This window comes from Streptococcus sp. HSISS2 (assembly GCF_000448665.1).
GTDB classification, from domain to species: domain Bacteria; phylum Bacillota; class Bacilli; order Lactobacillales; family Streptococcaceae; genus Streptococcus; species Streptococcus raffinosi.
The window spans coordinates 182,330-240,000 of record NZ_CM002133.1; the positions used below are offsets into that span (position 1 = coordinate 182,330).

General features: G+C 40.4%; 45 protein-coding genes and 15 pseudogenes (1 of these 60 cut by a window edge). 53 read left to right on the forward strand and 7 right to left on the reverse strand.

The genetic code is table 11. The features are described 5' to 3' along the window. The 35 genes and pseudogenes from HSISS2_RS00940 to groL all read left to right on the forward strand — a co-directional run. Positions 1–344, forward strand: a 344-nt coding sequence (locus tag HSISS2_RS00940; protein WP_021144920.1) for an adaptor protein MecA, incomplete at its 5' end; no start/stop codon positions are given. A 3-nt stretch (positions 345–347) separates the two neighbouring features. Continuing rightward, a complete protein-coding gene (locus HSISS2_RS00945) occupies positions 348–1,505 on the forward strand; it encodes a glycosyltransferase family 4 protein (protein ID WP_021144921.1) in 1,158 nt (385 codons plus the stop codon). Positions 1,506–1,662: 157 nt separating this feature from the next. Continuing rightward, entirely contained in the window at positions 1,663–2,433 is a 771-nt protein-coding gene (gene sufC, locus HSISS2_RS00950; RefSeq protein WP_021144922.1) for a Fe-S cluster assembly ATPase SufC, read from the forward strand. 36 nt (positions 2,434–2,469) lie between these two features. Further along, a complete protein-coding gene (sufD, locus tag HSISS2_RS00955; protein WP_021144923.1) occupies positions 2,470–3,732 on the forward strand; it encodes a Fe-S cluster assembly protein SufD in 1,263 nt (420 codons plus the stop codon). 53 nt (positions 3,733–3,785) lie between these two features. Further along, positions 3,786–5,018, forward strand: a complete 1,233-nt coding sequence (locus HSISS2_RS00960) for a cysteine desulfurase (protein ID WP_008535728.1) — start codon at positions 3,786–3,788, stop codon at positions 5,016–5,018. Further along, positions 5,005–5,439 carry a Fe-S cluster assembly sulfur transfer protein SufU gene (gene sufU, locus HSISS2_RS00965; protein WP_021144924.1) on the forward strand — a complete coding sequence of 145 codons (435 nt, stop codon included), beginning with the start codon at positions 5,005–5,007 and terminating at the stop codon, positions 5,437–5,439. Before HSISS2_RS00960 ends, sufU begins: the two co-directional genes overlap by 14 nt. A gap of 40 nt (positions 5,440–5,479) precedes the next feature. Continuing rightward, a complete protein-coding gene (gene sufB / locus HSISS2_RS00970; protein WP_004183836.1) occupies positions 5,480–6,898 on the forward strand; it encodes a Fe-S cluster assembly protein SufB in 1,419 nt (472 codons plus the stop codon). A 283-nt stretch (positions 6,899–7,181) separates the two neighbouring features. Further along, positions 7,182–8,828 (forward strand): peptide ABC transporter substrate-binding protein, encoded by a 1,647-nt coding sequence (locus HSISS2_RS00975; RefSeq protein ID WP_004183835.1) that lies wholly within the window; start codon positions 7,182–7,184, stop codon positions 8,826–8,828. Between the two features lie 130 nt (positions 8,829–8,958). Further along, positions 8,959–9,873 (forward strand): ABC transporter permease, encoded by a 915-nt coding sequence (locus HSISS2_RS00980; protein WP_004183834.1) that lies wholly within the window; start codon positions 8,959–8,961, stop codon positions 9,871–9,873. A gap of 7 nt (positions 9,874–9,880) precedes the next feature. After that, positions 9,881–10,915, forward strand: a complete 1,035-nt coding sequence (locus HSISS2_RS00985; protein WP_037609338.1) for an ABC transporter permease — start codon at positions 9,881–9,883, stop codon at positions 10,913–10,915. A gap of 13 nt (positions 10,916–10,928) precedes the next feature. Beyond that, positions 10,929–11,968 (forward strand): annotated as a pseudogene (locus HSISS2_RS00990) (ABC transporter ATP-binding protein). Between the two features lies 1 nt (position 11,969). Continuing rightward, positions 11,970–12,908, forward strand: a complete 939-nt coding sequence (locus HSISS2_RS00995; RefSeq protein WP_008535734.1) for an ABC transporter ATP-binding protein — start codon at positions 11,970–11,972, stop codon at positions 12,906–12,908. A 121-nt stretch (positions 12,909–13,029) separates the two neighbouring features. Continuing rightward, positions 13,030–13,389: a hypothetical protein gene (locus HSISS2_RS01000; RefSeq protein WP_021144927.1), complete on the forward strand. Its 360-nt coding sequence runs from the start codon at positions 13,030–13,032 to the stop codon at positions 13,387–13,389. Between the two features lie 80 nt (positions 13,390–13,469). Beyond that, positions 13,470–14,336: an Hsp33 family molecular chaperone HslO gene (hslO, locus tag HSISS2_RS01005; RefSeq protein ID WP_021144928.1), complete on the forward strand. Its 867-nt coding sequence runs from the start codon at positions 13,470–13,472 to the stop codon at positions 14,334–14,336. Then, positions 14,329–15,306: a tRNA dihydrouridine synthase DusB gene (dusB, locus tag HSISS2_RS01010; RefSeq protein WP_021144929.1), complete on the forward strand. Its 978-nt coding sequence runs from the start codon at positions 14,329–14,331 to the stop codon at positions 15,304–15,306. Before hslO ends, dusB begins: the two co-directional genes overlap by 8 nt. Positions 15,307–15,466: 160 nt before the next feature. Further along, complete coding sequence (locus HSISS2_RS01015) at positions 15,467–15,910, forward strand: zinc-dependent MarR family transcriptional regulator (RefSeq protein ID WP_021144930.1); 444 nt, start codon at positions 15,467–15,469, stop codon at positions 15,908–15,910. Position 15,911: 1 nt separating this feature from the next. Next, positions 15,912–16,619 (forward strand): metal ABC transporter ATP-binding protein, encoded by a 708-nt coding sequence (locus HSISS2_RS01020; RefSeq protein WP_021144931.1) that lies wholly within the window; start codon positions 15,912–15,914, stop codon positions 16,617–16,619. Further along, positions 16,612–17,424 carry a metal ABC transporter permease gene (locus tag HSISS2_RS01025; protein ID WP_021144932.1) on the forward strand — a complete coding sequence of 271 codons (813 nt, stop codon included), beginning with the start codon at positions 16,612–16,614 and terminating at the stop codon, positions 17,422–17,424. The genes HSISS2_RS01020 and HSISS2_RS01025 overlap by 8 nt, the downstream gene beginning before the upstream one ends. Positions 17,425–17,583: 159 nt before the next feature. Then, positions 17,584–18,521: pseudogene (locus tag HSISS2_RS01030) on the forward strand (AEC family transporter). Between the two features lie 150 nt (positions 18,522–18,671). Beyond that, positions 18,672–20,858, forward strand: a complete 2,187-nt coding sequence (locus HSISS2_RS01035) for a PTS transporter subunit IIBC (protein ID WP_021144935.1) — start codon at positions 18,672–18,674, stop codon at positions 20,856–20,858. A gap of 97 nt (positions 20,859–20,955) precedes the next feature. Continuing rightward, positions 20,956–21,771, forward strand: coding sequence for an endonuclease/exonuclease/phosphatase family protein (locus HSISS2_RS01040; RefSeq protein WP_042767167.1), 816 nt, complete (start codon positions 20,956–20,958; stop codon positions 21,769–21,771). 102 nt (positions 21,772–21,873) lie between these two features. After that, positions 21,874–23,222: pseudogene (locus HSISS2_RS01045) on the forward strand (glucose-6-phosphate isomerase). A gap of 192 nt (positions 23,223–23,414) precedes the next feature. After that, positions 23,415–24,286, forward strand: a pseudogene (locus HSISS2_RS01050) (helix-turn-helix domain-containing protein). A gap of 152 nt (positions 24,287–24,438) precedes the next feature. After that, the gene (locus HSISS2_RS01055) at positions 24,439–25,518 is read left to right on the forward strand and encodes an ABC transporter transmembrane domain-containing protein (protein ID WP_021144939.1); all 1,080 of its coding nucleotides are present in this window, start codon (positions 24,439–24,441) and stop codon (positions 25,516–25,518) included. Continuing rightward, positions 25,407–26,015, forward strand: a complete 609-nt coding sequence (locus tag HSISS2_RS11565) for an ATP-binding cassette domain-containing protein (protein ID WP_240472032.1) — start codon at positions 25,407–25,409, stop codon at positions 26,013–26,015. The genes HSISS2_RS01055 and HSISS2_RS11565 overlap by 112 nt, the downstream gene beginning before the upstream one ends. 159 nt (positions 26,016–26,174) lie before the next feature. Continuing rightward, positions 26,175–26,891, forward strand: a complete 717-nt coding sequence (locus HSISS2_RS01060) for a YebC/PmpR family DNA-binding transcriptional regulator (protein ID WP_021144941.1) — start codon at positions 26,175–26,177, stop codon at positions 26,889–26,891. Between the two features lie 125 nt (positions 26,892–27,016). Beyond that, entirely contained in the window at positions 27,017–27,355 is a 339-nt protein-coding gene (locus HSISS2_RS01065) for a preprotein translocase subunit YajC (protein ID WP_021144942.1), read from the forward strand. Between the two features lie 191 nt (positions 27,356–27,546). Further along, entirely contained in the window at positions 27,547–28,251 is a 705-nt protein-coding gene (locus HSISS2_RS01070) for an isoprenyl transferase (protein WP_051176034.1), read from the forward strand. 12 nt (positions 28,252–28,263) lie between these two features. Then, a complete protein-coding gene (locus HSISS2_RS01075; protein WP_021144944.1) occupies positions 28,264–29,058 on the forward strand; it encodes a phosphatidate cytidylyltransferase in 795 nt (264 codons plus the stop codon). 39 nt (positions 29,059–29,097) lie between these two features. After that, positions 29,098–30,336, forward strand: a complete 1,239-nt coding sequence (locus tag HSISS2_RS01080) for a M50 family metallopeptidase (protein ID WP_042766877.1) — start codon at positions 29,098–29,100, stop codon at positions 30,334–30,336. A gap of 73 nt (positions 30,337–30,409) precedes the next feature. Next, positions 30,410–32,272: a proline--tRNA ligase gene (locus HSISS2_RS01085; protein WP_134954270.1), complete on the forward strand. Its 1,863-nt coding sequence runs from the start codon at positions 30,410–30,412 to the stop codon at positions 32,270–32,272. Positions 32,273–32,877: 605 nt separating this feature from the next. Then, a pseudogene (locus HSISS2_RS01090) lies at positions 32,878–34,817 on the forward strand (ABC transporter substrate binding protein). Next, on the forward strand, positions 34,817–35,620 hold the full coding sequence (locus HSISS2_RS01095) for an ABC transporter ATP-binding protein (RefSeq protein WP_021144949.1): 804 nt from the start codon (positions 34,817–34,819) through the stop codon (positions 35,618–35,620). The pseudogene HSISS2_RS01090 and the gene HSISS2_RS01095 overlap by 1 nt, the downstream one beginning before the upstream one ends. 166 nt (positions 35,621–35,786) lie before the next feature. Then, complete coding sequence (gene groES, locus HSISS2_RS01100; RefSeq protein WP_021144950.1) at positions 35,787–36,074, forward strand: co-chaperone GroES; 288 nt, start codon at positions 35,787–35,789, stop codon at positions 36,072–36,074. A gap of 45 nt (positions 36,075–36,119) precedes the next feature. Continuing rightward, positions 36,120–37,739 carry a chaperonin GroEL gene (groL, locus tag HSISS2_RS01105; RefSeq protein ID WP_004183788.1) on the forward strand — a complete coding sequence of 540 codons (1,620 nt, stop codon included), beginning with the start codon at positions 36,120–36,122 and terminating at the stop codon, positions 37,737–37,739. A 74-nt stretch (positions 37,740–37,813) separates the two neighbouring features. Here groL and HSISS2_RS01110 read toward each other — a convergent pair whose 3' ends face one another. The 4 genes and pseudogenes from HSISS2_RS01110 to HSISS2_RS01125 form a co-directional block, all read right to left on the reverse strand. Beyond that, on the reverse strand, positions 37,814–38,749 hold the full coding sequence (locus HSISS2_RS01110) for a superinfection immunity protein (RefSeq protein WP_021144951.1): 936 nt from the start codon (positions 38,747–38,749) through the stop codon (positions 37,814–37,816). A 99-nt stretch (positions 38,750–38,848) separates the two neighbouring features. Next, positions 38,849–39,165: pseudogene (locus HSISS2_RS01115) on the reverse strand (DUF2752 domain-containing protein). Then, entirely contained in the window at positions 39,165–39,497 is a 333-nt protein-coding gene (locus HSISS2_RS01120; RefSeq protein WP_021144952.1) for a TM2 domain-containing protein, read from the reverse strand. Before HSISS2_RS01120 ends, HSISS2_RS01115 begins: the two are co-directional and overlap by 1 nt. Positions 39,498–39,666: 169 nt before the next feature. Further along, positions 39,667–40,539 (reverse strand): RluA family pseudouridine synthase, encoded by an 873-nt coding sequence (locus tag HSISS2_RS01125; RefSeq protein ID WP_021144953.1) that lies wholly within the window; start codon positions 40,537–40,539, stop codon positions 39,667–39,669. A 65-nt stretch (positions 40,540–40,604) separates the two neighbouring features. On the opposite strand from HSISS2_RS01125, the gene pbp2a reads away from it, so the two are divergent. The 5 genes from pbp2a to HSISS2_RS01145 all read left to right on the forward strand — a co-directional run bounded on the left by pbp2a (position 40,605) and on the right by HSISS2_RS01145 (position 44,676). Continuing rightward, complete coding sequence (gene pbp2a / locus HSISS2_RS01130) at positions 40,605–42,932, forward strand: penicillin-binding protein PBP2A (RefSeq protein ID WP_021144954.1); 2,328 nt, start codon at positions 40,605–40,607, stop codon at positions 42,930–42,932. Positions 42,933–42,980: 48 nt separating this feature from the next. After that, positions 42,981–43,133, forward strand: coding sequence for a 50S ribosomal protein L33 (gene rpmG, locus HSISS2_RS10590; protein ID WP_002946904.1), 153 nt, complete (start codon positions 42,981–42,983; stop codon positions 43,131–43,133). An 8-nt stretch (positions 43,134–43,141) separates the two neighbouring features. After that, complete coding sequence (gene secE, locus HSISS2_RS01135; protein ID WP_008535768.1) at positions 43,142–43,318, forward strand: preprotein translocase subunit SecE; 177 nt, start codon at positions 43,142–43,144, stop codon at positions 43,316–43,318. A gap of 203 nt (positions 43,319–43,521) precedes the next feature. Further along, positions 43,522–44,061, forward strand: a complete 540-nt coding sequence (nusG, locus tag HSISS2_RS01140) for a transcription termination/antitermination protein NusG (protein WP_008535769.1) — start codon at positions 43,522–43,524, stop codon at positions 44,059–44,061. A gap of 126 nt (positions 44,062–44,187) precedes the next feature. Beyond that, complete coding sequence (locus HSISS2_RS01145; RefSeq protein ID WP_042766879.1) at positions 44,188–44,676, forward strand: phosphatase PAP2 family protein; 489 nt, start codon at positions 44,188–44,190, stop codon at positions 44,674–44,676. Between the two features lie 129 nt (positions 44,677–44,805). Here HSISS2_RS01145 and HSISS2_RS01150 read toward each other — a convergent pair whose 3' ends face one another. After that, positions 44,806–45,615, reverse strand: coding sequence for a Cof-type HAD-IIB family hydrolase (locus HSISS2_RS01150; protein ID WP_021144956.1), 810 nt, complete (start codon positions 45,613–45,615; stop codon positions 44,806–44,808). Then, a pseudogene (locus HSISS2_RS01155) lies at positions 45,608–46,374 on the reverse strand (DeoR/GlpR family DNA-binding transcription regulator). The gene HSISS2_RS01150 and the pseudogene HSISS2_RS01155 overlap by 8 nt, the downstream one beginning before the upstream one ends. A 193-nt stretch (positions 46,375–46,567) precedes the next feature. On the opposite strand from HSISS2_RS01155, the pseudogene leuS reads away from it, so the two are divergent. The 9 genes and pseudogenes from leuS (at position 46,568) to HSISS2_RS01200 (ending at position 55,279) form a co-directional block, all read left to right on the forward strand. Beyond that, a pseudogene (gene leuS / locus HSISS2_RS01160) lies at positions 46,568–49,068 on the forward strand (leucine--tRNA ligase). A 182-nt stretch (positions 49,069–49,250) separates the two neighbouring features. Then, positions 49,251–49,705 (forward strand): annotated as a pseudogene (locus HSISS2_RS12145) (MarR family transcriptional regulator). A 56-nt stretch (positions 49,706–49,761) separates the two neighbouring features. Beyond that, positions 49,762–50,994: an acyl-CoA thioesterase/BAAT N-terminal domain-containing protein gene (locus tag HSISS2_RS01170; protein ID WP_021144961.1), complete on the forward strand. Its 1,233-nt coding sequence runs from the start codon at positions 49,762–49,764 to the stop codon at positions 50,992–50,994. 139 nt (positions 50,995–51,133) lie between these two features. Then, positions 51,134–51,545: pseudogene (locus HSISS2_RS01175) on the forward strand (YjdF family protein). 492 nt (positions 51,546–52,037) lie between these two features. Further along, positions 52,038–52,903: pseudogene (locus tag HSISS2_RS01180) on the forward strand (ABC transporter ATP-binding protein). Then, positions 52,903–53,744: pseudogene (locus HSISS2_RS01185) on the forward strand (ABC transporter permease). The pseudogenes HSISS2_RS01180 and HSISS2_RS01185 overlap by 1 nt, the downstream one beginning before the upstream one ends. 18 nt (positions 53,745–53,762) lie before the next feature. Further along, complete coding sequence (locus tag HSISS2_RS01190) at positions 53,763–54,218, forward strand: LytTR family DNA-binding domain-containing protein (protein WP_021144965.1); 456 nt, start codon at positions 53,763–53,765, stop codon at positions 54,216–54,218. Between the two features lie 9 nt (positions 54,219–54,227). Beyond that, positions 54,228–54,656 carry a DUF3021 domain-containing protein gene (locus HSISS2_RS01195; protein WP_042766880.1) on the forward strand — a complete coding sequence of 143 codons (429 nt, stop codon included), beginning with the start codon at positions 54,228–54,230 and terminating at the stop codon, positions 54,654–54,656. Positions 54,657–54,865: 209 nt separating this feature from the next. Then, complete coding sequence (locus tag HSISS2_RS01200; protein WP_021144966.1) at positions 54,866–55,279, forward strand: YjdF family protein; 414 nt, start codon at positions 54,866–54,868, stop codon at positions 55,277–55,279. A gap of 99 nt (positions 55,280–55,378) precedes the next feature. Here HSISS2_RS01200 and HSISS2_RS01205 read toward each other — a convergent pair. Continuing rightward, positions 55,379–55,683 (reverse strand): annotated as a pseudogene (locus HSISS2_RS01205) (YciI family protein). 87 nt (positions 55,684–55,770) lie between these two features. Here HSISS2_RS01205 and HSISS2_RS01210 point away from each other — a divergent pair. The 4 genes and pseudogenes from HSISS2_RS01210 to HSISS2_RS01220 form a co-directional block, all read left to right on the forward strand. Beyond that, positions 55,771–56,085 carry a helix-turn-helix domain-containing protein gene (locus tag HSISS2_RS01210; protein ID WP_134981397.1) on the forward strand — a complete coding sequence of 105 codons (315 nt, stop codon included), beginning with the start codon at positions 55,771–55,773 and terminating at the stop codon, positions 56,083–56,085. A 128-nt stretch (positions 56,086–56,213) separates the two neighbouring features. Then, positions 56,214–56,471, forward strand: a pseudogene (locus HSISS2_RS01215) (ATP-binding cassette domain-containing protein); the annotation flags it as partial. Further along, positions 56,467–56,688: pseudogene (locus HSISS2_RS10595) on the forward strand (ABC transporter permease); the annotation flags it as partial. The pseudogenes HSISS2_RS01215 and HSISS2_RS10595, both read left to right, overlap by 5 nt. Before the next feature lie 180 nt (positions 56,689–56,868). Further along, positions 56,869–57,671, forward strand: the 5' portion of a protein-coding gene (locus HSISS2_RS01220; protein WP_021144971.1) for a nicotinate phosphoribosyltransferase. 652 nt of this gene lie beyond the right edge of the window; only the first 803 of its 1,455 coding nucleotides appear in the window; its start codon is at positions 56,869–56,871; the stop codon falls past the right edge of the window.

The window sequence follows — 57,671 nt, forward strand, 5'->3', positions numbered from 1 at the left end:
CTATGACAGAGCCTACCAAGGAAGTGGCTGAAGAAAATATTCGTGAAGACTATACCCACTATGTCTTGGCCTTCTCTGACTTTGATCAAGTGGTGACTTTTACGCAAGGTTTGAAGGATATACCTGTTGAAGGTTCTGAGCTTTATAAACTTGGGGATGTCTACTACATGACGATCCTTCTTTACTTGGCTGATGAGCCTGATTACTACGCGAACAATATGTATGCGCGTTTCCTTGAATATGCAAATGTGGCAGATCGCACACGTGCCTACCTACAAGAGCATGCAATAATCTTGATGGAAGAGGACGCCTTACCGGTATTACAAGCAACGAAATGGAGCTAAGATATGCCTTGGACAATTAACTATATTTTTGTCTTGATTGGGGCTTTTTTAATCGCTGTTGTGACGACCCCTATAGTTCGCTCTTTGGCCTTTCGTGTCGGAGCCGTTGACAATCCAAATGCTAGACGTATTAATAAAAAACCAATGCCTAGTGCAGGTGGTTTAGCCATTTTGTTGTCTTTTGTATTATCAACCTTGGTGTTCATGCCCATGGTCATCCATAAGGAAATCTGGCATATTTCATATATTAGGTACATTCTACCCGTTGTCGTGGGGGGGGCTATCGTCGCATTGACAGGCTTTATTGATGATATTCTAGAATTAAAGCCTCTGCCTAAGATGATTGGTATTATGACCGGAGCAATCGTCGTGTGGGCTTTTACGGACTTCCGATTTGATAGCTTTAAGATTCCTTTTGGTGGTCCTATGATTTATTTTGGGCCAGTATTGACCTTGATTTTAACGGTATTATGGATTACTGCCATCACCAATGCTATTAATCTGATTGATGGTTTGGACGGTTTGGTCGGAGGAGTTTCCATCATTTCCCTTATGACGATGGGGGTAATTTCTTATTTCTTCCTCTATGATACTGATATTTTCTTGACCATGACCATCTTTGTCTTGGTGGCGGCTATTGTTGGCTTTTTCCCTTATAACTATCACCCTGCTATTATTTATCTCGGTGATACGGGGGCTCTCTTTATTGGTTTTATGATTGGTGTCTTATCGCTTCAGGGTTTGAAAAATGCAACGGCTGTAGCGATTTTATCGCCAGTTATTATCCTTGGGGTACCGATTGTAGATACGGTGGTGGCCATTGTCCGTCGTAAGTTGTCTGGGCGTCCAGCTATGGAAGCTGACAAGATGCACTTACACCACCGACTTTTAGCTATGGGGTTCACTCATCGAGGAGCTGTTCTAGTAGTCTATGCTATCGCTATCCTATTTTCATTGATTGCCCTCTTGCTCAATGTTTCTAGCCGTCTAGGTGGTATTCTCTTACTGTTAAGCTTGATATTGGGAATGGAAATTCTGATTGAAGGGCTTGAGATTTGGGGCGTTGGTCGGACACCACTCTTTAATCTCTTGAAATTTATCGGGAATAGCGACTATCGTCAAGCGACCATGTTGAAATGGAAGCAAGAACGAAAAAAATAAACATTTGAAAAGCCAAGTAATGGCTTTTTGTTATAATGATTCTAATTAAGGAAGATGGAATTTGTTTCCTATTTTCCAGAAAATAGCAATGCTGTTTTCAAAAATAATGGTATTTTGCGAGCTAAGTCTCGCTGTATATATGAAAAAGGAGTATACAATGTCTGTACTTGAAATCAAAAATCTTCATGTTTCTGTTGAAGATAAGGAAATCTTGAAGGGTCTCAATTTGACCCTTAAAACGGGTGAGATTGCTGCCATCATGGGTCCTAACGGAACAGGTAAATCTACCCTCTCAGCTGCTATCATGGGTAATCCAAACTATGAGGTTACAGAAGGTGACATCCTTTTTGATGGTGAAAGCATCCTTGACTTGGAAGTTGACGAACGTGCACGTCTCGGTCTTTTCCTTGCCATGCAATACCCAGCTGAAATTCCAGGGATTACGAATGCTGAGTTCATCCGTGCGGCTATGAACGCTGGTAAAGAAGATGAGGATAAGATTTCTGTCCTTGATTTCATCACTAAATTGGATGAGAAAATGGAATTACTTGGTATGCGTGAAGAAATGGCTGAGCGTTACCTTAATGAAGGTTTCTCAGGTGGTGAGAAGAAACGTAACGAAATTCTTCAATTGCTCATGTTGGAACCTAAATTTGCCCTTCTTGATGAAATTGACTCAGGTCTTGATATTGATGCCCTTAAAGTAGTTTCAAAAGGGGTTAATGCCATGCGTGGTGAAGGTTTTGGTGCCATGATTATCACTCACTACCAACGTCTCTTGAACTACATCACTCCAGATGTGGTACACGTGATGATGGAAGGGAAAGTGGTTCTTTCAGGCGGTCCTGAATTGGCTGCTCGTCTTGAGCAAGAAGGGTATGCGAAAATCGCTGAAGAGCTCGGCTACGAGTACCACGAAGAAGCTTAAGTCAGTTACTCGAAATAACTAGAAAAGGAGTAACCTATGTCAAAAGAATCTATTATCGCTTTTTCTCAAGCAAAAGCAGAGCCACTCTGGTTGCAAGACCTTCGTCAAGCAGCCTTTGATAAGCTTGAAAGCTTGGATCTTCCAAGAATTGAGCGTGTAAAATTCCATCGTTGGAATCTCGGTGATGGCACGCTTACTGAAAATGAACCATCAGCCAATGTGCCTGATTTTACAGCGCTCGGAAACAACCCTAAATTGGTTCAAGTAGGAACAAATACTGTTCTTGAACAATTGCCAGCTGACTTGATTAGCCAAGGTGTGGTCTTCACAGACCTTACAACTGCTCTTGAGGAAATCCCAGAAGTCGTTGAAGCCTTCTTTGGTAAGGCCGTAGCCTATGATGAGGACAAATTGGCAGCTTATAACTATGCCTACTTCAATAGTGCAGCGGTCCTTTACGTGCCAGATAATGTCGAAGTTGATTTGCCAGTTGAGGGCTATTTCTACCAAGATGGGATTTCAAATGTTCCGTTTAACAAACACATTTTAATTATAGCTGGTAAAAACAGTAAATTGACTTACCTTGAACGTTTTGAAACCCTAGGTGAAGCGACTGAAAAAGCCAGTGCTAATATTTCTGTAGAAGTTATTGCTCAAGACGGTGCCCAAGTTAAGTTTGCGGCCATTGACCGTTTGGGTGAAAATGTGACAACCTATATCAGTCGTCGAGGACGTATCGGTCGTGATGCGAGTCTTGATTGGGCTCTTGGTATTATGAACGAGGGTAATGTCATTGCAGACTTTGATAGTGACTTGATTGGTGATGGTAGCCATGCTAATCTTAAGGTTATCGGACTTTCATCTGGCCGTCAGGTTCAAGGGATTGATACTCGTGTGACTAACTATGGTAACAACTCTGTGGGTCATATCCTACAACATGGGGTTATCTTAGAACGTGGTACCTTGACTTTCAATGGTATTGGTCACATTGTCAAAGGTGCTAAGGGTGCTGATGCGCAACAAGAAAGCCGTGTGCTCATGCTTTCAGACAAGGCCCGTTCAGACGCTAACCCAATCCTTTTGATTGATGAAAATGAAGTTACAGCAGGACATGCCGCTTCAATCGGTCAGGTGGATCCAGAGGATATGTACTACCTCATGAGTCGTGGACTTGATCAAGACACTGCAGAACGTTTGGTTATTCGTGGCTTCTTGGGAGCAGTTATCACTGAAATCCCAGTTAAAGAAGTGCGTGACGAGATGATTTCTGTAACAGATACCAAACTAAACAAACGTTAGGAACTATCGACACAGATAGTCTAACTTATGATATATCTAGATAGGGAGATAAGATGTCAACTTTAGATGCCTATAAGATTCGACAAGATTTTGCCATTTTAGATCAAGTAGTTAATGATGAGCCCTTGGTGTACTTGGATAATGCAGCGACGACTCAGAAACCTCAAGTAGTTCTAGACGCCCTTATGGCCTATTATCATGAGGATAATGCCAATGTTCACCGTGGCGTGCATACCTTGGCAGAGCGTGCAACAGCTGCTTACGAAGCTAGTCGTGAAAAGTTACGTCAGTTTATCAATGCGAAAACAACTAAAGAAGTTCTCTTTACACGTGGAACGACAACCGGTCTTAACTGGGTTGGTCGTTTTGCGGAGCAGGTTCTTGAACCAGGAGACGAAGTGCTTATTTCCATTATGGAGCACCACTCCAATGTCATTCCTTGGCAAGAAGCTTGTAAGAAGACGGGTGCTAAGCTTGTCTATGCCTACTTAAAAGACGGTCAGTTGGATATGGAAGACTTGACCAACAAGATTACAGAAAAGACAAAATTTGTAAGTCTGGCTCAGGTTTCTAACGTTCTAGGTTGTATCAATCCTGTTAAGGAGATTGCCCAGCTAGCCCATCAAGTTGGGGCTTATATGGTTGTGGATGGTGCCCAATCTGCCCCTCACATGACCATTGATGTTCAAGATTTGGATTGTGATTTCTTTGCCCTTTCTGGGCACAAGATGTTAGGTCCAACAGGAATTGGTGTGCTTTATGGCAAGGAAGAAATTCTCAACCAGATGAATCCTATTGAGTTTGGTGGTGAGATGATTGATTTCGTCTACGAACAAGAAGCTACTTGGAAGGAACTGCCTTGGAAATTCGAGGCTGGGACACCTAATATTGCAGGAGCTATTGCTCTTGGTGCTGCTGTGGACTACCTCACTAACCTGGGTATGGAAAATGTTCATGCTTACGAGCAAGAATTGGTTGACTATGTTTTGCCTAAGCTTCAAGCAATTGAAGGTTTGACGGTTTATGGCCCAGAAGATCCTAATCAACATACTGGTGTTATTGCCTTTAATATTGATGGACTTCATCCCCATGATGTGGCGACTGCCCTTGATTATGAAGGGGTGGCCGTGCGCGCAGGTCACCACTGTGCCCAGCCGTTGATCACTCATTTAGGTATTTCATCAGCTGCCCGTGCAAGCTTCTATGTTTACAATACCAAAGAGGATTGTGACAAGCTTGTGGAGGCAATTCTTGCGACGAAGGAGTTTTTCAATGGCACTCTCTAGACTAGATAGTTTATATATGGCTGTTGTGGCCGACCACTCTAAGAGCCCTCACCATTATGGTGTTTTGCCTGATGTGGAGCAACTTCAACTGAATAATCCGACTTGTGGAGATGTTATCAATCTGTCAGTCAAATTTGATGGGGACGTGATTGAAGACATTGCCTTTGCTGGCGATGGTTGTACCATTTCGACAGCCTCATCAAGTATGATGACGGATGCTGTTATTGGTAAGACTAAGGCAGAAGCTTTAGAACTGGCGGAAATTTTCTCGCTCATGATTCAAGGAGAACATGACATCAATACAGATAAATTAGGTGAAGCTAAGCTCTTGGCAGGAGTTTCCAAATTTCCACAACGTATCAAATGTGCAACCCTCTCTTGGAATGCTCTCAAAAAGGCTATAGAGAGAAGCGAGCTTTAAAATAAGAAAACTAATCAACCCTTTAAAAAAGGAAAATACTATGACTGAAACAAATGAAAAAGTAGAACCAAAACCCATTGATCTTGGGGAATATAAATACGGTTTCCATGATGATGTGACACCAGTCTTTTCAACAGGAAAAGGAATCAGTGAAGACGTGGTTCGTGCCATGTCTGCTGAAAAAGGGGAACCTGAGTGGATGCTTGAATTCCGCTTGAAATCATTGGAAACCTTTAACAAAATGCCTATGCAAGAGTGGGGACCAGACCTTTCTGAAATCGACTTTGATGACTTGACCTATTTCCAAAAAGCGTCAGACAGACCTGCTCGTGACTGGGAAGATGTTCCTGAAAAAATCAAGGAAACCTTTGAACGTATTGGTATCCCCGAAGCTGAACGTGCTTACCTAGCAGGGGCTTCGGCTCAGTATGAATCAGAAGTGGTTTACCACAATATGAAAGAAGAGTACGATAAGTTGGGAATCATCTTTACGGATACAGACTCAGCTCTTAAAGAGTACCCAGAACTCTTCAAGAAGTACTTCTCAAAACTGGTTCCTCCAACAGATAACAAATTTGCGGCCCTTAACTCAGCCTTCTGGTCAGGCGGTACCTTTATTTATGTGCCAAAAGGTGTTAAGGTAGATATCCCACTTCAAACCTACTTCCGTATTAACAATGAAGCTACGGCTCAGTTTGAACGCACACTCATCATCGTTGATGAAGGGGCCAGCGTTCACTATGTGGAAGGCTGTACGGCACCAACCTATACTTCAGCCAGCCTTCATGCGGCTATCGTTGAAATCTTTGCGCTTGAAGGAGCCTATATGCGTTATTCAACCATTCAAAACTGGTCAGATAGCGTCTATAATTTGGTAACCAAACGTGCTACTGCTAAGAAAAATGCGACTGTTGAGTGGATTGACGGTAATCTTGGTGCTAAGAAAACAATGAAGTACCCATCAGTTTACCTAGATGGTGAAGGTGCGCGTGGGACTATGCTTTCTATCGCCTTTGCCAATGCTGGTCAGCACCAGGACACAGGAGCTAAGATGATCCATAATGCGCCACACACATCATCATCTATTGTCTCTAAATCAATTGCCCGTAATGGTGGTAAGGTTGACTATCGTGGCCAAGTAACTTTCAATAAGGACTCTAAGAAATCTGGTTCTCACATTGAATGTGACACGATCTTGATGGATGATTTATCTAAGTCAGATACGATTCCATTTAATGAAATTCACAACTCGCAAGTGGCTTTGGAACACGAAGCCAAAGTTTCTAAAATTTCTGAAGAGCAACTCTACTATCTCATGAGTCGTGGTCTTTCCGAACAAGAAGCTACTGAAATGATTGTCATGGGATTTGTAGAACCATTTACCAAAGAACTTCCAATGGAATATGCTGTTGAGCTTAACCGCTTGATTAGTTATGAAATGGAAGGATCAGTTGGGTAAGAAGTAAGCTTGTGTATAAATACAGAGTAAACTGAGAATTTAGTTCAAAACAAAAAAGTTAAGATATGCATCTTAGCCTTTTTTGTTGGCATTGATTGTAAATCGCCTATGTATAGCGAAGCAAGAGCTATAAATGCATCATTTTTGGGATATTTCGAGTCTTTTTAAAGACAAAAATGACTGAATTGTCGAATTATTAAGAATTACGTCTTTACTTTAGCTTATTTTGAGGTATAATTATACACGAAAGTAAATTTTTTATTGGAGGAGGTTTCTTATAATTATGATTAAGAAACGTAACTTTAAGAGTATTGTAGCCGTTGGAGTAATTACTTTAGCTTCTGCAACACTTCTTGCTGCTTGTGGCTCAAAATCAACCTCAAGTAAAGATGAAATTAACTGGTACACCCCTACTGAAATATTGACCCTTGATATTTCTAAAAATACAGATCACTATTCAGCCTTGGCGCTTGGGAACTCAGAAAGTAACTTGCTTCGTGTTGATAAAGATGGAAAGTTGCAACCTGATTTGGCTAAAAAAGTTGATGTGTCAGCCGATGGTTTGACTTATACAGCGACTCTTAGAGATGACTTGAAGTATTCAGATGGTACTAAGCTTACTGCTGAGGACTTTGTCTATACTTGGCAACGTATGGTTGATCCCGCTACAGCTTCTGAGTATGCTTACCTTGCTTCAGATTCTCACCTTGTTAATGCTGCAGACATTATTGCTGGTAAGAAGAGCGTTGATGAATTGGGTGTTAAGGCTGAAGGAAATAAAGTTATCTTTACTTTGTCAAATCCTTCTCCACAATTCAAGAGTCTTTTGTCATTCTCAAACTTTGTTCCACAACATAAGGAATTTGTAGAAAAGACTGGAAAACAATACGGAACGAAGTCTGATAAACAAATTTATTCTGGACCTTTTAAAGTTGAAAATTGGAATGGTACAAGCGGTAGCTTCAAACTTGTCAAAAATGACAATTACTGGGATGCTAAGCACGTTAAAACAAAGACAATCAATATTCAAACGGTTAAAAAACCTGATACAGCCGTCCAAATGTATAAACAAGGTCAACTTGACTTTGCAAATATTTCAAATACGTCTGCTATTTTTAATGCCAATAAGAAAAACAAAGATGTTGTTACAGTTCCAGAAGCAACAACAAGTTATATGACCTATAATGAAACTGGTAAAGTTAAAGGTCTAGATAATCTTAAAATCCGTCAAGCTCTCAACCTTGCTACTGACCGTAAAGGTATTGTCGAAGCTGCGGTTGATACAGGTTCAGTCCCAGCAACTAGTTTTGCACCTACTGGATTGGAAAAATTACCTGATGGTACTGATTTATCTAAATATGTGGCACCTGGCTATAGCTATAACAAGGAAGAAGCAGCTAAGCTCTTCAAAGAAGGTCTTGCTGAAGCTGGTTTAAGTGACTTGAAATTGACAATTACAGCAGATTCAGATTCACCTGTTTCTAAAGCTGCAGTTGATTACATTAAAGAAACTTGGGAAAAAGCTCTTCCTGGTTTGACTGTTGAAGAAAAATTTGTGACATTTAAACAACGTCTTGAAGATACTAAGAATCAAAACTTTGATGTTGCTCTTGTTCTTTGGGGTGGTGACTATCCAGAAGGATCAACATTCTATAGCTTGTTCACTTCAAATTCCGCTTATAACTATGGTAAGGCAAATAGCTCTACATATGACGCAGCCTATGAAAAAGCTATTTCAACGGATGCATTAGATCCAACAGCCGCTGCAAATGATTATAAAGCTGCTGAAAAAGCACTTTATGATGAAGCGATGTATAATCCGATTTACTTCCGATTTACAAAAGGCTTGCAAAATCCTTCAATCAAAGGACTTGTACGTAACTCAACTGGTCTTGATGTTGACTTCACCTATGCTTATAAAGATAAATAGTTGCTATCATTATAATGACAGAGTAAAGTAGAACATTCATCAGCTACTGTATGTACGTTTATCGCAAAATGAACTAAGAAGCTGGCGGCTTTAGTCCCAGCTTCTTTCGTTGTTACATAAAGGAAATTTTATGACGAAATATTTATTGAAAAGGATAGCTATTTTGCTAGTTACCCTATGGGTGGTTGTCACTCTATCTTTCTTCCTAATGCAAGTTATGCCGGGGTCACCATTCAATAATCCCAAATTAACGAATGATATGATTGCGGTTATGAATAAGCAATATGGCTTAGATAAGCCTGTATGGCAACAGTATTTGCAATATCTTTGGAATGTCCTGCACGGTGATTTAGGAACAAGTTATCAGTCTGCAAATCAGCCTGTTAGCATGATGATTAGTCAGCGTTTGGCAGTTTCAGCGCAACTGGGTATTCAAGCCCTTGTCGTTGGGGTATTGTCTGGTCTTTTTGTAGGAGCAGTGTCAGCACGTAATAAAAATAACTGGATTGATAATATCTTGAGCGTGCTATCAACACTCGGTATTTCAGTACCTTCATTCATTATTGGTCTTTTGCTTTTGGATTACCTTGGATTTAAGTGGGGAGTTCTTCCTTTATCTGGATGGGGTTCATTTAGCCAAACGATTTTACCTACTTTAGCTCTTGCTATTCCAGTATTTGCTCAAGTCACCCGTTTTTTCCGTAGTGAAATGATTGAAACCATGAATACTGATTATATTCAACTAGCTAGGGCTAAAGGGTTAACAGCACGTCAAATTAGTAATCGACATGCTTATCGCAATTCAATGATTCCTGTTCTTACCTTAATCGGTCCAATGGCTGCTAATATTTTAACAGGTTCAGCACTCATAGAGCAGATTTTCTCAATTCCTGGAATTGGCCAACAGTTTGTTACCTCTATTCCAACAAAAGATTATCCTGTCATTATGGGAACCACTATCGTTTATGCCGTTATGCTTATGGTAGCTATCCTATTGACAGATATCATTACTAGTTTTGTGGATCCACGTGTCCGTCTGAAGTAAGGAGAGTATCATGGAAGAAAAACAACTATTTAAACTTGTTGGTGCTGGAAATACTGAATCACAAGAAAAAATTGAAAAACCGACTCTCTCTTTTACACAAGATGCTTGGAGACGTCTGAAAAAAAATAAATTGGCGACCATATCCCTTTGGTTTTTAGCCATTCTACTGGTCTTTTCAATTGGCTCAAATTTCTTTGTTAATGCCAAGGATGCTAATAGTTTTAATGGTGATGAAGTTAAGACATATCGTAATTTACCACCTAAACTATCAGATAGCTTACCATTCTGGAATGGTAGTATTGTATTTTCAGGTAATACGGAGCCTAATGATGTGTACTCTGATCAATCAGTTCCAAAAGACGATAAATTTATTTTGGGAACTGACAATCTGGGACGTAGCTTAGCGAAACGTGTGATTGTTGGTATACGTATCTCTCTCTTAATTGCCATTGTTGCTACTTTAATTGATTTGATTATTGGAGTGACCTATGGTCTGGTGTCAGGTTTCTTAGGTGGAAAGATTGACCTCTTCATGCAACGTGTTATTGAGGTCATTTCATCTATCCCTAACTTGGTCATAGTAACGATGTTAGGGCTTCTTTTGGGTAGCGGTGTGTTGTCAATCATTATCTCAATTGCCATAGTCGGATGGACGTCTATGGCGCGTCAAGTACGTAATTTGACCCTATCTTACCGAGAACGTGAATTTGTTTTAGCCTCACGTGCTTTGGGTGAAAATAAATTCAAGATAGCTTTTAAACATGTTTTACCAAATATTTCAGGTATCATTATTGTTCAAATTATGATGACTGTTCCAAGTGCTATTATGTACGAAGCGGTTCTGTCAGCTATCAATTTGGGGGTTAAGCCACCAACAGCTTCTTTAGGTTCGTTGATTACAGATGCTTCTGAAAATCTCCAATACTACCCTTATCAGGTGGTTATTCCTGCCTTGGCTCTTGTTTTTATCTCTCTTGCCTTCATTCTTTTAGGGGACGGCTTGCGTGATGCATTTGACCCTAAATCTAACAAAGAAAACTAATAGGAGCGTAATAATGATGAAAGAAACGATTTTAAGTGTAAAAAATCTCCATGTTAATTTTCATACTTACGCTGGAGAAGTAAAAGCGATTCGTGATGTCAATTTTGACTTGAAAAAAGGTGAAACACTAGCGATTGTTGGTGAGTCTGGTTCAGGAAAGTCTGTAACGACAAGGACGCTAATGGGTCTATCAGACAAAAACGCTAAGGTAACTGGAGACATTACCTTTAAGGGGCGTGATATGCAAACCTTGAAGGAGGAAGATTGGGTTAAGGTTCGTGGAAATGATATTGCTATGATTTTTCAGGATCCTATGACCAGTCTTGACCCTACTATGAAAATTGGGCGCCAAATTGCTGAGCCTATCATGCTTCATACCAAGGTATCTCAAAAAGAAGCCATAGATATGGCTTTACAATTAATGAAAGATGTTGGCATACCTAATGCCGAAGAACATATAAATGACTACCCTCACCAATGGTCAGGGGGAATGCGTCAAAGAGCAGTAATTGCCATTGCTCTAGCTGCAAATCCTGAAATTTTGATTGCTGATGAGCCTACTACTGCCTTAGATGTTACGATTCAAGCACAAATTCTTCATCTGATGAAAAAATCCAAGAAAAGCGTGATTCATCCATTATTTTTATTACACATGACTTGGGTGTTGTTGCTGGGATGGCTGATCGTGTGGCGGTAATGTATGCTGGTAAAATAGTGGAATATGGGACTGTGGATGAGGTTTTCTACAATCCGCAACACCCATACACATGGGGTCTTCTTAACTCTATGCCTACAACAGAAACAGAATCTGGTAGCCTAGAAGCTATTCCAGGGACTCCTCCAGATTTGCTTTATCCTCCTAAAGGTGATGCCTTTGCTGCTCGAAATGCCTTTGCTTTAGATATTGATTATCAGGAAGAACCGCCAATGTTTAAGGTATCAGATACGCATTTTGCAGCAACATGGCTCTTGGATGAACGAGCTCCTAAAGTAACCCCTCCTTCACCAATATTGAAACGATGGGAAAAATGGTCAAAGATGAAGGAGAAATAAGATGACACAAGAACGTAAGAAGTTAGTAGAACTAAAAAATGTGTCTCTAACTTTTAATAAAGGAAAATCAAACGAAGTTAAGGCGATTGATGACGTTAGCTTTGATATCTATGAGGGTGAAATTTTTGGCCTAGTTGGTGAATCTGGTTCAGGTAAAACAACCATTGGGCGTTCTATTTTAAAGCTTTATGATATTGATTCGGGTACTGTTACCTTTGCAGGTAATGACATATCAAGCTTAAAAGGGAAAGACCTTCATGAATTCCGTAAGACAGCTCAGATGATTTTTCAAGATCCTCAAGCTAGTCTTAATGGACGCATGAAAATCCGTGATATTATTGCTGAAGGTATTGATATTCATAAATTGGCTAAAACCAAAGAAGAACGTGAAGCCAAGGTTAAAGAGCTCATTGATTTGGTAGGATTAAATGAAGATCACTTATCAAGATATCCTCATGAGTTTTCTGGTGGTCAACGCCAAAGGATTGGTATTGCGCGTGCTTTAGCGGTTAATCCTCATTTTATCGTAGCAGACGAACCGATTTCTGCTTTGGATGTCTCTATTCAAGCACAGGTGGTTAATTTGATGCAGAAGTTGCAACATGAACAGGGATTAACATATTTGTTTATTGCCCATGACCTATCAATGGTTAAATATATATCCGATCGTATTGGTGTAATGCATTGGGGTAAACTCCTTGAAGTAGGACCTGCAGATGAGATTTATCATAACCCGATTCATCCTTATACGAAGAGCCTATTATCTGCAATTCCAGAACCAGATCCAGAAAGAGAGCGTAAGCGTCAACATTTGATTTACGATTCCTCTATTGAAAATGATGGAGAAAGTAGACAAATGTATGAAATCCGACCAGGACATTTTGTTTATGCTACAGAAGCAGAGGCTAAAAATTACAAAGAAGAAGCCAAGGCAAATTAAACCGTAAAAAGGTGGTGATTCCTTAGTCGCCTCCTTTTTATTTTTAGGTGAGCAAACGTTTACAATACATAGGCAAAACAGTATAATAAAGGTGATACAGCAATAGTGAAAGGGGACTAACATGGGAGTGTATAATAACGACTGGTTGCTCAATCAGATTCGTGGGACAGCCAACGTCGTCAGTAAGGTTTTTAAGTTTGAGAGTCTGGATATTGATTTGGGTCAGGTCGAAGATGAAAATGGTCAAATGGTAAGTGGGAATGACTACATTGATGATTTGGTGCTTCGTTCCAAATACCGTCAAGCAACTGAATTTGTCCATGGTCAACTCAAACGTTTGACACCTAATGATTATAAGCTTTTGGTGAGTGTTTATATTGATTATTTGGAGAATTTACCGCCATTAATAAGGGAAAAACATCAACTGGATAATCGCCAAATAATGGACTGGAAAGCTAAACTTTCAGAATTTTCATGGTAATTTGCTAGAGAGTGTGGGAGAGGAGACGCCAAGCGTTTACGACTTTTCCACCCTCTTTTTTGTGTTATAATAGAGTCACTATGGATAAATTAATAAAAACAATTTCAGAATCAGGTTCTTTCCGTGCTTACGTTCTTGATAGCACTGAAACAGTTAGAGCCGCACAAGAAAAACACAATACATTATCATCATCAACAGTCGCTTTGGGGCGTACCCTTATTGCCAATCAAATCTTGGCTGCTAACCAAAAAGGTGATAGCAAGATTACGGTAAAGGTTATCGGAAACAGCTCTTTTGGACATATCATCTCTGTAGCCGATACCAAGGGGCATGTTAAGGGCTACATCCAAAATCCAGGTGTAGACATCAAGAAAACAGCGACCGGTGAAGTCTTAGTCGGTCCTTTCATGGGACAAGGTCAGTTTGTTTCAATCATCGATTATGGAACTGGTAATCCTTACACGTCATCAACACCACTTATTTCTGGTGAAATCGGTGAAGACTTTGCCTACTATTTGACAGAATCTGAGCAAACACCATCTGCTGTTGGTCTTAATGTACTTCTCGACGAGGAGGACAAGGTCAAGGTTGCTGGTGGCTTTATGCTTCAGGTTTTGCCAGGAGCCACCGAGGAAGAAATCGCTCGTTATGAAAAACGTATCCAAGAAATGCCTGCCATTTCAACACTATTGGAATCTGATGACCATATCGAAGCTCTCTTGAATGCCATTTATGGGGATGAGCCTTTCAAACGTTTGTCTGAAGAGGAGCTTAGCTTTGAGTGCGATTGCTCACGTGAACGCTTTGAAAATGCTCTCTTGAGTCTAGGTAAGGATGAACTTCAAGCTATTAAAGATGAGGACCACGGTGCTGAAATCGTCTGCCAATTCTGCCAAAACAAGTATGAATTTTCAGAAGCTGACTTGGAGGAACTCATCAATGACTAAACTTAATTCGTCCTTCATGATTGGGAATGTGGAGATTCCTCATCGTACAGTGCTAGCTCCTATGGCAGGTGTGACCAACTCGGCCTTCCGTACCATTGCCAAGGAATTTGGTGCTGGCCTTGTGGTGATGGAGATGATTTCTGAAAAAGGGCTCCTCTACAATAATGAGAAGACCCTCCACATGCTTCATATCGATGAGAATGAACATCCAATGTCTATTCAGCTTTTCGGTGGTGATGCTGAGGGCTTGAAGCGTGCGGCTGACTTTATCCAGACCAATACCAAGGCTGATATTGTTGATATCAACATGGGTTGTCCGGTCAATAAGGTCGTCAAAAATGAAGCTGGTGCCAAGTGGCTCAAGGATCCAGATAAGATTTACCACATTGTCAAGGAAGTAACGTCAGTACTTGATATTCCTTTGACTGTTAAGATGCGTACGGGTTGGTCAGACAGTGATTTGGCTGTGGAAAACGCTCTTGCAGCTGAGTCCGCAGGTGTTTCTGCCCTTGCCATGCATGGTCGTACCCGTGAGCAGATGTACACAGGTCACTGTGATCATGAGACTCTGGCTCGTGTTGCTAAGGCTATCACTAAGATTCCGTTTATCGGAAATGGCGATGTTCGTAGCGTTCAAGATGCTAAACTTATGATTGAAGAACTTGGTGTAGATGCCGTTATGGTTGGTCGTGCAGCCATGAATAATCCTTATATCTTCACGCAAATCAACCACTTCTTCGAAACAGGAGAGGAGTTGCCAGAACTTCCATTTGATAAGAAGCTGGACATCGCTGAAGACCACCTCAAACGTTTGGTGGACCTTAAAGGTGAGATGATTGCTGTCCGTGAATTCCGTGGTCTGGCACCGCACTATCTTCGTGGAACAGCAGGAGCAGCTAAGGTTCGTGGCGAAGTCTCACGTGCCGAGTCTGTGGCTCAGGTTGAAGAAATCTTTGCGACTTTGCGATAAGCTTCTATATGATGAAAACTTAACCAGATTGGTTAGGTTTTTATTTTCCGTCTATTCTTCCTTAATAGTATTGATAGAGTTTTTCCAATTTTTTTCGTCCTCCCTTGCAAAACCTCTGTATTTTCGATATAATTAACTGGTTAAGTAAATGGAGAAAGCAATGCTAGAACTAGAAGAACAAGTCAATCAATTGATTAATCAAATCGTGCTCAAGTCTGAAAATCAGCATGAGCTCCTTATTGGGCAGTGCCGTAGTCAAGTTAAATTGACTAATACTCAGGAACATATTCTGATGCTTTTGGCTGAGGGTCGCAAGACCAATTCGGAGCTGGCAAAGACCTTAAATGTCAGTCAGGCTGCTGTTACTAAGGCTGTTAAGACCTTGGTCAAGGAAGGAATGTTGGAGGCCAAGAAGGATAAGGATGATGGACGGGTGACCTACTTTGTCCTGACACAAGAGGCTCAACCCATTGCCCAGGAGCATGAGGAACACCACCAAGAAACGTTAGGTGTCTATCGCTCTGTATTGGAGCAGTTCGATAGTAAAGAACGTCAGATTATAGGGCGTTTCTTGACGAAATTAGAAGAAAAAATCGAGGAATAAGATGCGTTATATTACAGTTGAAGGACTGAGCTTCCAGTATGATGCGGAGCCCGTTCTGGATAATATTCACTATCACTTGGACTCTGGAGAATTTGTGACCTTGACTGGGGAAAATGGTGCTGCCAAATCAACGCTTATCAAGGCAACCCTGGGTATTCTCAAACCTAAGAAGGGGACTGTGACGATTTCTGATACTAACAAAGATGGCAAGAAGCTTCGAATGGCCTATCTACCACAACAAATTGCCAGCTTTAATGCAGGATTCCCAAGTACCGTTTATGAGTTTGTCAAGTCAGGTCGTTACCCCCATCAGGGATGGTTCCGTCGTTTGAACAAACATGACTTAGAGCATGTTCAACGTGCTCTAGAATCTGTTGGTATGTGGGATAATCGTCACAAGCAGATTGGACATCTCTCAGGTGGGCAAAAGCAACGTGCTGTCATTGCTCGTATTTTCGCTTCAGATCCAGATATTTTTGTCTTGGATGAACCAACGACAGGGATGGATGCAGGAACAGCCAATACCTTCTATGAACTTATGCACCACTCAGCTCATAAGCATGGTAAGTCTGTCTTGATGATTACCCATGACCCAGAAGAGGTCAAGGAATACACGGACCGTAATATCCATCTGGTTCGTAATCAGAAATTGCCTTGGCGTTGTTTTAACGTCCATGAAAAAGATGGAGAGGGGCACAAACATGATTAGTGAATTATTAACCTATGATTTTATGCAGCGTGCTATTCTCGCCGTCATCGCTATCAGTATCTTTTCACCTATTTTGGGACTCTTTTTGATTCTTCGTCGTCAGAGCTTGATGAGTGATACCTTGAGTCACGTTTCTTTAGCTGGGGTGGCTGTGGGAATTTTCTTGGGGCAATCAACTACTTGGACCACCTTGCTGGTTGTGGTGATTGCTGCTCTAGTCCTAGAGTATCTAAGGGTTAGTTACAAGCACTATATGGAGATTTCAACGGCTATCCTGATGTCTATGGGCTTGGCTGTAGCCTTGATTATCAGTAGCAAGGCGGGTAGCAGTAGCATGAGCCTAGATAGCTATCTTTTTGGATCTATTATCACCATTAGCTCCGAACAGGTGCGTGCCCTCTTTGTGATTGCGGCGATTGTACTGGTCTTGACCTTACTCTTTATTCGTCCTATGTATCTTTTGACCTTTGACGAGGATACTGCTCATGTCGATGGCTTACCAGTACGTCTTATGTCTCTCCTCTTCAATATCGTAACCGGAGTAGCCATTGCTTTGATGATTCCAGCAGCAGGATCGCTCTTGGTTTCTACTATTATGATTCTTCCAGCAGCGATTGGCATGAAAATCGGTCAAACCTTCAAATCCGTGATTTTTTGGGCCATTGGTATTGGATTGGTCGGTATGCTCTCTGGTATCTTCATTTCCTATTATTGGGAAACGCCAGCAAGTGCGACCATCACATTGATCTTCATTGCTTTCTTTGGACTGGTATCAATCTTTGAACCCCTTTTAAAAGCAGAATAAATAGAAGAAAAGAGCTTGAGAAATCAAGTTCTTTTTGTGATATACTAAAGTAGTTTTTGAGATATTGTTTGAAAAAGACTTTAAATGTAGTCAAACAACCCCATTGGCTATTTGTTAATGTCTATCATTCCCTCATAAAAATAATAAAAAGGAGAAAACATGGAAATCTTTTTAACAAGTATATCTGGAATCCTAGTCATCTTGGGTATGATTTTAGTGGGCTTCGTCATGGGTGAGAAGGGCTGGTTTGATGACAAGTCGCGTGGTCTAATCGCTAAGTTGGTTACTCAAATTGCTTTGCCCTGCTATATGCTTTATACCATCACGCAACGTTTCACAGCGGCTGACCTCCTAAAAATGTTGCCAGATTTACGTTTTCCAGCGCTATCTATGGTTATCTTACTTGGTATTGCGACAGCCGTGGCTAGGATTTTTGCCGTGAAAAAGGACCGCCGTGGCCTCTTTATTTCCATGTTTTTAATTCCAATACGATTTTCGTGGGGCTTCCCATCAATCAGGCCCTTTTTGGAGATGCTAGTATTCCCTATGTTTTGATCTATTACATGTGTAATACGACCTTTTTCTGGACCTTGGGGACCTATCTCATCCAGCGTGATGGTGAAGGAGAAGCTGAGTTTGACCTAAAAACAAGCTTGAAAAAGGTGTTTTCACCTCCTTTGATGGGCTTTATGCTGGGGCTTCTTATCGTTATTCTACATATTAACCTCCCTGCTTTTCTAGCCAGTGATTTGCAGTATCTAGGCAGTTTGACTACCCCCTTATCTATGATATTTATCGGTTTGTCGGTCTCCAATGCAGGTGTGAAGCAACTGACTCTTAAAAAGGATCAAGTCTTAATTCTGCTTGGTCGCTTTGTGGTTGCCCCGCTTTTGATGGCTGTCATCGTTTATTGGTCGCCCTTACCAACTTTGATGAAGCAAGTCTTTATCATCCAGTCTGCTATGCCTGTTATGACCAATGCACCTGTGGTTGCCAAACTCTACGGAGCAGATAGTGATTACGCTGCAGTCATGGTGACGGAGACAACACTTGCAACCATGGTGGTGATTCCTATTCTCATGGTTTTGATGGCTTAATACGTATCAAAAGCCCCGGTTTTACTGGGGTTTTAACTTTTTTAAAAAAATCAAAAAAAGTTAAGGAAAGCGCTTTACAAATCAGTAAAAGATGCTATAATAATTACATAAGGTATGCAAACGTTTGCATCAAAAGTAGGAGGAAATGAAATGAATAAGCTAAAAGAAAAATTTGGCTTTGAGTTCTGGCAAAAATTCGGTAAAGCCCTCATGGTTGTTATCGCGGTTATGCCAGCAGCAGGTCTCATGATTTCTATCGGTAAAACGATTGCCATGATTAATCCAAACATGGCACCACTCGTTATTACTGGTGGATTTCTTGAGCAGATTGGTTGGGGGGTTATTGGTAACCTTCACATCTTGTTCGCCCTTGCCATTGGTGGTAGCTGGGCTAAGGAACGTGCAGGCGGTGCCTTTGCGGCAGGTCTTGCCTTTATCTTGATTAACCGTTTGACTGGTTCAATCTTTGGTGTTACTTCAGATATTCTTGCTGATAAGGCTGCAACAGTTCACACCGTTTTTGGTCAATCAATTAAGGTGTCTGACTACTTCATCAGTGTTATGGAAGCTCCAGCCCTTAACATGGGTGTATTCGTAGGTATCATCTCTGGTTTCATCGGAGCTACTGCCTTCAATAAATACTATAACTTCCGTAAATTGCCAGAAGCTTTGTCATTCTTCAATGGTAAACGTTTCGTACCATTCGTAGTTATTCTTCGTTCAGCTATTGCAGCTATCGTTCTTGCTATCGTATGGCCAGTTATTCAATCAGGAATCAATGGTTTTGGTATGTGGATTGCCAGCTCAAAAGAAACTGCTCCAATCTTGGCACCGTTCTTGTTCGGTACATTGGAACGTCTTCTCTTGCCATTTGGTCTTCACCACATGTTGACTATCCCAATTAACTACACTCAATTGGGTGGTACTTATGAAGTCTTGACCGGTGCTGCAAAAGGTACTAAGGTATTGGGTCAAGACCCACTCTGGCTTGCTTGGGTTACTGACCTTGCAAACCTTAAAGGTTCAAACCCAGAGCAATATAAACACGTTCTTGAATCCGTTACACCAGCTCGTTTCAAAGTTGGTCAAATGATTGGTTCATTTGGTATCTTGATGGGTATGGTGGTAGCTATCTACCGTAACGTTGATGATGATAAGAAACATCAGTACAAAGGTATGTTGACTGCAACTGCGCTTGCAACATTCTTGACAGGGGTAACAGAACCTATCGAGTACATGTTCATGTTCGTGGCTACTCCACTTTACATCATTTACGCATTTGTACAAGGTGCTGCCTTTGCAATGGCTGATATTGTTCACCTCCGTGTTCACTCATTCGGTTCTATCGAATTCTTGACACGTACACCACTCGCTATTAACGCTGGTTTGGCGATGGATATCGTTAACTTCATTTGGGTAACTGTACTCTTTGGTGTTATCATGTTCTTCATCGCTAACTTCATGATTAAGAAATTTGATTACGCAACACCAGGACGTAATGGTAACTACGAACAAAACGATGATGCTCCTGCAGAATCTGCTGGATCAGCAGGTGCTGGAACAAGCTCAGCAAGCTCACAAGTTATCAACATTATCAACCTTCTTGGTGGACGTGCTAACATCGTGGACGTTGACGCATGTATGACACGTCTCCGTGTTACTGTCAAAGACGCTGAAAAAGTCGGAACTGAAGCTCAATGGAAAGCTGAAGGCGCTATGGGTCTTGTTATGAAAGGTCAAGGTGTCCAAGCTATCTACGGTCCTAAAGCTGACGTATTGAAATCTGATATCCAAGATGTACTTGATTCAGGTGAAGTTATTCCTGAAACACTTCCAAGTCAAATGACTGCTGTTCAAAAAGCAGAAGCTAACTTCAAAGGTGTTACTGATGAAGTGCATTCAGTCGCTGATGGTCAAGTTATCAATATTGAAGATGTTAAAGACCCAGTATTCTCACAAAAAATGATGGGTGACGGTTTCGCTGTAGAACCAGAAAACGGTAAAATCGTTTCACCAGTAGCTGGTAAAGTGACAAGTATCTTCCCAACTAAACACGCTCTTGGTTTGGTAACTGACAATGGTCTTGAAGTTTTGGTTCACATCGGACTTGACACTGTCAGTCTTGAAGGTAAACCATTCGACGTTAAAGTTACTGAAGGTCAAACAGTTGCTGCAGGTGACCTCTTGGTTGAAGCAAACCTTGATGCTATCCGTGAAGCAGGTCGTGCAACATCTACAGTTGTTGTCTTTACAAATGCAGATGCAATCAAATCAGTTAAAGTAGAACATACAGGTAAATTGGCTGCTAACGCTCCAGTTGCAAAAGTAGAACTTTAATTTGCTAAACGATAAACAAGCAGACAGCCCTTGGGCTGTTTTGTTTGTAAATGACCCTATGTCATTTCTAGATGCAAGTCAGAAGAGGGATAAACTTATGAAATTTCTAACTTTAAATACGCACAGTTGGATGGAAGAAGATGCAGAAGGAAAATTCCAAACCTTAAAGAAACAGATCCTAAAGGCTAAGTATGATATTATTTGCTTCCAGGAAGTAAACCAAGAAATAGAGACTTCTGTTGTGGACACGGATGCTTACTATCATGCACTTTCATCAGCAACACCAATCCACCAAGATCACTTTGTCCGTCTTCTTGTGGAAAAGTTAGCTGAAGAAGGGCTTCAATACCATTGGACTTGGGCCTATAATCACATTGGTTATGATCACCTTAATGAGGGGGTTGCCGTCTTGTCACGTCAACCATTGACAGCGAGTGAAATCTTGGTTTCAGATGTTGATGATCCAACTGACTACCATACACGCCGTGTAGCAGTTGCTGAAACTACTGTAGATGGCCGAGAAGTTGCTGTTGCTAGTGTTCACCTTTCATGGTGGGACAAAGGTTTCCAAGAAGAGTGGGCACGTATTGAGGAACGTTTCAAAGCTATTGGGAAACCGCTCATCCTAGCAGGTGACTTTAACAACCCAGCAGGTCGCGAAGGGCATCAAGCCATTTTGGCTAGCTCGCTCAATCTTCAAGATAGTTTTGAAGTAGCTAAAGAAACAACTGGTAGCTATACAGTTGGACCGGGTATCGATGGCTGGAAGGGCAATGAAGAGCCTTTACGTATCGATTATGTTTTTGCTAGCCAAGATTGGACAGTGGAGCGCCTTAGTGTGATTTTTGATGGCAATAACCAACCTTTGGTAAGTGACCACTACGGTCTTGAAGCAGAATTAACATTTAAGTAGAAACGGTATCCTATTATGACCTAATAAGGGTAAAAACATTGTCAAAAGACAAATAAAAGAGTAAACTAGAAGCTATAATTGAATTTTTATAAGGAGAGACTAATGGCTCATATTACATTTGATTATTCAAAAGTTTTGGATAAATTTGTAGCACCACACGAAGTGGACAACCTTCAAGCACAAGTAACAGTAGCAGACGAAATGATTCGCAAAGGAACTGGCCCAGGGGCAGACTTCCTTGGATGGCGTGACCTTCCAGAAAACTACGATCGTGAAGAATTTGATCGTATTTTGAAGGCTGCTGAAAAAATCAAAGAAGAAAGCGATGTTTTGGTTGTTATCGGTATCGGTGGTTCTTACCTTGGTGCCAAAGCAGCCATTGACTTCTTGAACCATCACTTTGCTAACCTTCAAACAAAAGAAGAACGCAAAGCACCACAAATCGTTTACGCTGGTAACTCAATTTCATCAACATATCTTGCAGACTTGCTTGAGTATGTTGAAGATAAAGACTTCTCAGTTAACGTTATCTCTAAATCAGGTACAACAACTGAACCAGCTATCGCTTTCCGTGTTTTCAAGGAACTCCTTGTTAAGAAATACGGTCAAGAAGAAGCAAACAAACGTATCTACGCAACAACTGACCGCCAAAAAGGTGCAGTTAAAGTTGAAGCAGATGCTAACGGTTGGGAAACTTTCGTTGTTCCGGATGACATCGGTGGACGTTTCTCAGTATTGACAGCTGTAGGTCTCTTGCCAATCGCAGCTTCAGGTGCTGATATCAAAGCCCTTATGGAAGGTGCTAACGCTGCACGTAAAGAGTACTCTTCATCTAAAATCTCTGAAAATGAAGCTTACCAATACGCTGCACTTCGTAATATCCTTTACCGTAAAGGTTACACAACTGAAATCTTGGCAAACTACGAACCATCACTTCAATACTTCTCAGAATGGTGGAAACAATTGGCTGGTGAATCTGAAGGTAAAGACCAAAGAGGTATCTACCCAACATCAGCAAACTTCTCAACAGACTTGCACTCTCTTGGACAATTTATCCAAGAAGGTACACGTAACCTCTTTGAGACAGTTGTTCGTGTGGAAAAACCACGTAAGAACGTGATTATCCCTGAATTGGAAGAAGATCTTGATGGACTTGGTTACCTCCAAGGTAAAGATGTTGACTTTGTTAACAAAAAAGCAACAGATGGTGTTCTTCTTGCTCATACAGATGGTGATGTGCCAAACATGTTCATCACTCTTCCTGAACAAGATGCCTTTACATTGGGTTACATCATCTACTTCTTTGAAATTGCTATCGCCCTTTCAGGTTATTTGAATGCTATCAACCCATTCGACCAACCAGGTGTAGAAGCATACAAGAAAACATGTTCGCCCTTCTTGGTAAACCAGGATTTGAAGAACTTGGAGCAGAACTTAACGCTCGCTTGTAATTCTCAGATAAGATCAGCTTTGGCTGGTCTTTTTTTATCCATTTGTAAGCTAAAACTTTCCATTGATTGTTTCTTGTAGGTTAATTTACGAATTTTTATTTTAAACGTTTTGGACAGGCTAGTTGGGCTTTGTGGCTCTTTAATTTAGAAATGATTGTTGTTATAATTAGTTCAAGCATAGGAGGATGGATCATGATTGGACCTGTGGAAATGGGTGCTTTATTGAAAAAATTCGTTTATCAAAGAATTTAACATTGAAAGAACTTGCTAGTGATTATTTATCAGTATCTTTCCTATCAAAATTTGAACGTGGAGAATCTGATATCTCATTATCTAGATTTTTTCTTTTGTTAGATAAATTGGATGTCAGTATTGAAGAGTTCTATGGTATTTTATCTCAAGATAATCCAACTCATACTGAAAAGTTATTAGAAAGTGCTAGTAAGGCGTATTATCAAAACGATATTTTATTGTTACAGAGGTACGCTGGAGAAGAGCGTCATAAATTTGAGCTCACACAAGACAAATCATTTCTCTATAACAGTATTATGCTAGAATCTTTTTCGGCAAGTGTTTCCAATAAAGAAGTTGATGAAAATAAGATAAGGGAGTTAACAGACTATCTTTTTAGCATTGAACAATGGGGAAAAAGAGAGTTAATCATATTCGGAAATAGTATGTCATTTATTTCCACCCAGACACTTAATGTTTTGACCAAGGAGATCGTGTATAGAACTAGCCTTTTTGGAAATAGCGACTCAAATCAAAGAATTCGACTTAGTCTTCTCATTAATGCAGCTTATGAATTTTTACGACGTGATGAATTAGATTCTGCGAAATACTATTTAGATTTAGTCAATGATATTGGAATTCCTGAGGTTTTATTATATGAAAGACATGAGTTGATATTTGTAATGGGGTTCTACTTGATAAAGTCGGGTGAAGTTGCTGAAGGAAGAAATCTAATTGAGGGGTGTTTAGAAACACTTAGAAATTTAGGTGCAGAAAAGTTATTGCTTATGAAGGATGCGGAGTATCAAGAGTTGCTGAATTCCACTATATGACAATTTTATAGAATGAGCAAAAAATAGGATAAACTAAGACCATAGTACAACATCACTATGGTTTTTAAATTTCAATGGATACAAGGTATTCCAATGTCTTCGATTTATCCAACTAGCTATATACTAAGGTGATGTAGATTGTGAGGAAGTCTATGAGAACCCATATTCTTAAATACAAGTATGAAAACTTAGTTCATATCTTACTGTTAGCGCTGAATGCCGCTATTTTTGTGAGTGCTTCGGTTACTTTAGCTTTAATGACTAATCAGCTGGTATCAAAGCAAATCCAATCTTTTTTGGCCTTATTAGGTCTGGAGGTAGGACTTTACGTTATTTATTTAGTTTTGAATTATATTATCACAGTTCATCAGGCAAAATTAATTCAGAAGATGTCTTTGGTGATTCGGCAATCTTATCTTAGTAAAATTACTCATCATTCTTTTAGTGAATTCAGAAAGATTGATATTGGAGAACATCTCTCAGTATTAAATAATGATATTCAATTGATTGAATCGAACGGCTTTACAAGTATTTATATCCTTTGTTCAACGGTTTTTACTACCTTATTTTCGATTATCGCCTTATTAAGTTATGATGTAAGGATTGTTCTGTTAGTCATTTTATTAACTTTGTGCCTGACTTATCTTCCTAAACCATTTGCCACTAAAATGCAGAAAGCAATGGAGAGATTTTCCAAAGCGAATGAGGAACTTGTCTCAGGAATAAGTGACCAGTTATATGGATATGCAGATGTTTATTACGCCAGTCGTAAACATATTTTTCTTAGACAAGTGAAATCTATTGTTGAGGACTATATTTCCCAGAAAATCATTTATACAAAAAGGAGCACTAGTACAGAGACTCTGATGTCCTTGTTTTCAGTCATCGCTCAGATGTTGATACTACTCTTAACCGGTTTGTTAATTATTTTTGGGAATATTGCTGTAGGTACCATTGCTTCTGTGGGTCAGATTTCAGGTAACATATTTAACTCTCTATCAACTATTAATCAGCTACAAGTAACCATTAAGTCTGTTGAACCTATCTTAAGAAAATTCGAAGATTATCCTACGGTCTCAAAGTCTGACCTACCTATTTTCAGGATATTAATTTTGAGAATGTGCGTTATTCTTTTGGAGAAAATGCTATTATTAAGGGATTCACTCAAACCTTTAAAGAGGGAGGTAAATACGCTATTACTGGATGCTCAGGTAGTGGGAAGTCAACCCTGATTAATTTGCTCCTAGGAAATCTTAAAGATTATGAAGGAAAAATCTTGTTTGGAAAATTGGAGTCAAAAGAGATTGATGAGAATTCAATCGTGTCTTCATGTGCCTATGTTGGGAGTCAAACCCATATTTATAATGACACCTTGAGGAATAATCTAACTCTTTGGAATGATGCTATTACTGATACGCACATCAAGGAAGCTCTTGAAAGAGTTAATCTTTTATCTTTCCTAAGTCGTATAGATGAGCAAGTAAATGATGGAAGCTTTTCGGAGGGACAAAAACAAAGAATAGGTCTTATAAGAGCATTCTTAAAAGGAAGTTCAGTTGTGATTTTTGATGAAGCTACAGCAAATCTTGACCATGATAATGCTACTCGTATTGAGTACCAATTATTAAGTGATCCCGATATCACTTTTATCACGGTTACCCACCATCTTATAAAGGGAAATGAACTATATTTTGATAAGATTGTTCGTTTGGGAGAGAGTGATGAGTAGATGTTTTGTAAGCTAAGTGGTTCGTCTTTATTTCAATTTTACTAACGGCAGTCAAAGTGCTATAATGTAAGGGATTGTGAATTTAGCGTGTTTTGCTATTTTCAAAAAAGAAAAAACAAATCAGAGATGTCAGAACATCTCTTAGAAGAGGTGAATCCCATGGGACGTAAATGGGCTAATATCGTTGCTAAGAAAACTGCTAAAGATGGTGCTAACTCAAAGGTTTACGCTAAGTTTGGTGTTGAAATCTATGTAGCTGCTAAACAAGGTGAACCAGATCCAGAATCAAACTCAGCTTTGAAATTCGTTTTGGAACGTGCTAAACAAGCACAAGTGCCAAAACACGTTATTGATAAGGCCATTGATAAAGCCAAAGGTAACACAGATGAAACTTTCGTTGAGGGGCGTTATGAAGGATTTGGGCCTAATGGTTCTATGATCATCGTAGATACTTTGACTTCAAACGTTAACCGCACAGCTGCCAATGTACGTACTGCCTTTGGTAAAAACGGTGGTAACATGGGTGCTTCAGGTTCAGTATCATACATGTTCGATAAAAAAGGTGTTATTGTATTTGCTGGCGAAGATGCAGACGCTATCTTTGAGCAGTTGCTTGAAGCAGATGTAGACGTTGAAGATGTAGAAGCAGAAGATGGAACAATTACTGTTTACACAGAACCAACAGACCTTCACAAAGCTTTGGAAGCTCTCCGTGCTAATGGTCAAGAGGAATTCCAAGTCACTGAACTTGAAATGATTCCACAATCTGAAGTTACTCTCGAAGGTGAAGACCTTGAGGTCTTTGAAGGACTCGTTGATGCACTTGAAGCAGATGACGATGTTCAAAAAGTTTATCATAACGTAGCAGACTTGTAATGTGATTAAACACTTTCCTCAGAATGGAAAGTGTTTTTATGTGATTTGTCTAAAGATTTGCCTTGCTTGTCCTGCTTTAATCTGATATAGTAGTAGCCAAGTGAATTATTGGAGGAACACGAAATATGAAAATGTTGCCTATTCTTGCTATTTATGTGATTGCATTTATTGCTTACATCGCTTATAGCCGTCGTCGTCAGGCAAAAGCTCAAGAAGACCGCTTTTCAGGTCTTGCTAAAGGTGCTGAAGTTGAAACAATTGGTGGTTTAATTGCTATCGTTGATGAGGTTGATAAAGAAAATAATCGTATCGTTTTGGATGCTGAAGGTGTTTTCTTGACCTTCGATTTGAGCCGTTCAATCATGAAAGTGATTACGCCTGCACCAAGTTTAGAAAAAACAGAAACTAGTGAAGAGACTGTCATTGAAGAAGATTCAGCCATTGAGTCTTCTGATGAAAAGTAAGTTGTGAAGTTATAATTCCAATTCAGAGGTTGGCGACTTTTGTTCCAGCCTCTTTTTACGTTTTCTAATCTCCCTAGTGTTAAAAACTGTTCAGAACCCCTAAAAATATGGTAAAATAAAGGGTAAACTATATTTAGAGGATATTCCATGTTTAAATTTAGAAAAAATCTCATCAAGAGGTTCTAGACAAGATTCCTAACCATATTGGTATTATTATGGATGGGAACGGCCGTTGGGCTAAAAAGCGTCTGCAACCACGTGTGATGGGTCATAAGGCTGGGATGGATGCTTTGCAAAAGGTAACCATCGAAGCGTCACAACTTGGAGTCAAGGTGTTGACGGTTTATGCCTTTTCAACGGAGAACTGGTCACGCCCACAAGATGAAGTAAAATTCATCATGAATTTGCCAGTTGAATTTTTTAACAAATATGTACCAGAATTAGACAAAAACAATGTTCGTATTTTGACGATTGGGGATAATAGTCGTCTACCTAAGGAAACTTTGGAGGCTCTTGAAAAGGCGGTTGAGCAGACTAAACATAATTCAGGTCTGGTTCTTAACTTTGCGCTTAATTATGGTGGCCGTGCGGAGATTGTGTCTGCTGTTCAAGCCATTGCTAAAGAAGTTGAAGCAGGTAAACTTAGTTCTGAGGCTATTGATGAAGATCTTATTGCAAAGCATTTGATGACGGATAAGTTGCCGTACCTCTACCGTGATCCGGATTTGATTATTCGTACGAGTGGGGAGCTTCGTCTAAGTAATTTCTTACCTTGGCAGTCTGCCTACAGTGAGTTCTACTTCACAGATGTTTTCTGGCCAGATTTTGACCAGAAAGGGCTACGCCAAGCCATCTCTGACTACAATAAACGTCACCGTCGCTTCGGTGGTGTCTAGAAAGGACCTCTCATGCAAGAACGTTTAATTGGTGGGGGTGTGGCAGCAGCCATTTTCCTCCCATTGCTCTTTATCGGTGGTCTTCCTTTCCAGCTTTTGGTTGGGGCTATGGCTATGGTTGCAGTGTCTGAGATGCTTCGTATGAAGCACTTGGAGATTTTCTCTATCGAAGGTATTTTGTCTATGTTGGCAGCCTTTATTTTGGCAGTGCCGATTGACCATTACTTTGTCAGTCTTCCGACAAATGCCAGTGTGACAGGCTTTGCTATTATTTCTTTTTTGATTTTAGCAGGGATTGTCCTTAATAGCGACCACTATTCTTTTGACGATGCAGCCTATCCGATCGCATCTGCCTTTTATGTTGGTTTCGGTTTCCAAAATCTTATTGCGGCACGTTTGGATAGTTGGGAAAAAGTTCTTTTTGCGCTTTTCATTGTTTGGGCGACAGATATTGGAGCCTACCTCTTTGGGCGTCAATTTGGTCAGAATAAGTTATTGCCAAAAGTATCACCAAACAAAACCATTGAAGGTAGTGTTGGTGGTATCTTATCAGCAATCATTGTAGCACTTGTTTTTGGTTTGATTAACCATGGAGTCTATGCTCCACACAACTTCTTCTGGTTGCTTATCTGTACGATTCTCTTTAGTATTTTCGGTCAATTTGGTGATTTGGTGGAATCAGCTATTAAACGTCATTTCGGCGTTAAAGACTCAGGAAATCTCATTCCTGGGCACGGTGGTATTTTGGACCGTTGTGATAGCTGGATTGTCGTTTTCCCAATTATGCACTTCCTAGGACTTTTTTAAGGGTGGTGGTGTCTAAATGAAAGCTATTATTACTTTTTACTGATTTTCTGTGTAATTGTCGTCTTCCATGAATTTGGTCATTTCTTCTTTGCCAAACGCTCGGGCATTCTGGTTCGTGAATTTGCCATCGGAATGGGACCGAAAATCTTTGCCCACACTGGTAAGGATGGTACCGTTTATACTGTTCGTATCCTCCCCTTGGGTGGTTATGTCCGTATGGCTGGTTGGGGTGAAGATACAACTGAGATTAAGACGGGTAGCCCTGCCAGTCTAACGATTGGGACTGATGGTAAGGTAAGGCGTATTAATCTTTCTAATCGTCAGGTTGACCAGACGGCTTTGCCTATGAATGTCACTGCCTATGATTTAGAAGATAAGTTGACCATTACTGGTCTAGTTCTAGATGAAACCAAGACTTATGACGTTGACCATGATGCTACTATTGTTGAGGAAGATGGTACAGAACTTCGTATCGCTCCAAAGGACGTCCAATATCAAAATGCTAGCATTTGGGGACGTTTAATAACCAACTTTGCTGGTCCTATGAATAACTTCATTCTTGGAGTGCTTGTTTTTATTATCTTAGCCTTTGTTCAAGGAGGTGTCCACGACACATCAACCAACCGTATTCAAGTGGCAGATGGTGGTGCTGCTCAGGTGGCAGGCTTGAAAAATGGAGATGCCATTGAGGCTATCAATAAGGACAAGGTTACGGATTGGGATAGTTTAAAAGCAGCTTTGACAAGTAATACTCAAAAATTCTCCAAAGGTGACAGCCTTTCTGTGACAGTTAAGAGAAGTAGTGGTCAGGAAGAAACAGTTTCTATTAAACCGAAGGAGAGCCAAGGTAGCTATCTTTTGGGTGTCTCTCCTGCCTTAAAGACAGGTCTTAAAGATAAGATTTTTGGTGGTTTCCAAATGGCTTGGGAAGGGACAACAACCATTCTTGTGGCGCTGAAGGGCCTTATTACCCACTTTAGTTTGAACAAGCTCGGTGGACCTGTTGCCATGTTCCAGATGTCTGCTCAAGCTTCTGAAAATGGGTTGGTTGATATTCTCAATCTTATGGGAATGCTCTCTATTAACTTGGGAATTTTCAATCTTATTCCAATTCCAGCCCTTGACGGTGGTAAAATTGTCATGAACCTTATTGAAGCCATTCGTCGTAAACCCCTTAATCAAGAAATTGAAAGCTATATCACACTTGCAGGTGTTGCGGTCATGGTCGTCCTCATGATTGCAGTCACTTGGAATGATATTATACGTGCTTTCTTTTAATTAGAAACAAAAAATGAAATGAAAGGAAGTCTAAGGGACTTGACCCAAGGGCCAGCTCCTTAGTATGTAAATGATGAAACAAAGTAAAATGTTGATTCCAACACTTCGTGAAATGCCAAGTGATGCTCAAGTTATCAGTCATGCCCTTATGGTACGTGCGGGTTACGTGCGTCAGGTCTCTGCTGGTATTTACGCTTATATGCCATTAGCAAATCGTGCTATTGAAAAATTCAAAGCGATCATGCGCGAGGAATTTGAAAAAATCGGTGCGGTTGAAATGTTGGCGCCAGCGCTTTTGACAGCAGATTTGTGGCGTGAATCAGGCCGTTATGAAACCTATGGTGAAGACCTGTATAAATTGAAAAACCGTGATAAATCTGACTTTATCTTAGGTCCAACTCATGAAGAAACGTTCACAGCCTTGGTTCGTGATGCGGTTAAATCATACAAGCAATTGCCACTTAACCTCTACCAAATCCAATCTAAATATCGTGATGAAAAACGTCCACGTAACGGTCTTCTCCGTACACGTGAGTTTATCATGAAAGATGGCTATAGTTTCCACCAAAACTATGAAGATTTGGATGTCACTTATGAAGACTACCGTAAGGCCTATGAGGCTATCTTCACACGTGCTGGTCTTGAATTTAAGGGTATCATCGGTGACGGTGGTGCCATGGGTGGTAAGGATTCTCAAGAATTCATGGCGGTTACTCCTGAGCGTACAGACCTTGATCGTTGGGTCGTTCTTGACAAGTCAATCGCTTCATTAGATGAAATCCCAGAAGATGTCATGGAAGACATCAAGCATGAATTGACATCATGGTTGGTATCAGGTGAAGATACGATTGCTTACTCTACAGAATCAAGCTATGCCGCTAACCTTGAGATGGCAACAAATGCCTACACACCAGCGACCAAGGTTGTGACGCAAGAAGAAGTGACTCGTGTTGAAACACCAAATTGCAAGTCAATTGATGAAGTTGCTGCTTTCTTGAATGTTCCAGAAGAACAAACTATCAAGACCTTACTCTTTGTGGCGGATGATGAGCCTGTAGTGGCCCTCCTCGTGGGTAATGATCATGTTAATGATGTGAAGTTGAAGAACTTCCTTGCAGCGGACTTCCTTGAACCAGCTACAGAAGACGAGGCTCGTCAAGTCTTTGGTGCTAACTTTGGTTCTCTTGGTCCGGTCAACCTTCCTGACGATATTCGTATCATTGCCGACCGTAAGGTTCAAGATGTGGCTAATGCTGTCGCTGGAGCTAACGAAGATGGCTACCACTTGACAGGAGTTAACCCAGAGCGTGACTTCAAGGCGGAATACGTGGATATTCGAGAAGTCAAAGAAGGTGAGATTTCTCCAGACGGTCAAGGAGTTCTTAAGTTTGCGCGTGGTATTGAAATCGGCCATATCTTCAAACTTGGTACGCGTTACTCAGAAAGTATGGGGGCTAATGTTCTTGACGAAAATGGTCGTGCAGTTCCAATTATCATGGGATGTTACGGTATCGGTGTTAGCCGTATCTTATCAGCGGTTATCGAGCAACATGCACGTCTCTTTGTTAACAAGACTCCAAAAGGTCAATACCGTTATGCTTGGGGTATTAATTTCCCTAAAGAATTGGCGCCTTATGATGTTCACTTGATTACGGTTAACACTAAAGACGAGGAAGCAACTGCCTTGACAGAACGTTTGGAAGCTGCTCTTATGGCTGAAGGTTATGATGTCTTGACAGATGATCGTAACGAACGTGTCGGTTCTAAGTTCTCTGATAGTGACCTCATCGGACTTCCAATCCGTGTGACAGTTGGTAAAAAAGCCAGCGAAGGTGTTGTTGAAGTTAAAATTAAGGCAACTGGTGATACTATTGAAGTTAACGCAGATAACTTGATTGAAACACTCGCTATCTTGACAACAGAACAAAATGCTTAATCTTTAAAAAATCTTTTCTTGCAGGAGCAGGAAGAGATTTTTTGTCTTAAGTGTAAATATGGTTAAGAAAGGAGAAGGAGACAAATTCCAATTTGACAGAATTGTCTAAATAGTGTAAACTTAAAACTATCTTAACTACGGAGGCATCACATGCTTAATAAAGCGACCCATTTGGGAAATCTTAAAGCTTTTTATTACTTTAGTTTCTTTAGATAGGACGTTTGTGTTTCAGGATACAAGCGTCAGTCAGTTTGTATCTATGAAGCTAAAGCATTTTGTGGTGGATTAGCCGATTAGATGAATAGGTCTAACCGGTGACATAAGCTAGCTTATGCTAGTCAAGATGCAGAAAACCAGTTGGGCCTGTCCTAGCTGGTTTTTCCATGCCGTGGTCTATTTTTGATATCTCTTTTTACCACACGCATTTTCTATATCTTGGTTACTTGTCGCTGAGATGTAAAGCGTGCCAGTGTTTACTTGATGGATGACTTGGGAAAGTGCTTCCTTGAAGTAAACAATGAAACGACGAAGACGCATGTTTGTAGTCTGACCGCTTCAGAAAAAGGAATCGAAAATAGATAGAATAAAAAATAGAGGTATACAAGATGAAGAAATTCTTGGTCAGTATGATGGCTGTTCTCACAGCTGTCCTCTTGGTTGCATGTTCCAATGTTTCTAACAAAAAATGGTTCACGTTGGTGTTCTCCAATATGTGGAGCACCCGTCCTTGTCAGCAGCACGTAAGGGGTTCATTGAAGAACTCAAAAAGGAAGGCTATGTCGATGGTAAGAACATCAAGATTGATTATCAAAATGCGCAAGGAGATCAGTCTAACTTACAGACGATTTCTCAATCGCTTATTGAAGATAACGATCTCATGTTGGCTATCGCAACCCCTGCGGCCCAGTCTTTGAGTAGTTTGACAAAGGCTAAACCCATTCTCTTTACAGCTGTTACGGATCCAGTCTCAGCTAAGTTGGTTAAGTCTATGGACAATGTTGGTAGCAATGTCACCGGAACGAGTGATATGTCACCTATCAATAAACAAGTTGAATTATTGAAAAAGGTCCTTCCGAATACTAAAAAAGTTGGGATTATGTACACGACCAGTGAGCGTAATTCAGAGGTCCAGGTTGAAGAAGCCAAGAAATACTTCAAGAAAGCTGGTATTGAGACAGTTGTTAAAGGGATTTCATCAACCAATGATATCCAAGACACAGCTAAGAGCTTGATGAGTCAGACAGAAGTTATCTTCATCCCGACGGACAACACCATCGTTAGTGCAATCAATACCTTGGTCGACCTTTCGAAGGAGACGAAGATACCAGTTGTCGGTGGTGATGCTGGAAGTGTTGAAAAAGGTGTTCTCTTTACCTACGGAACGAACTATGAAGCACTTGGTCGCCAAACCGGTAAGTTGGCAGGTCGTGTCATCCGAGGTGAGAAAATCAAGGATGTAGATGCCGAATATCCTAAGACCTTGAATGTTGTGATTAACCATGACATGGCCAAGGAACTCGGTATTGATATGTCTAGTATTAGTGATGAGGAATCTAATTCTACAATGAAAGATGACAAACCTATCGCTAAAAAAGACAAGGGTGTCATCAAGCTTCAAGTGAAGAAATCATCTAAAAATGGTTTATCGAATGTGGTGTTGACAGCTATTTCTCAAGGTCTTCTCTGGGCCATTATGGCCATTGGGGTGTTCATTACCTTCCGTATCTTGGACCTTGCTGATTTGACAGCTGAAGGGGCTTTCCCACTTGGTGCTGCGACAACAACTATCATGATTATCCGTGGGATTAACCCAATCTTTGCGACTATTGGTGGTTTTGTAGCTGGTATGTTTGCAGGAGCTGTTTCTGGCTTTATGCATACCAAAATGAAAATACCGGCTCTCTTAACGGGGATCATCACCTTGACCGGTCTCTATTCAGTTAACCTTTTGGTTCTTGGTAGCGCCAATGTCTCTCTTGCAGGACATAACACGCTGGTGACCATGGTTATGGGGCTTGGCTTGTCTAAGCTAAATGGTGTCATTCTACTCGGGCTTATCTTTGTTAGCCTAGTCGTGCTCATGTTGGTTGTTCTTCTCAATACGCAGGTTGGTCTAGCTCTTCGTGCGACCGGTGATAACCTTGCTATGGGTGAAGCCAATGGTATCAAGGTAGACCGTATGAAAATTCTTGGCTACATGATTTCTAATGGATTGATTGCCCTCTCAGGTGCCCTCTTAGCCCAAAATAATGGCTATGCAGATATGAACATGGGTACTGGTACAATCGTAAACGGCTTGGCTGCTATCATCCTGGCTGAAGTTATTGTTAAGTACTTACCACTTGGCAAACGTCTCTGGTCAATTGTCCTAGGTGCTGTTCTCTATCGTTTGGTTTTGGTTATCATCCTTGCTATGAACGTTGACGCACAGATGTTGAAATTGGCCTCAGCTATCTTGCTTTCTATCATTCTTTATGTACCTGAAGTGCGAGGAAAATTGAAAATCAAGCCCAATAAATCATTGACTCCAGGAGGTGACAAGTAATGGCTTTGCTTAGTTTACAAAAGATTCATAAAACATTTGAAAAAGGGACAGTCAATGAAAATCACGTCCTACGTGGTTTGGATCTTGACATCGAACAAGGAGATTTTATCTCTGTTATCGGAGGAAATGGTGCTGGTAAATCAACCTTGATGAATTCCATCGCTGGTGTCCTCAGCATTGATGAGGGAGATATCTTATTAGAAGGGCAGTCTATTAAGAAAGCATCAGTAGATGTGCGTTCTAAGGATATTAGCCGTGTCTTCCAAGACCCTCGAATGGGGACAGCGACCAACCTTTCTATCGAAGAAAATATGGCGATTGCCTACCGTCGTGGTAAGAAACGTAGCTTCTTTAAAAAGTCAATCACCGAAAGTGAACGCCAACTTTTCAAGGAAGCCTTGGTAGACCTTGGTCTTGGTCTTGAGAATCGTATGAAGACCGATGCCAATTTCTTGTCAGGTGGTCAACGCCAGGCTTTAACACTTGCTATGGCAACCCTAGTCCGTCCAAAGATTTTGCTCTTAGATGAACATACTGCGGCGCTAGATCCTAAGACAAGTGATATGGTCATGCACCTAACTCGTAAGATTGTCGAAGAACAAGAGTTAACGACTCTCATGATTACCCATAATATGGAACACGCCATTGAATATGGAAATCGTCTAGTTATGCTCTATCATGGTAAGATCGTCGTAGATGTGCGTGGTGAAGAAAAGAAAAACCTCACTGTGGCAGAACTTATGGATCTCTTCCATAAAAATAGTGGACAGGTCCTCAATGACGATGCCTTGGTACTTGGTTAAGAGATTAGAAAAGAAACTATCCAAAGTTTATGTTTTGGGTAGTTTTTCTTGACTATTTTTGACCAAGTGCTAAAATGAATATATAGATTAGCACTCATCGTGTACGAGTGCTAAAAACAACGTTTAAAACGTTACTTATACGAAATAATATTTGGAGGTAATTGGTATGGCATTGAAACCATTGGGCGACCGCATCGTCGTCCGTTTTGAAGAAACAGAAGAAAAAACAGCTAGTGGCTTTGTATTGGCAGGAGCTAGTCATGAAGCTACAAAGATTGCAGAGGTTTTGGCAGTAGGTGAAGGCGTTCGTACGCTTACTGGTGAATTGATTGCACCTAGTGTTGCAGCAGGCGAAAAAGTCCTTGTCGAAAATGGTGCAGGTGTTACTGTTAAAGACGGTGATAATTCCGTTTCTATTATTCGTGAAGCAGATATTTTAGCAGTCCTAGCCTAGGCATTTGCTAATCAGAATATAAACTAAGATAAAGAAGGAGTAACTATGGCAAAAGATATTAAATTTTCATCAGATGCACGCGCAGCAATGGTGCGTGGTGTTGATGCTTTAGCTGATACAGTTAAGGTAACGCTTGGCCCTAAGGGTCGTAATGTTGTTTTGGAAAAGGCTTTTGGATCACCTCTTATCACTAATGATGGTGTGACAATCGCTAAAGAAATTGAACTTGAAGATCACTTTGAAAATATGGGGGCCAAACTCGTTAGCGAAGTGGCTTCAAAAACGAATGATATTGCCGGTGACGGAACAACCACAGCAACCGTTTTGACACAAGCTATTGTCCGTGAAGGGCTCAAAAACGTAACGGCTGGTGCTAATCCAATTGGTATCCGTCGTGGGATTGAAGCAGCTGTGGCTACAGCTGTGGAAGAGCTTAAAGCCATTGCCCAACCAGTTGCCAATAAGGAAGCTATTGCTCAAGTCGCAGCGGTTTCATCTCGCTCTGAAAAAGTTGGTGAATACATTTCAGAAGCTATGGAACGTGTTGGTAATGACGGAGTTATCACTATTGAAGAGTCTCGTGGTATGGAGACAGAACTGGAAGTGGTCGAAGGTATGCAATTTGACCGTGGTTATCTTTCTCAATACATGGTGACTGACAATGAAAAAATGGTAGCTGACCTTGATAATCCATTTATCCTTGTGACTGACAAGAAAATTTCAAATATCCAAGATGTTCTTCCACTCTTGGAAGAAGTGCTTAAGACAAGCCGTCCACTTTTGATTATTGCTGATGATGTGGATGGTGAAGCTCTTCCAACCCTTGTTCTTAACAAGATTCGTGGAACTTTCAATGTCGTAGCTGTTAAGGCTCCTGGCTTTGGTGACCGTCGTAAAGCGATGTTGGAAGACATTGCCGTTTTGACAGGAGCAACTGTCATCACAGAAGACCTTGGCCTTGAGCTTAAGGATGCGACTATGGCAGCGCTTGGTCAAGCATCAAAAGTAACTGTTGAAAAGGATAGCACAGTTATCGTTGAAGGGGCAGGAAGCCAAGAAGCTATTGCCAACCGTGTCAACCTTATCAAATCTCAATTGGAAACAACAACTTCTGAATTTGACCGTGAAAAACTTCAAGAACGTTTGGCTAAATTGTCAGGTGGGGTTGCTGTCGTTAAAGTTGGTGCAGCCACTGAAACAGCCCTCAAAGAAATGAAGCTTCGTATCGAAGATGCCCTTAATGCCACTCGTGCCGCTGTTGAAGAAGGTATCGTAGCTGGTGGTGGTACAGCTCTAGTCAATGTTATTGCTAAGGTAGCTGAACTTGACCTTGAAGGTGACGACGCTACAGGACGTAACATTGTTCTTCGTGCCTTGGAAGAACCAGTTCGTCAAATTGCTTTCAATGCTGGTTATGAAGGTTCAGTTATCATTGATAAATTGAAGAATAGCCCAGTTGGTACAGGCTTTAACGCTGCCAACGGTGAGTGGGTAGATATGGTTGAAGCAGGCATCATTGACCCAGTTAAGGTAACACGTTCTGCCCTTCAAAATGCCGCTTCTGTAGCTAGTCTTATCTTGACAACAGAAGCAGTCGTTGCTAATAAGCCTGAACCAGAGGCTCCAGCAGCGCCAGCTATGGATCCAGGTATGATGGGTTACTAAGATTTTAAGAAGTAAACAATAAAAACCTAGAAGAGTTTTCACTTTTCTAGGTTTTTTGTGTCAACTAATGAAATTTAGTTATTATTATTTGGATTTGAGTTAGGGCCAAACGAAGCATCTTGGAATTGTTGAGCCGTCCTTGCTTGTGTTTGGAAGGAATTATAGGTAGCAGTGTTTCCGAGTTCTCCCGTTATCTGCATCATCATTTGTTGCTGTTTAAGACGTTCTGCTTCCTTATTCATGTTGATAGAAACAATGAGTAAGATGATCCATCCAAGGAAAGTCCAGCTTAATAGTATTGAGAAAACAAAGATTAGCCATTTCTTATCTGTTTTGTTTAGAAGTGCTGGTAGGATGTCAATAATGATTGCTGGTAGACCCACAATCAAAGTCCAAAATGCCAAACCCAAGCCCATACTAGACTCGTCTCCAACAACTCCAAGTATGAACATTCCAAGAGCCCAAAGGATAACAGGGATGGTAGCGATGGCTATCATGATGAGGTTTGTTTGGGATTTCTTTTCTGGCTTCTTCCAAGGCTGGTTAAGGGTGCTATTTGTTTGTTGGAAGCTTGCATTAGCTTGCTCTGCAAAGGAATTTAAAGACTTATTAGTAGTGCCCTGTATTGGATTTACTTGCGCTTGAAAGTTAGCTGTTGGAGCTTCTTGACCTAGGTTAGGAGTTTGGAAAGTTTGTCTTTTTTCAATACTAGAATCAACTAAGGGTTCTTCAGCGACATCATAGCTCTCAACGACAGGTTCAATACTTTCTGCGGCTTCTTTAGGGGGTGTCGTTTCTACTGTTTTTTCAGTTTTGGCTGGTTCGACAGGTGCCAAAGGTTCCTTGATTTCTACCGTTTCCTCAGCTTTTTTTACCTCAACAGGTTGTTCCTGTCTTTTAGAGCTTTCTCGGACAAATTCGCCTCTCTTGGCTGCGTCAGCCATCTCTTGGATACTTGGATTGCGTCCGTTAACTGCCTGGAAAAAATCAATCCAATCTTTTTGATTCATGTTTTTAACCTCCGTTTGAGTTGATTATAAAATTTGATAATTACAATTATAGCAATAGTGTTAATGATGTGCAATGGGAGTCATATAGGAATGGTTACTTTATTTGCCTGGCACTTTTGTATTAACGTTCTTATCGCTGAAAATAGGAAAAAGAAAGACATAGGCAAAGATATATATTACCAGAGGATAGATTAGGGGATTATAGTCCCAAGCCCCCTGCCAATCTAGGTGAAAAAGCCTAACACTAGCCCGTGTTAATCCGGCACTCCAACTTTTTATGCCAAAAGGTTTAAGGATAAGGCTGAGTGGTGTTGGAAGGTGTAGAAGATAAATTCCGTAGATAGCAACTAAAAGTAAGAGGTACAGTCTAAAAAACGCTGGTGGTAAGCCCACAAGCGTGTGAAATAAATTTTCATTAGCCGATAAGAGAATAAAGTTTTTGAGCATTTGCTTGACGAGTAGCATCCATGATAAGGAACCAGTCAACGATTGTCCAGATACCACAGCCACCGACTGTCAATAGTTTACCAACACCTAATCCCACGTGTCCTAAGATAAAGCGGTCAATTCCAAGAGATCCACCGAAAAGTGAGATAACCAACATCATGGTTGGGTCTTGGAAACTAAGTGTATAGAGCAATTGGACTTGTGCCTCTGGAAGAGCCTCAATACGTTGGCGAATATATTGAACTTGTTCTGTTGGGAAATACTTGGCATTGATAGCTAACCATTGATCTGCTGGATTCATAATGAAATACTCCTCTAATTTATATGATATGTAAAGCTTAACATAATGTCTAGGGAGATTCAAGGTGGTCAAGGCTTTCGAAGTCAATAAAAGCAACTTATTTGCAAGCTTCCACTGTCCTATAAATAAGAATAATCTTTTCGCACCATGTCTGAGAATGAGCTTGCTTCTATGGTTTGTGATTTCTCAACCCTTGTTCAAAACTTTCTGATCTAGCCTGCACAGTGATTTTTTCGAGTGTTAAGGGATGGGTGAAACTAAGAGAGTGGGCGTGGAGCATGAGACGGGATGCATGTCGGTGGCTATATAGTGGATCTCCCAAGATAGCATGCCCATGATGGGCTAGATGAACACGAATTTGGTGGGTACGGCCAGTCTTCAACTGACAGTTGACCAGACTAGCACCATTGAATGTCTTGAGGCGCGTGACCGTCGTATAAGCACGCTGTCCTTTTCGAGGGTCCACCACACGTTTTCTGCGATCGTGGCGGTCACGACCAATCTTGTCTTTATAAACGGTTTCCCTAGTCTGAAACCTTCCTTCTGCCAAAGCCCAATATTGACGTTGGATGAGCTTATCTTCCAGGAGTCGGTTGAGGATTGGTAGAATAAAAGGATTTTTAGCAAAAAGAACAGCCCCACTGGTCTCCATGTCTAGTCGATGAACAACATAACAGGTTTGATCACAGTAGGCTGAGACATGGTTAAGCAGGGCTATCTCTGTAGGCTTATTACCATGCGTCTTCATCCCCTCGGGTTTATTGACAACGATGAGATGCTGATCCTCATAGAGAGGCTCTACAAGACTGGCTTTCCCCATGAGAATAGTTTTATCAGGATAGTCCTCTGTGTCAAAGGTCAGGCTAATTTTATCGCCTTTTTCAACTGGACTTTGCCAATTAATGGTCTCTCCGTTGATGAGCACGTGTTTTTTAGTGCGTAGGAAATGACGAATTTTACGAGGAATAAGGAGTTTTGACTCAAGCAGGTCTTTGACCGTTGTTGCGGGATAGGGATTGATAATATCTACGTGTAAAGTCATGGTTTCATTATATCATGAACGCTTCAAAGAGGACAGAATCCCTTAAAACTTGGTATAATAAAGTTATGACATTTTTTGATAATCTAAAAAACAAACTTTTTAAAGAAGAAAATGGCAAAAGGGTTAAGAATGATCAATCTGTAGGAAAATCCAAGGATTTTCAAGACAAGATTAAGGGTCTTTTCGCCAAGAAGCCTGATGAGGTTGAACAGGCTGTTGAAGACCTAGATATGTCTCGAGAAAATCAAGAAACCTCACGTTATCAACGTTCTAAGCAAAAGAAACCTATTGATACAAGCAAGCCCCTGGGTAAGGTTCAGGCTTTCTTGAGCAAATTCACCCTTTCACCAAGAAATCCTATTCGTCGTTTCTGGCGTCGCTATCATATTGGCAAGATTCTCTTTATTTTAGTGGCTATACTGGTTCTGACTATAGGTTCCTACCTCTTTTACATTGCTAAGACAACCAATGTCTCAGATCTTCAAGATGCCCTGAAGGCAACTACGGTTATCTATGATAAAGATGGCAATCAAGCCGGTTCTTTGTCAGGACAAAAAGGAACCTATGTGGAGCTTGATGCCATTAGTGATAGCTTGGAAAATGCTGTTATCGCAACAGAAGACCGGACTTTCTACAAAAATAGTGGTGTCAATGTTCAACGTTTCCTCTTGGCGATTGTGTCTATGGGACACTTTGGTGGTGGTTCAACCATTACGCAACAATTGGCTAAGAATGCCTTTTTGACTCAAGAGCAGACAGTGACACGTAAGGCCAAGGAATTCTTCCTTTCTTTGGAATTAACCAAGAAGTATAGCAAAAAAGAAATCCTCACCATGTACCTTAATAATGCTTATTTCGGCAATGGGGTTTGGGGTGTTGAAGATGCCAGCCAAAAATACTTTGGTACGAGTGCTGCTAATCTAACCGTTGATGAGGCGGCTACCCTTGCTGGTATGCTTAAGGGACCTGAAATTTACAATCCCATTGACAATATCAAAAATGCGACCAACCGTCGAAACACAGTCCTTGCCAACATGGTTGATGACAAGAAGTTGAGCCAGGCTGACGCTGACAGTGCTGCTGGAGTAGATATGGCGAGTCGTTTGGATGATACCTATCAAGGAACTGGTGATGACTACAAGTATCCTTCTTACTTTGATGCCGTCATCGAAGAAGCCACTAAGACCTACGGCTTGAGTGAGGATGAGATTGTTAAGAACGGCTATAAAATCTATACAGAGATGGATCCCAATTCACAGGCTAATATGCAACAGACCTATGAAAATACCTATCTCTTCCCAACATCAGAAAGTGATGGTAGTACAGCTCAGTCAGCCAGTGTGGCCCTCGATCCGTCAACTGGAGCAGTCCGTGGTTTAGTCGGTCGTGTAGGTGGTACCAGTGATACAACCTTCCGTAACTTCAACTATGCCACCCAAGGGAAGCGTAGTCCTGGTTCGACCATCAAACCTTTGGTAGTCTATGCCCCGGCTCTTGCTTCGGGATGGAGTATTAACAAGGACCTTCCAAATAAACCGATTGACTACAACGGCTATACGCCAACCAACTACGGTGGTGTTGAGACAGAGGATGTGCCCATGTATCAAGCCTTGGCTAATTCGTACAATATCCCAGCAGTTTACCTCTTTAATCAAATCGGTATTCAAAAAGGAATTAGTTATGGTCAGAAATTTGGTCTTAACTTTGACAATGTCCCAGAAGAATTGGGAGTTGCCCTTGGTGGTGGTGTGACAGCTAGTCCTCTTCAAATGGCTCAGGCTTACGCGACCTTTGCCAACGGTGGTGAGATGAACACTGCTTATTTCATTACTAAAATTGAAAATGCCAGTGGAGATATCATCGCTACTCATAGTAAGAAGTCTAAACGTGTTATCAGCCAGTCAGTTGCCAATCAAATGACCAGCATGATGCTTGGAACCTATTCAAATGGTTCTGCTGTTAATGCCAATTATACAGGTTATACTATGGCAGGTAAGACAGGTACTGTTCAGGCAGAATTTAACAAAGATTTGACCAGTGACCAGTGGGTGATTGGTTATACGCCTGATGTGGTGATGACAACTTGGATTGGTTTTGACAAGACCGATGAGAGTCACTACTTGACAGGGGCTAGCTCAGGAACAGCTTCAACTATTTTCAGCTATATCGCTGCAGATGTTTTGCCAAATACACCAGGAACTGAGTTTACTGTTGAAAATGCTTATGCGGCTGATGGTCAAACCTTAGATTATACAGCAAATCCAAACGATTCACGTAATAGCAATAATAAGTCATGGACAGACAAGGCTTCTGACGTTGTGAATGATGTCAAAGACCAGGCAAGTAGCCTATGGGATAAGATCTCAGACTCCTTCTCAGGTCTATTCAGATAGCTTGTCAATTAAGTTTAAAAGTGGTAAGATAAAAAGAACGGAGGCGTTATGGCACAAAAAAAAGCAAGCTTAGCGTGTGCAGATTGTGGGAACCGAAACTACTCGATTAGTGTTAGTAGCACTCCCAAACCAACACGACTAGAAGTGAACAAGTTTTGTAAAAATTGTAAAAAATATACCTTGCATAAAGAAACAAGATAGGAGACACCGTGAGACAAACTGGAAGTATTTTCAAAGTCTTGAAAGACACGACTTGGCCAGATCGCAAACAACGCTGGCACGATTTTATTTCAGTTCTTGAGTATACTGCGTTCTTCACAGTCATCATCTATGCGTTTGATGTATTGTTGAGTCGCGCTATGTCAGCACTGATTAACTTTTTCTAAAGAAAACACAAAAAGAGTAGGAATGCCTGCTCTTTTTTGTTATAATAAGTGCAGATAAAAGCGAAAAAAAAGGCCACGAGGCTTTTTTATTAGGCTTTGAATGAAAACAGATACTCCACGTGCATTTACCACTCAGATGGCTATCTCATCCAGATTCCTCTGAGTCTAAGTGCCATTTTAGTAAAAAAGAAAGGAATCCTAAAATGTTAGATTCATTCGATAAGGGCTGGTTCGTCCTTCAAACGTATTCAGGATACGAAAACAAAGTTAAAGAAAACCTTTTGCAACGTGCTCAGACTTACAACATGCTTGAAAATATCTTGCGCGTTGAAATCCCTACTCAAACTGTCAATGTTGAGAAAAATGGTAAGGTTAAAGAAGTGGAAGAAAACCGCTTCCCAGGATACGTTCTTGTTGAGATGGTAATGACAGACGAAGCATGGTTCGTTGTTCGTAACACTCCAAACGTTACTGGTTTCGTTGGTTCTCACGGTAACCGTTCTAAACCTACTCCACTCTTGGAAGAAGAAATTCGTCAAATCTTGATTTCAATGGGTCAAACTGTTGATGTCTTTGATACTAATATCAAGGTTGGTGATGTGGTTCAAATCATTGATGGTGCCTTTATGGGTCAAGAAGGCCGTGTTGTGGAAATTGACAATAACAAGGTTAAAATCATGATTAACATGTTTGGTTCTGAAACAGCAGCCGAGCTTGAACTTTACCAAATTGCTGAACTTTAAGATAGACAAAAAGAGGTCGAGATAGAGATTTCAACCTCGGAAGACTATCTCATTAAACATGAGGGAGAGACTAGAAGCTAGATTTTTTAAATTTAGTTCTGTGTCACTCCCTTTTTCTAACGGATGATGATGAATTATAAACGATTTTACGATAGGATTAGCGGTCCATTGCGTCCTTATACTAGTATTTTAGAGAGGCTTAATAAGGTTATAACTAGGACTTTTTACCTACTTTTTCCTACATTTCTTAGTTTGGTTTGGCTGAGGAATGGCTGGTTTGTTCTTTTTACGACAGTGCTTATTATGGGAGGAGGCTTCTTCCTCCTTTCTCTTGGTCGTAGGCTCTATAATCGCCCACGCCCTTATCAGACTTGGGATATTCAGCCCCTTATTAAGAAGGACAGTCTTGGCAAATCTTTTCCCAGTCGGCATGTTTTCTCAGCGACTGTCATTGCTATGTTGGCACTGATGATTAACCCCTGGCTAGGTGGGACTATGCTTTTTTTGGCAGCAATTCTGGCTATCTTGCGTGTGCTAGGTGGCGTTCATTATCCTAGTGATGTTTTGGCAGGCTATGTCATTGGAATTCTTGTAGGTCTCCTTCTTTACCTTTAGAAAATTTTGGTCTTCTTCGATAGAGGAAGGCTTTTTTCCTTGAAAAAAGAAAAGGCCCCTTAGGGTACCTTTCCTTCTGTTCTAAAATCGAGTTGGCAATTAAAAGTTGTTTCCACCATTGAATAGTATTTAGTTTAGGACGTGCTCTGTAATGGCTTGAGTGACACCATGATCATCGTTTGAAGCCGTTACTAAGTTTGCAGTTTCCTTGACCCCTTCAGGTGCATTGCCCATAGCAATTCCTAGTCCAGCCAGAGCCAGCATAGGGCTATCGTTGAAGTTATCACCAATAGTCATAACCTGTTCAAGCGGGATGTCATAATATTTGGCAACCTCAAGGAGAGCATGCTCTTTAGAAACGTGTTTGGCTGTGACTTCAAGGTAGTTATCTTTGGATAAGTAGAAGGCTGTCTGTGGAAAATCCATGCTTAGGAGTTTTTGGTGGAGGTTCTGGATAACTTCAGGCTTATCAATCAACAATAGCTTGTGGACAGGTGGTTCAGAGTCTGAGACAGTTTCTTGTAGTTCCTTAAGAATAGGAGATTCACCTGTGATACCTGCTTCCAGCTGAGACCATTTGTCTAGTTGGTTGGTAATCCAATCCTTGCCAGAGTAAATATTCACAGATACACTCGGGTAGTCTGTGGATAAGTAGCTAAGAAGTTCTTGGATTTCAGTTTTATCCACAGGATGTTCGATGATAGTACGATTACCCTCGAGTACTAAGGCGCCGTTGTAGCAGGCGATAGGATTGTCAGGAAGTCCCAGTTTATGAGCGATTGGTTGCATCCCTAGTGGAGAACGGGCAGAAGCTAAAACAAAGGGAATCTTTGCCTTTTCAAGCTCTGGCATGACCTCAATCAGTTGCTCATCTACCTGGTGGTGACTGGTGAGAATAGTGCCATCAATGTCACTGATAATCAAACGAATATTACTCATAATTGCTTTCCTTCCCGTCGTATAAAATTATTACCTTGTCTTTAAGAGCTTCGACTAAATCAGGCTCAGGTTTCTTATCTGTAATCCAGTAGTCGAAGTCTTCAATCTTGCCCAATATATATTTGGAATGTTTTTCATACTTGTCTACTTCAGCAATAAGTATCTTGGTTCTGGCAGCCTGCATGGCTAGCTGTTTGACGGCAACATCCTCTTCATCTTCAAAGCTAACCAACCCTTGACTGAGACTAGCCGCCCCAAAGAAAGCTATGTCAAATTGTAGATGTTGCAAGAACTGGGCTTCGTGAAGTGAATAGTAGAAGCGGTTTTTGCTGTAGAATTTTCCGCCCAAGAGATGAAAGTCGATGCCTTCTTTACCGTTTAGGACCAAGGCGTTGTCCAAAGAGTGGGAGTAGACGGTAACGCTTTTATCTAGCTTTTGAGAAACCTCAAGCATCAAGGTAGAGACATCAAAGAAGAGGAGAGACTGGTCTTTGACAAAACTTAGTGCTAGGTCTGCTATTTTTTCTTGTCTTCTGTTAGTCCTTTCTGACGTTCTTGGAAGCCAAGAACAGTGGTGTTTTTAACTGGCAGAATACCACCGTGAGTACGCTGAGCCAGATTCCTCTGGCTGAGACAGTCGAAATCTCTTCTGACGGTATCTTTGGAAACACCTAATGCGTCAACCATTTCCTTGACGGATAGATTTCCTCGCTCGTCTAAGAGCTCCAAAATTTTCTCAAATCGTTGTTCCTGATACATGAGTCACCTTCTTTCTGATTCTAGTATAGCATCTTTTTGCTTTTTTGTAACATAAAGTTGCAAAAAAACTTAAAAAGAACGAAAAAAGCGCAAAACTTACTAGGGTGAATTTGCCTCTTAAAGTTCCCTTATCATCTTTAAAAATCCCTCAAAAATGCTATAATAGAAGCATTACGAATATTGGAGAGAAACCATGAGTTTTTACAATCATAAAGAAATCGAGCCTAAGTGGCAAAAATACTGGGCTGACAATCACACTTTTAAGACAGGAACAGATGCCTCAAAACCTAAGTTTTATGCGCTTGACATGTTTCCTTACCCATCTGGAGCGGGTCTTCACGTAGGACACCCAGAAGGATACACAGCGACTGATATCCTCAGCCGTTTCAAACGTGCACAAGGCTACAACGTCCTTCACCCAATGGGTTGGGATGCCTTTGGTTTGCCTGCTGAGCAATACGCTATGGATACAGGGAATGACCCAGCAGAATTCACAGCAGAGAATATTGCCAACTTCAAACGCCAAATCAATGCGCTTGGCTTCTCTTACGACTGGGATCGTGAAGTCAACACAACAGATCCAAACTACTACAAATGGACACAATGGATTTTCACCAAACTTTACGAAAAAGGCTTGGCTTATGAAGCTAAAGTGCCAGTAAACTGGGTTGAAGAATTGGGTACAGCCATCGCCAACGAAGAAGTCCTCCCAGATGGAACCTCTGAGCGTGGTGGCTATCCGGTTGTCCGTAAACCAATGCGCCAATGGATGCTCAAAATCACTGCCTATGCAGAGCGCTTGCTGAATGACTTGGATGACCTTGACTGGCCAGAGTCTATCAAGGACATGCAACGCAACTGGATTGGTAAATCAACTGGTGCCAATGTCACTTTCAAAGTGAAAGGGACTGATAAGGAATTCACCGTCTTTACGACTCGTCCAGATACCCTTTTCGGTGCAACTTTCACTGTCTTAGCGCCTGAGCATGACTTGGTAGATGCCATCACAAGTCCTGAACAAGCTGAGGCTGTAGCGGACTACAAACACCAAGCTAGCCTGAAATCAGACTTGGCTCGTACCGACCTTGCCAAGGAAAAAACAGGGGTTTGGACGGGTGCTTATGCCGTCAATCCTGTCAATGGCAAAGAAATCCCAATCTGGATTGCCGACTATGTTCTTGCTAGCTACGGAACAGGTGCCGTTATGGCCGTACCTGCCCACGATGAGCGTGACTGGGAATTTGCTAAACAGTTTGACCTTCCAATTGTAGAAGTGCTTGAAGGTGGAAACGTTGAAGAGGCTGCTTACACAGAAGATGGCCTTCACGTCAACTCTGACTTCTTGAACGGTCTTAACAAAGAAGAAGCGATTGCCAAAATCGTGGCTTGGTTGGAAGAAAAAGGTTTTGGTCAAGAAAAATCACTTACCGTCTTCGTGACTGGCTCTTTAGCCGTCAACGTTACTGGGGTGAACCAATCCCAATCATTCATTGGGAAGACGGAACTTCAACAGCTGTTCCAGAAAGTGAATTGCCACTTGTCTTGCCAGTCACCAAGGACATCCGCCCTTCAGGTACTGGTGAAAGCCCATTGGCTAACTTGACAGACTGGCTTGAAGTGACTCGTGAAGATGGCGTCAAAGGTCGTCGTGAAACCAACACCATGCCACAATGGGCTGGTTCAAGTTGGTACTACCTTCGCTACATTGACCCACACAACACAGAAAAATTGGCTGATGAGTACCTCCTCAAACAATGGTTGCCAGTAGATATCTATGTGGGTGGTGCAGAACACGCCGTTCTCCACTTGCTTTACGCTCGTTTCTGGCACAAATTCCTCTATGATATCGGTGTTGTACCAACTAAAGAGCCGTTCCAAAAACTCTTTAACCAAGGAATGATCTTGGGAACCAGCTACCGTGACCATCGTGGTGCTCTTGTGGCAACTGACAAGGTTGAAAAACGTGACGGTTCCTTCTTCCACATGGAAACAGGGGAAGAATTGGAGCAAGCACCAGCTAAGATGTCTAAATCCCTCAAGAATGTGGTCAACCCAGATGATGTGGTGGAACAATACGGTGCTGATACCCTTCGTGTCTATGAAATGTTCATGGGACCACTTGATGCTTCCATCGCTTGGTCTGAAGAAGGCTTGGAAGGAAGCCGTAAGTTCCTCGACCGTGTTTACCGTTTGATGACAACGAAAGAAATCGTTGCAGAAAACAATGGCGCTCTTGACAAGGTTTATAACGAAACGGTTAAGTCTGTCACTGAGCAAATCGAGTCTATGAAATTCAACACAGCCATTGCTCAGCTCATGGTCTTTGTCAACGCAGCGAACAAGGAAGACAAACTCTATGTGGATTACGCTAAAGGCTTCGTCCAATTGATTGCCCCATTTGCCCCTCACTTGGCAGAAGAACTCTGGCAAACAGTTGCAGCAACAGGTGAGTCAATCTCTTATGTAGCTTGGCCAACATGGGACGAAAGCAAATTGATTGAAGACGAAATCGAAATCGTTGTTCAAATCAAAGGTAAAGTCCGTGCCAAACTCATGGTTGCTAAAGACCTATCACGCGAAGAGTTGCAAGAAGTAGCTCTTGCTAACGAAAAAGTCAAAGCAGAGATCGATGGCAAGGAAATTGTTAAGGTGATTAGTGTACCTAATAAACTCGTTAATATTGTCGTTAAATAACGATTTTATTAGCCCTATTTGCCACCTTCAATAGTCCACTGGACTATTGAAGCCAACTAAACTCGTTAATATCGTTGTGAAATAAAAATGAATCCTTCGGAGCTAAGCTCTGGAGGATTTTTTGGCTCTCCTTGACAAGAAAGCACTATTTTGTTAATATAATTAACAAAATGGAGAAGACTATGAATAAGAAAGAACTGCATAAGTTTAATAATCGTTTTAACAGTTTTGTTTTAGCTTTTGAACAGTTGAAAAAGGATCAGCATAGGAACAGTATTGATAAATCAATCACTATTAATGAAGTCCATTTGATTGACCTGATAGGTCGCAATCAGCCTATGAATCTAGTAAAATTATCTGAATTATTAAAAGTTTCGAGAAGTGCAATAACTCAAAGTGTTAGGAGATTAATTCAAAAAATTTAGTTGTTTTTGATTTTGCTCCGAATAATGGGAAAAATAAATATTTAAGATTATCTGAAAAAGGCATCGAAGTTTTTAAAATCCATAAGGAGCAACAAGCATATATTGAAAAATCAATCTTTTCAGTTTTAAACAACTATAGCGAGGGGGAACTTCAAACAGTTGTGAAATTGATGGATGATATTGAAAAGGTGTGGGGAGAATTACCGTGGTAAAAGTCGCGGTAAATTTTAAATATAATTGTTAAGTAAATTAATAAAAAGGAGAAGGTATGACTGTAAACATTGAACTGATTTCACAAACTGATTTAGCAGATGAATCTTTTTATATTACTATCAATGGTTTAGAACCAAGGACAAGGTATTGTGTAGAAATGTACCTGTCTGGTTATTACTGTATAAATGCTCCCTTACTTTTAGATCATGATGTCATGTGGAAATCAACTGCAATTTTTTTATCTGATCAGGGCGGTATGATTGACACCTCTCAGACAGCATCTATTTCGGGATCTTATAAAGGGGTTTCAGAAATGGGATTATTCTTTAATGCGAAACCGTTGAAGAATAGGAAAAGGAGATTACCGAGTTCTCTTGATAGAATTCCATTGCGAGATTGTTTTGGTGTTGAAATTAAAATCAGGCTGGGGAAAGATGTGGTCGCGGAGCAAAGTTTTGTAAGGCGTTATATGAATCTGGGAGTAAGATATCAAGATATCTATGACAAGCATTTTCAAGGTCGATTGTTTTATGATGAAAAGTTAAGAAGGGCGCCGGCATTGATTATTGTGAGCGGTAGTGAAGGGAGGATTGAAAAGGCGCAGAATATAGCTCAGTTGTTATCTTCTAGAGGTTATATTTGCCTAGCAGTTGCCTACTTTGGTTTAGAGGGATTACCAAAACATTTGGAACGTATTCCGATAGAATGTCTGGAGGAAGCGAAAGACTTTCTATATCATCATCCTCAAGTTGATAATACAAAAATAGGAATATATGGTCGTTCTAAAGGAGCAGAGCTTGTTCTGGCTGGACAAAGTATTTTGGATGATGTGCAATGTTTGGTACTCAATTCCCCCTCAAATGTAATATTTGAGGGAATAAAGGGAAAACTCAACTCTCATTCATCTTCTTGGACATATTTGCAAAAAGAACTTCCGTATCAAAAATTTCAACTAGGAAATTATTTGTTAAACAAGTTTTTTGGAAAACATATTCCTGAAGATAGTAGGGCTCAGATTGATGTGAGTAAAATTGCCTCTCCTTTATTATTACTAGGAAGCGATGTTGATGAAATATGGAATGCCTCGTCAGCGATTGATGATATTATTTCACACTATAAAGGGGAATCCATTTTGTATAAAAAATACCATGAAACAGGGCATATGTTGACGGTTGCTTATCAACCGAATCATCGTTATCGAAAAGATTGGCACTTATTAATGAAAGAAAGTGTAGATTCTTGGTTTGCTACGATAAATTTTTTTGATACACATCTGAAAAATTTGTAGATAGTGCTGAACCGTGCTATAATAGTCCCAACTAAGATAAAAACACAGTTCTGGTTGGTAGTCCAGACGTAGGCAAGCCTATCAGTAACCTTCCTCCTTGGTTGTCCATTCTTAGGGATAGATTTAAGGAGGTGCTGTCGTGGAAATCGTTTCAATTGGCTTGACAGTTTATTTGAAGATGGATTTTGGTATGGATTGTTTGAACAAGAGTATGAGGGAACTTATCAAGTTTGTCGTGTGACATTTGGTCAGGAGCCAAAAGAGGATGAAATTCTAGAGTTCATACAGGCTCAGTTTACTCAATTATCTTTTAGTCCAGCAGCTATAGTTAAGCAACATGTAAAAATCAAGAATCCGAAGCGTCTGCAGCGGGCTGTAAAGAAACAGGTGAAGCAGAAAGTTTCTTCTAAGTCGAAAGAGCTATTGCAGTTGCAGTATGAGGAAAGGAAAAGATTTCAAAACATCAATCTAGTGTTCAAAAGCAATTGCTCAAGCAAGAGAAATTTGAACGCAAACAGCAAAAACGTAGGGAGAAGCACAAGGGGAACTAGTGACTCTCTCTTTCATAAAATAGAACAGCTCTTCTTGTATAACAAGAGCTGTTTTTGCTTGTATTGAAGTTTTCTTTCCTAATAGATAGACTTATCGTTAATGGCAGTTTCAAATTCAGGACCATACTTGCTTGCTTCAAATTCAATCCTGCCCATTCAGAATTTTCATTTTACTAGAAGGGAGTGTGTGCCATGATTTCTGATTCATTTTTTATTGTTTGGTTTAGCGAGAACAATACTATTGACTCCTGGATTTTTCTGCCGGATGCTATAAAACACCTCTTTTATAGCACATGTTTAAAAATATAATGTGTGGTTGTAAGTGATTTTAAACTTCCTCTAGTGATTCGATAGGAGAAAAACAAGCCTGCTCTACTTTAATTTAACCCCCATTATTTTACCACTTGGCCTTTCATTTTAACTGCTTATCTCAAAAGTCGATTTTTCTTTCATACTCTTTGTTAAACTAGTGTGGTAAAGAGGAGGAAAAATATGATTTTACAAGCTAAACATTTGACTAAACGGTATGGCAATCATATGGCTGTTGACGATATCCAGTTAGAGTTTGAAAAAGGAAGTTTCAATGCTATTTTGGGACCCAATGGTGCAGGGAAATCAACCACCATTTCCATGTTAATCGGTTTGAAAAAGCCGACACAAGGTCAGATTCGATATGCGCCAAATACGAAAATCGGAGTTGTTTTTCAAGCTAGTGTACTGGATGAGATGTTGACGGTTAGGGAAAATCTCACGATTCGTGCTCAACAGTATAAGGAGATTGCGGCAAGTCGTGTGGATGATTTGATTCATCAACTGGGTTTGACTGCTTTCCAGAAACAACACTATGGAACCTTGTCAGGTGGGCAAAAACGTCGGGTTGATATTGCGCGTGCTCTTCTTTCGCGACCAGATATTCTTTTCTTGGATGAACCAACGACAGGTCTTGATATTCAAACTCGCAAATCCATCTGGGATCTACTGTATCGACTACAAAAGGATGAAGGGATGACTATTATCTTAACGACTCATTATCTGGATGAAGCAGATGAAGCGGATCAGATCTATATCGTTGATCATGGGAAAGTGATTGCGCAAGGTTCTGCGACTGCTATTAAAAGCCAGTATGCATCTAATATCCTAAAAATTCGTTTTAAGGAAATGAAGGATCTAGAAAAATTGCGACAGACTGGAATGACAGTCGAGGAAGAAAATGAGATGGAATATCTTTTTATCCAAGGACGTCACAGGAAGCCATTGAATATTTGGCAAAAGTTCGAGAAGAAATTGATTCTTTTGAGTTTCGTCCGGGTACTATGGATGATGCCTTTATTGCACTTACAGGAAGAGAGGTTCGCTAATGCTAGCTTTATTGAAACGGAATTTTATCTTATATTTTCGTAATCGTTCGGGAGTATTTTTCTCATTATTGGGGGCATTGATTTCCTTCCTCCTTTATATCATTTTTTTGCAGAAGAATTTGACGGATTCTTGGTCTCAACTCCCTAATAGTACGAATCTTTTAAATAACTGGCTGATGGGTGGGACGTTGGCTGTGACTGGGATGACAACCAGTTTTACGGCTCTTAAACAAATGGTTCAGGACCGCGAAAATCAAGTGGATCAAGATCTCTTCTTGACAGATTTAGGTAACTGGGGCTTACAGGCGTCCTATCTAATCAGTAGTATTGTTATTTCTTTTGTCATGCAGGTGTTTATGTATGCTGTTATGAGTTTTTATTTTAAAGAGAGCCCAGTTATCAGTCATTTACCGGAAATTGCTTTGATTATGTTGTTAAGCAGTCTGCTTTCAAGTTTGGTAAATGTTCTCTTGATTTACCGTTTTCAATCTTTAGATAGCCTTGGGAAACTGGCAACGATAGTGGGAACTGCTTCTGGATTTTTAGTAGGAACTTATATCCCTATTGGAGTATTACCTGATTCTGCACAGCTTTTCATGAAATGTACCCCTGCAACTTATATTGCTTCTCTTTATCGACAAGTCTTGATGAAAGATCGGTTAGAGACTGCATTTTCAGGAAACAACAGTCTGTTACAGGAATTTCAAGAAAAATGGGAATCCAAATCAACTGGCAAGAACTATTGACAAAGGAAGAAACATACTTTATAGTGGTTATTATCAGTCTCGTCGCTATTCTTCTTTGGCTTTTATTTGTTAAAGTGTTTAGCAAGAGAAAATAAAGGTGTATTGGAGAGAAAATGAAGATTCGTTTTGAAATGAAGACAGAGTTTTCAGAAAAAGACCCACACATTTTAATTCAGGCAGCTCAGTTAACCGACCAAGCAAGAGAAGTCATGGAATATTTAGAACAATTTTCAACGACTAATCAGGTGGTCATTCCTATTCGAACGGATGATCATCTGGTTATGGTGAAAATTGAGGATCTTATTCTAGCAGATATCGATAAGAATTTGTTGACTATTTATACGGTAGATGGGATTTATAAAACTAAGGAAACATTGACAAACTTTCAGAATCGAATTAATCGACGTAACTTTATACAGATATCGCGTCATTCAATTATAAACATTGACCATTTAGAGTCATTATCGGATAGCTTTTCAGGGAACATGATGGCTAAGATGACTCGAGGTATCAAACCGAGTGTGAGTCGGAAATACGTTAAGTCCTTAATGGATTATCTAGGTTTATAGGAGAAAATCATGAAGCGATTGATTGCTTATTTTGTATCGGGAATGCGGACGGCCTCCTTTGTTTATTTGAGTTTGGTGTTATTGGCGCAGTTTTATTCAGGTATTACCTATCCTGCACCAACGACAAAAAATATTCTAGCTTTGTTTTTGATGAGTGGAATTATGGGGGTATTGACCTTAATCCTTAAAAGGCTAGAGTTTCTTGCTTATAGTATGCGTGTAGGAGTTCATTTGTTAGCGACAGCTACTATTTTAGTATTGACCTACTTATTTTTTGGCTGGGGTTCAGCATTGTTGAGTCCCTTGCTTTGGTTCTTTTTCTTATTAATTTATGGACTGATATGGTTGTACCAGATCTGGCAAACTCACAAGCAAACTCAGAAGATTAACCAAGCTCTAAAAGATAAACGAAAGCATGTCGCAAGTTTAGAATCTTAAGCATTCCAGTAGAGTGATTCTTGGTTGGCTACGATTCATTTTTTGATAGGCATTTGAAGAAGTAATAAAAATAGATTATAAATATGCTATAATAGTTCCAACTAAGATAAAAACACAGTTCTGGTTGGTAGTCCAGACGTAGGCAAGCCTATCAGTAACCTTCCTCCTTGGTTGTCCATTCTTAGGGATAGATTTAAGGAGGTGCTGTCGTGGAAACAATTTCAATTGGATTGACAGTTTATTTTGAAGATGGATTTTGGCATGGTTTGTTTGAACAAGTGTATCGAGAAACTTATCAAGTTTGTCGTGTGACATTTGGTCAGGAGCCAAAAGATGATGAAATTCTAGAAATCTTACAGACTCAGTTTACTCAATTATCTTTTAGTCCAGAAGCTATAGTTAAGCAACATGTAAAAATCAAGAATCCTAAACGATTACAGCGAATGGTGAAGAAACAAGTAAATCAGAAAGTTTCTTCCAAGTCGAAAGAACTATTGCAGTTGCAGTATGAGGAAAGGAAAAAGATTTCAAAACATCAATCTAGTGTCCAAAAGCAATTGCTCAAACAAGAGAAATTTGAACGCAAACAGCAAAAACGTAGGGAGAAGCACAAAGGTCACTAGTGACTTTCTCTTTCATAAAATAGAACAGCTCTTTTCGTATAAAAAGAGCCGTTTTTACTTGTTTTGAAAATTCCTTTTGTATATAGATTCCTAATAAACCTACTTGTCGTCAAAAGATTTACTGATGATAGTTTCAAATTCCGGACAATACTTACTTGCCTCAAATTCAATGATATCATATTGGGCAATCTCATTTTGATAGAATGGATCGTGTGCAATGATTTCTTGAACAGCTTCTTTATTTTTTGCTCTCATGAGGATGATACCGCCGGTTCTTGGATTTTTTCTCCCAGATGCGATAAAATGACCTTTTGTATAATACTGATTTAAAAAACTATGTGTTTTTCTAAGAATTTTTCAACTGTATCAAGGGGTTTGATATAGGTAAGATTTACAATAAACATAAGTGACTCCTTTAAAATAAATGATAAATAGATTATAATACTTTACAAACTACCTGAATAGTAGGCACATTTTTGTAAGGAGAAAAAATGTTAACAAATAAAAATTGGAAATGTAGTATGTCTCGAGTCTTAGATGTGGTTGGTGGGAAATGGAGGATGAATATCTTATGGGTGATCAACAAGCATCAAACGATTCGTTTTAACAAGTTAAGAAGAGAGGTCGAAGGAATCACAACGATTAGTTTGACACGCGGACTGGATGTCTTATTGGAACATCAATTAGTTAAGAAAGTTGATTTTGAATCCATGCCCCTTCATACAGAATACCAGCTTACAGAAAAAGGCAAATCGCTAATGCCGATTTTAAGAGACTTGAATCAATGGGGAAAAGAATGGCTGTAGTCTATTTTGGATTTTGTTTAATGTCTACTATCGTCCCACTTAGCCTGACATTTTAACCACTTATCTTCAAAAGCCGTTTTTCCGACGGCTTTTTTGTTAGACTAAATATGTCAGAAGGAGGGAGAAATATGATTTTACAAGCTAAACATTTAACCAAACGGTACGGCAATTACACGGCTGTTGACGATATTCAGTTACAGTTTGAAAAAGGAAGTTTCAATGCTATTTTGGGTCCCAACAGTGCAGGAAAATCAACAACTATTTCCATGTTAATCGGTTTGAAAAAGCCGACAAAAGGTCAGATTCGATATACACCAAATACGAAAATTGAAGTTGTTTTTCAAGCTAGTGTACTGGACGATATGTTGACCGTTAGGGAAAATCTCACTAGCTCTTGCCCTCCTTGTCTCGCAGGGAGTTGGGAGCTTGGCCAATATGATTGTTTCACATTTCTACCCAAGTGTCAGCAAGGTATTTGACCTCAACCTGACATCGATTCTCATTATGTTTGTCTTCTCACTCTTAATGGGATATGTGTCAGCCTACCTTCCAGCCCGTAAAATCAGTAAAATGGACCCTGTCGAGTCCCTAAGATATGAATAGAAATGAAGAGTAGTTCACCAAGACTACTCTTTTTTAATATACAAACATTAGAAAAATTTGAAAATCCAAATAATAATTAACTTTCTGAAAAGTGGAGGCAATTGCTTAAAAATGCTATAATAGTCGCATATAAAAGCTATTGACAACAAAATAAAGCACCGATTAGATTGGAGAAATTCTATGTATAAAGATGATAGTTTAACCTTGCATACCGACTTGTACCAAATCAATATGATGCAGGTTTACTTTAACCAAGGCATTCATAATAAGAAAGCTGTTTTCGAAGTCTTTTTCCGTCAGCTCCCTTTCAAGAATGGTTTCGCCGTTTTTGCCGGTTTGGAACGTATTGTTAACTATCTTGAAAATCTGACGTTTTCAGAAACCGACATTGCCTATTTGAAGGACCTTGGTTACCCTGCTGATTTTCTAGATTACCTAGCTAATTTAAAACTTGAATTGACCATCAATTCGTCACTTGAGGGAGATTTAGTGTTCGCTAATGAACCGATTTTCCAGGTGGAAGGTCCCTTGGCCCAGTGTCAACTCGTAGAGACTGCTTTGCTTAACATTATCAATTATCAGACGCTGATTGCGACCAAGGCAGCTCGAATCCGCTCAGTAATTGGCGATGCCCCTCTTTTAGAGTTTGGAACACGTCGTGCACAAGAGATGGATGCAGCAATTTGGGGTACCCGTGCAGCTGTGATTGGTGGTGCGGATGCGACATCAAATGTTCGTGCCGGTAAGATTTTCGGCATTCCAGTTTCTGGTACTCACGCTCATGCTCTTGTTCAGGCCTATGGCAATGATTACGATGCCTTCAAAGCTTATGCATCAACTCATAAGGACTGTGTATTCCTTGTAGATACCTATGACACTCTCAAAATTGGTGTTCCTAATGCCATTCGTGTAGCTAAAGAGCTGGGTGATAAGATCAATTTCTTGGGTGTCCGTCTTGATTCAGGTGACTTGGCTTACCTGTC

What these genes read in the sequence shown, in the direction of transcription:
- HSISS2_RS01060 (WP_021144941.1), top strand. Translation starts at nt 26,175, where the DNA reads ATGGGACGTAAATGGGCTAATATCGTTGCTAAGAAAACTGCTAAAGAT.
- HSISS2_RS01110 (WP_021144951.1), bottom strand. Translation starts at nt 38,749, where the DNA reads ATGAATCAAAAAGATTGGATTGATTTTTTCCAGGCAGTTAACGGACGC.
- HSISS2_RS01055 (WP_021144939.1), top strand. Translation starts at nt 24,439, where the DNA reads ATGAGAACCCATATTCTTAAATACAAGTATGAAAACTTAGTTCATATC.
- HSISS2_RS00960 (WP_008535728.1), top strand. Translation starts at nt 3,786, where the DNA reads ATGTCAACTTTAGATGCCTATAAGATTCGACAAGATTTTGCCATTTTA.
- sufB (WP_004183836.1), top strand. Translation starts at nt 5,480, where the DNA reads ATGACTGAAACAAATGAAAAAGTAGAACCAAAACCCATTGATCTTGGG.
- sufC (WP_021144922.1), top strand. Translation starts at nt 1,663, where the DNA reads ATGTCTGTACTTGAAATCAAAAATCTTCATGTTTCTGTTGAAGATAAG.
- HSISS2_RS01040 (WP_042767167.1), top strand. Translation starts at nt 20,956, where the DNA reads ATGAAATTTCTAACTTTAAATACGCACAGTTGGATGGAAGAAGATGCA.
- groES (WP_021144950.1), top strand. Translation starts at nt 35,787, where the DNA reads ATGGCATTGAAACCATTGGGCGACCGCATCGTCGTCCGTTTTGAAGAA.
- HSISS2_RS01210 (WP_134981397.1), top strand. Translation starts at nt 55,771, where the DNA reads ATGTTAACAAATAAAAATTGGAAATGTAGTATGTCTCGAGTCTTAGAT.
- HSISS2_RS01170 (WP_021144961.1), top strand. Translation starts at nt 49,762, where the DNA reads ATGACTGTAAACATTGAACTGATTTCACAAACTGATTTAGCAGATGAA.
- pbp2a (WP_021144954.1), top strand. Translation starts at nt 40,605, where the DNA reads ATGACATTTTTTGATAATCTAAAAAACAAACTTTTTAAAGAAGAAAAT.
- hslO (WP_021144928.1), top strand. Translation starts at nt 13,470, where the DNA reads ATGGATAAATTAATAAAAACAATTTCAGAATCAGGTTCTTTCCGTGCT.
- HSISS2_RS01145 (WP_042766879.1), top strand. Translation starts at nt 44,188, where the DNA reads ATGATGAATTATAAACGATTTTACGATAGGATTAGCGGTCCATTGCGT.
- rpmG (WP_002946904.1), top strand. Translation starts at nt 42,981, where the DNA reads ATGGCACAAAAAAAAGCAAGCTTAGCGTGTGCAGATTGTGGGAACCGA.
- HSISS2_RS00995 (WP_008535734.1), top strand. Translation starts at nt 11,970, where the DNA reads ATGACACAAGAACGTAAGAAGTTAGTAGAACTAAAAAATGTGTCTCTA.
- HSISS2_RS01195 (WP_042766880.1), top strand. Translation starts at nt 54,228, where the DNA reads ATGAAGCGATTGATTGCTTATTTTGTATCGGGAATGCGGACGGCCTCC.
- dusB (WP_021144929.1), top strand. Translation starts at nt 14,329, where the DNA reads ATGACTAAACTTAATTCGTCCTTCATGATTGGGAATGTGGAGATTCCT.
- HSISS2_RS01065 (WP_021144942.1), top strand. Translation starts at nt 27,017, where the DNA reads ATGAAAATGTTGCCTATTCTTGCTATTTATGTGATTGCATTTATTGCT.
- HSISS2_RS01150 (WP_021144956.1), bottom strand. Translation starts at nt 45,615, where the DNA reads ATGAGTAATATTCGTTTGATTATCAGTGACATTGATGGCACTATTCTC.
- HSISS2_RS01085 (WP_134954270.1), top strand. Translation starts at nt 30,410, where the DNA reads ATGAAACAAAGTAAAATGTTGATTCCAACACTTCGTGAAATGCCAAGT.
- sufU (WP_021144924.1), top strand. Translation starts at nt 5,005, where the DNA reads ATGGCACTCTCTAGACTAGATAGTTTATATATGGCTGTTGTGGCCGAC.
- HSISS2_RS01025 (WP_021144932.1), top strand. Translation starts at nt 16,612, where the DNA reads ATGATTAGTGAATTATTAACCTATGATTTTATGCAGCGTGCTATTCTC.
- HSISS2_RS01190 (WP_021144965.1), top strand. Translation starts at nt 53,763, where the DNA reads ATGAAGATTCGTTTTGAAATGAAGACAGAGTTTTCAGAAAAAGACCCA.
- HSISS2_RS00980 (WP_004183834.1), top strand. Translation starts at nt 8,959, where the DNA reads ATGACGAAATATTTATTGAAAAGGATAGCTATTTTGCTAGTTACCCTA.
- nusG (WP_008535769.1), top strand. Translation starts at nt 43,522, where the DNA reads ATGTTAGATTCATTCGATAAGGGCTGGTTCGTCCTTCAAACGTATTCA.
- HSISS2_RS01015 (WP_021144930.1), top strand. Translation starts at nt 15,467, where the DNA reads ATGCTAGAACTAGAAGAACAAGTCAATCAATTGATTAATCAAATCGTG.
- HSISS2_RS01075 (WP_021144944.1), top strand. Translation starts at nt 28,264, where the DNA reads ATGCAAGAACGTTTAATTGGTGGGGGTGTGGCAGCAGCCATTTTCCTC.
- HSISS2_RS01095 (WP_021144949.1), top strand. Translation starts at nt 34,817, where the DNA reads ATGGCTTTGCTTAGTTTACAAAAGATTCATAAAACATTTGAAAAAGGG.
- HSISS2_RS01125 (WP_021144953.1), bottom strand. Translation starts at nt 40,539, where the DNA reads ATGACTTTACACGTAGATATTATCAATCCCTATCCCGCAACAACGGTC.
- HSISS2_RS01120 (WP_021144952.1), bottom strand. Translation starts at nt 39,497, where the DNA reads ATGAATCCAGCAGATCAATGGTTAGCTATCAATGCCAAGTATTTCCCA.
- HSISS2_RS01020 (WP_021144931.1), top strand. Translation starts at nt 15,912, where the DNA reads ATGCGTTATATTACAGTTGAAGGACTGAGCTTCCAGTATGATGCGGAG.
- HSISS2_RS00975 (WP_004183835.1), top strand. Translation starts at nt 7,182, where the DNA reads ATGATTAAGAAACGTAACTTTAAGAGTATTGTAGCCGTTGGAGTAATT.
- HSISS2_RS01035 (WP_021144935.1), top strand. Translation starts at nt 18,672, where the DNA reads ATGAATAAGCTAAAAGAAAAATTTGGCTTTGAGTTCTGGCAAAAATTC.
- HSISS2_RS01000 (WP_021144927.1), top strand. Translation starts at nt 13,030, where the DNA reads ATGGGAGTGTATAATAACGACTGGTTGCTCAATCAGATTCGTGGGACA.
- sufD (WP_021144923.1), top strand. Translation starts at nt 2,470, where the DNA reads ATGTCAAAAGAATCTATTATCGCTTTTTCTCAAGCAAAAGCAGAGCCA.
- HSISS2_RS00945 (WP_021144921.1), top strand. Translation starts at nt 348, where the DNA reads ATGCCTTGGACAATTAACTATATTTTTGTCTTGATTGGGGCTTTTTTA.
- groL (WP_004183788.1), top strand. Translation starts at nt 36,120, where the DNA reads ATGGCAAAAGATATTAAATTTTCATCAGATGCACGCGCAGCAATGGTG.